Annotated in this window: 61 protein-coding genes (2 of these 61 cut by a window edge); 52 read left to right on the top strand and 9 right to left on the bottom strand. The window is 57.6% G+C overall.

Going from position 1 to position 56,185, the window contains the following annotated elements:
* From BMX91_RS10730 to BMX91_RS10720, 3 genes are all read left to right on the top strand, one after another.
* Window positions 1–865, top strand: partial view of an acetyl-CoA hydrolase/transferase family protein gene (locus BMX91_RS10730; RefSeq protein ID WP_092053677.1) — the 3' portion only. It extends 659 nt beyond the left edge of the window; 865 of the gene's 1,524 nt are visible here — the last part of the coding sequence; the start codon falls outside the window, past its left edge; the stop codon is at window positions 863–865.
* A 108-nt stretch (window positions 866–973) separates the two neighbouring features.
* Window positions 974–1,525, top strand: coding sequence for a cysteine hydrolase family protein (locus tag BMX91_RS10725; protein WP_092053674.1), 552 nt, complete (start codon window positions 974–976; stop codon window positions 1,523–1,525).
* A gap of 259 nt (window positions 1,526–1,784) precedes the next feature.
* The gene (locus BMX91_RS10720) at window positions 1,785–3,002 is read left to right on the top strand and encodes a carboxylate--amine ligase (RefSeq protein ID WP_092053670.1); all 1,218 of its coding nucleotides are present in this window, start codon (window positions 1,785–1,787) and stop codon (window positions 3,000–3,002) included.
* 80 nt (window positions 3,003–3,082) lie between these two features.
* Here BMX91_RS10720 and BMX91_RS10715 read toward each other — a convergent pair whose 3' ends face one another.
* The gene (locus BMX91_RS10715) at window positions 3,083–3,466 is read right to left on the bottom strand and encodes a VOC family protein (RefSeq protein WP_092053666.1); all 384 of its coding nucleotides are present in this window, start codon (window positions 3,464–3,466) and stop codon (window positions 3,083–3,085) included.
* 90 nt (window positions 3,467–3,556) lie between these two features.
* Between BMX91_RS10715 and BMX91_RS10710 the strand changes: the two genes are divergently transcribed.
* Window positions 3,557–4,243, top strand: coding sequence for an N-acetyltransferase (locus BMX91_RS10710; RefSeq protein WP_092053662.1), 687 nt, complete (start codon window positions 3,557–3,559; stop codon window positions 4,241–4,243).
* 238 nt (window positions 4,244–4,481) lie between these two features.
* On the opposite strand, the gene mgtE is transcribed toward BMX91_RS10710, so the two are convergent.
* Window positions 4,482–5,840: a magnesium transporter gene (gene mgtE / locus BMX91_RS10705; RefSeq protein WP_092053658.1), complete on the bottom strand. Its 1,359-nt coding sequence runs from the start codon at window positions 5,838–5,840 to the stop codon at window positions 4,482–4,484.
* Window positions 5,841–6,008: 168 nt separating this feature from the next.
* On the opposite strand from mgtE, the gene dacB reads away from it, so the two are divergent.
* From dacB to BMX91_RS10660, 9 genes are all read left to right on the top strand, one after another.
* A complete protein-coding gene (dacB, locus tag BMX91_RS10700; RefSeq protein ID WP_092053654.1) occupies window positions 6,009–7,496 on the top strand; it encodes a D-alanyl-D-alanine carboxypeptidase/D-alanyl-D-alanine endopeptidase in 1,488 nt (495 codons plus the stop codon).
* 448 nt (window positions 7,497–7,944) lie between these two features.
* Entirely contained in the window at window positions 7,945–9,315 is a 1,371-nt protein-coding gene (locus BMX91_RS10695) for an anthranilate synthase component I family protein (RefSeq protein WP_092053650.1), read from the top strand.
* Window positions 9,312–9,932, top strand: a complete 621-nt coding sequence (locus BMX91_RS10690; RefSeq protein ID WP_092053646.1) for an anthranilate synthase component II — start codon at window positions 9,312–9,314, stop codon at window positions 9,930–9,932. The genes BMX91_RS10695 and BMX91_RS10690 overlap by 4 nt, the downstream gene beginning before the upstream one ends.
* Before the next feature lie 32 nt (window positions 9,933–9,964).
* The gene (gene trpD / locus BMX91_RS10685; protein WP_092053642.1) at window positions 9,965–10,993 is read left to right on the top strand and encodes an anthranilate phosphoribosyltransferase; all 1,029 of its coding nucleotides are present in this window, start codon (window positions 9,965–9,967) and stop codon (window positions 10,991–10,993) included.
* The gene (gene trpC, locus BMX91_RS10680) at window positions 10,990–11,778 is read left to right on the top strand and encodes an indole-3-glycerol phosphate synthase TrpC (protein ID WP_092053638.1); all 789 of its coding nucleotides are present in this window, start codon (window positions 10,990–10,992) and stop codon (window positions 11,776–11,778) included. Before trpD ends, trpC begins: the two co-directional genes overlap by 4 nt.
* Complete coding sequence (locus BMX91_RS10675) at window positions 11,775–12,392, top strand: phosphoribosylanthranilate isomerase (RefSeq protein WP_092053633.1); 618 nt, start codon at window positions 11,775–11,777, stop codon at window positions 12,390–12,392. The genes trpC and BMX91_RS10675 overlap by 4 nt, the downstream gene beginning before the upstream one ends.
* The gene (trpB, locus tag BMX91_RS10670; RefSeq protein ID WP_092053629.1) at window positions 12,392–13,618 is read left to right on the top strand and encodes a tryptophan synthase subunit beta; all 1,227 of its coding nucleotides are present in this window, start codon (window positions 12,392–12,394) and stop codon (window positions 13,616–13,618) included. The genes BMX91_RS10675 and trpB overlap by 1 nt, the downstream gene beginning before the upstream one ends.
* Complete coding sequence (gene trpA / locus BMX91_RS10665) at window positions 13,611–14,399, top strand: tryptophan synthase subunit alpha (RefSeq protein ID WP_092053626.1); 789 nt, start codon at window positions 13,611–13,613, stop codon at window positions 14,397–14,399. Before trpB ends, trpA begins: the two co-directional genes overlap by 8 nt.
* 159 nt (window positions 14,400–14,558) lie before the next feature.
* Entirely contained in the window at window positions 14,559–15,548 is a 990-nt protein-coding gene (locus BMX91_RS10660; protein ID WP_092053623.1) for a DUF4003 family protein, read from the top strand.
* 58 nt (window positions 15,549–15,606) lie between these two features.
* On the opposite strand, the gene BMX91_RS10655 is transcribed toward BMX91_RS10660, so the two are convergent.
* Together BMX91_RS10655 and BMX91_RS10650 are read right to left on the bottom strand one after the other, a co-directional pair.
* Window positions 15,607–17,448, bottom strand: a complete 1,842-nt coding sequence (locus tag BMX91_RS10655) for an SEC-C metal-binding domain-containing protein (protein ID WP_092053619.1) — start codon at window positions 17,446–17,448, stop codon at window positions 15,607–15,609.
* On the bottom strand, window positions 17,445–17,870 hold the full coding sequence (locus BMX91_RS10650) for a hypothetical protein (protein WP_092053615.1): 426 nt from the start codon (window positions 17,868–17,870) through the stop codon (window positions 17,445–17,447). Before BMX91_RS10650 ends, BMX91_RS10655 begins: the two co-directional genes overlap by 4 nt.
* 155 nt (window positions 17,871–18,025) lie before the next feature.
* On the opposite strand from BMX91_RS10650, the gene modA reads away from it, so the two are divergent.
* The 14 genes from modA to BMX91_RS10580 all read left to right on the top strand — a co-directional run bounded on the left by modA (window position 18,026) and on the right by BMX91_RS10580 (window position 33,346).
* Window positions 18,026–18,790, top strand: a complete 765-nt coding sequence (gene modA / locus BMX91_RS10645) for a molybdate ABC transporter substrate-binding protein (protein WP_092053611.1) — start codon at window positions 18,026–18,028, stop codon at window positions 18,788–18,790.
* Entirely contained in the window at window positions 18,787–19,470 is a 684-nt protein-coding gene (gene modB, locus BMX91_RS10640; protein ID WP_092053606.1) for a molybdate ABC transporter permease subunit, read from the top strand. The genes modA and modB overlap by 4 nt, the downstream gene beginning before the upstream one ends.
* A gap of 5 nt (window positions 19,471–19,475) precedes the next feature.
* The gene (locus BMX91_RS10635; protein ID WP_092053602.1) at window positions 19,476–20,126 is read left to right on the top strand and encodes an ATP-binding cassette domain-containing protein; all 651 of its coding nucleotides are present in this window, start codon (window positions 19,476–19,478) and stop codon (window positions 20,124–20,126) included.
* A 489-nt stretch (window positions 20,127–20,615) separates the two neighbouring features.
* Window positions 20,616–24,296, top strand: a complete 3,681-nt coding sequence (locus BMX91_RS10630; protein WP_092053598.1) for a nitrate reductase subunit alpha — start codon at window positions 20,616–20,618, stop codon at window positions 24,294–24,296.
* The gene (gene narH, locus BMX91_RS10625) at window positions 24,286–25,872 is read left to right on the top strand and encodes a nitrate reductase subunit beta (RefSeq protein WP_092053595.1); all 1,587 of its coding nucleotides are present in this window, start codon (window positions 24,286–24,288) and stop codon (window positions 25,870–25,872) included. Before BMX91_RS10630 ends, narH begins: the two co-directional genes overlap by 11 nt.
* A complete protein-coding gene (narJ, locus tag BMX91_RS10620; RefSeq protein ID WP_092053591.1) occupies window positions 25,865–26,431 on the top strand; it encodes a nitrate reductase molybdenum cofactor assembly chaperone in 567 nt (188 codons plus the stop codon). The genes narH and narJ overlap by 8 nt, the downstream gene beginning before the upstream one ends.
* On the top strand, window positions 26,424–27,104 hold the full coding sequence (narI, locus tag BMX91_RS10615; RefSeq protein WP_092053587.1) for a respiratory nitrate reductase subunit gamma: 681 nt from the start codon (window positions 26,424–26,426) through the stop codon (window positions 27,102–27,104). The genes narJ and narI overlap by 8 nt, the downstream gene beginning before the upstream one ends.
* A gap of 51 nt (window positions 27,105–27,155) precedes the next feature.
* Window positions 27,156–27,611, top strand: a complete 456-nt coding sequence (locus BMX91_RS10610; protein ID WP_092053584.1) for a GAF domain-containing protein — start codon at window positions 27,156–27,158, stop codon at window positions 27,609–27,611.
* Window positions 27,612–27,640: 29 nt separating this feature from the next.
* Window positions 27,641–28,672: a sensor histidine kinase gene (locus tag BMX91_RS10605; RefSeq protein ID WP_092053997.1), complete on the top strand. Its 1,032-nt coding sequence runs from the start codon at window positions 27,641–27,643 to the stop codon at window positions 28,670–28,672.
* A gap of 8 nt (window positions 28,673–28,680) precedes the next feature.
* Window positions 28,681–29,328: a response regulator transcription factor gene (locus BMX91_RS10600; protein ID WP_092053993.1), complete on the top strand. Its 648-nt coding sequence runs from the start codon at window positions 28,681–28,683 to the stop codon at window positions 29,326–29,328.
* A gap of 218 nt (window positions 29,329–29,546) precedes the next feature.
* Entirely contained in the window at window positions 29,547–30,074 is a 528-nt protein-coding gene (locus tag BMX91_RS10595; RefSeq protein ID WP_092053581.1) for a hemerythrin domain-containing protein, read from the top strand.
* A gap of 185 nt (window positions 30,075–30,259) precedes the next feature.
* Window positions 30,260–31,777, top strand: a complete 1,518-nt coding sequence (locus BMX91_RS10590; RefSeq protein ID WP_092053578.1) for a nitrate/nitrite transporter — start codon at window positions 30,260–30,262, stop codon at window positions 31,775–31,777.
* Window positions 31,778–31,813: 36 nt separating this feature from the next.
* Window positions 31,814–32,833 carry a ThiF family adenylyltransferase gene (locus tag BMX91_RS10585; RefSeq protein ID WP_092053574.1) on the top strand — a complete coding sequence of 340 codons (1,020 nt, stop codon included), beginning with the start codon at window positions 31,814–31,816 and terminating at the stop codon, window positions 32,831–32,833.
* 18 nt (window positions 32,834–32,851) lie between these two features.
* On the top strand, window positions 32,852–33,346 hold the full coding sequence (locus BMX91_RS10580) for a MogA/MoaB family molybdenum cofactor biosynthesis protein (protein WP_092053571.1): 495 nt from the start codon (window positions 32,852–32,854) through the stop codon (window positions 33,344–33,346).
* Window positions 33,347–33,578: 232 nt separating this feature from the next.
* Here BMX91_RS10580 and moaC read toward each other — a convergent pair whose 3' ends face one another.
* Entirely contained in the window at window positions 33,579–34,067 is a 489-nt protein-coding gene (gene moaC / locus BMX91_RS10575) for a cyclic pyranopterin monophosphate synthase MoaC (RefSeq protein WP_092053567.1), read from the bottom strand.
* Between the two features lie 75 nt (window positions 34,068–34,142).
* Here moaC and BMX91_RS10570 point away from each other — a divergent pair, with 75 nt between their 5' ends.
* From BMX91_RS10570 to moaA, 6 genes are read left to right on the top strand one after another with little or no spacing between them, the layout of a single operon-like run.
* Window positions 34,143–35,387: a molybdopterin molybdotransferase MoeA gene (locus BMX91_RS10570; RefSeq protein ID WP_092053563.1), complete on the top strand. Its 1,245-nt coding sequence runs from the start codon at window positions 34,143–34,145 to the stop codon at window positions 35,385–35,387.
* Window positions 35,375–35,899, top strand: coding sequence for a molybdopterin-guanine dinucleotide biosynthesis protein B (gene mobB / locus BMX91_RS10565; protein ID WP_092053561.1), 525 nt, complete (start codon window positions 35,375–35,377; stop codon window positions 35,897–35,899). The genes BMX91_RS10570 and mobB overlap by 13 nt, the downstream gene beginning before the upstream one ends.
* A complete protein-coding gene (locus BMX91_RS10560; protein WP_008300883.1) occupies window positions 35,886–36,326 on the top strand; it encodes a molybdenum cofactor biosynthesis protein MoaE in 441 nt (146 codons plus the stop codon). The genes mobB and BMX91_RS10560 overlap by 14 nt, the downstream gene beginning before the upstream one ends.
* On the top strand, window positions 36,323–36,556 hold the full coding sequence (gene moaD, locus BMX91_RS10555) for a molybdopterin converting factor subunit 1 (RefSeq protein WP_092053558.1): 234 nt from the start codon (window positions 36,323–36,325) through the stop codon (window positions 36,554–36,556). The genes BMX91_RS10560 and moaD overlap by 4 nt, the downstream gene beginning before the upstream one ends.
* Entirely contained in the window at window positions 36,556–37,116 is a 561-nt protein-coding gene (gene mobA / locus BMX91_RS10550; RefSeq protein WP_092053556.1) for a molybdenum cofactor guanylyltransferase, read from the top strand. Before moaD ends, mobA begins: the two co-directional genes overlap by 1 nt.
* Window positions 37,117–37,132: 16 nt before the next feature.
* Complete coding sequence (moaA, locus tag BMX91_RS10545) at window positions 37,133–38,149, top strand: GTP 3',8-cyclase MoaA (protein WP_092053553.1); 1,017 nt, start codon at window positions 37,133–37,135, stop codon at window positions 38,147–38,149.
* 161 nt (window positions 38,150–38,310) lie between these two features.
* Here moaA and BMX91_RS10540 read toward each other — a convergent pair whose 3' ends face one another.
* Window positions 38,311–38,559 (bottom strand): hypothetical protein, encoded by a 249-nt coding sequence (locus BMX91_RS10540; protein WP_092053988.1) that lies wholly within the window; start codon window positions 38,557–38,559, stop codon window positions 38,311–38,313.
* Between the two features lie 62 nt (window positions 38,560–38,621).
* Entirely contained in the window at window positions 38,622–39,467 is an 846-nt protein-coding gene (locus BMX91_RS10535) for an aminoglycoside N(3)-acetyltransferase (protein WP_092053550.1), read from the bottom strand.
* A 90-nt stretch (window positions 39,468–39,557) separates the two neighbouring features.
* On the opposite strand from BMX91_RS10535, the gene BMX91_RS10530 reads away from it, so the two are divergent.
* From BMX91_RS10530 to BMX91_RS10475, 12 genes are all read left to right on the top strand, one after another.
* Window positions 39,558–40,985: an aldehyde dehydrogenase family protein gene (locus BMX91_RS10530; protein ID WP_092053547.1), complete on the top strand. Its 1,428-nt coding sequence runs from the start codon at window positions 39,558–39,560 to the stop codon at window positions 40,983–40,985.
* Between the two features lie 458 nt (window positions 40,986–41,443).
* Window positions 41,444–41,857 carry an immunity protein YezG family protein gene (locus BMX91_RS10525; RefSeq protein ID WP_177168353.1) on the top strand — a complete coding sequence of 138 codons (414 nt, stop codon included), beginning with the start codon at window positions 41,444–41,446 and terminating at the stop codon, window positions 41,855–41,857.
* A gap of 25 nt (window positions 41,858–41,882) precedes the next feature.
* The gene (locus BMX91_RS10520; protein ID WP_092053542.1) at window positions 41,883–42,308 is read left to right on the top strand and encodes an immunity protein YezG family protein; all 426 of its coding nucleotides are present in this window, start codon (window positions 41,883–41,885) and stop codon (window positions 42,306–42,308) included.
* The gene (locus BMX91_RS10515) at window positions 42,309–42,731 is read left to right on the top strand and encodes an immunity protein YezG family protein (protein ID WP_092053540.1); all 423 of its coding nucleotides are present in this window, start codon (window positions 42,309–42,311) and stop codon (window positions 42,729–42,731) included.
* A gap of 23 nt (window positions 42,732–42,754) precedes the next feature.
* A complete protein-coding gene (locus BMX91_RS10510) occupies window positions 42,755–43,108 on the top strand; it encodes an immunity protein YezG family protein (protein ID WP_092053537.1) in 354 nt (117 codons plus the stop codon).
* Between the two features lie 15 nt (window positions 43,109–43,123).
* On the top strand, window positions 43,124–43,534 hold the full coding sequence (locus BMX91_RS10505; protein ID WP_092053535.1) for an immunity protein YezG family protein: 411 nt from the start codon (window positions 43,124–43,126) through the stop codon (window positions 43,532–43,534).
* A 45-nt stretch (window positions 43,535–43,579) separates the two neighbouring features.
* A complete protein-coding gene (locus tag BMX91_RS10500) occupies window positions 43,580–44,008 on the top strand; it encodes a YrhA family protein (RefSeq protein WP_092053532.1) in 429 nt (142 codons plus the stop codon).
* 17 nt (window positions 44,009–44,025) lie between these two features.
* Complete coding sequence (locus BMX91_RS10495) at window positions 44,026–44,439, top strand: immunity protein YezG family protein (protein WP_092053530.1); 414 nt, start codon at window positions 44,026–44,028, stop codon at window positions 44,437–44,439.
* A 210-nt stretch (window positions 44,440–44,649) separates the two neighbouring features.
* Complete coding sequence (locus BMX91_RS10490; RefSeq protein ID WP_092053984.1) at window positions 44,650–45,474, top strand: M55 family metallopeptidase; 825 nt, start codon at window positions 44,650–44,652, stop codon at window positions 45,472–45,474.
* Window positions 45,471–46,394: a S66 peptidase family protein gene (locus BMX91_RS10485; protein WP_177168352.1), complete on the top strand. Its 924-nt coding sequence runs from the start codon at window positions 45,471–45,473 to the stop codon at window positions 46,392–46,394. Before BMX91_RS10490 ends, BMX91_RS10485 begins: the two co-directional genes overlap by 4 nt.
* A gap of 62 nt (window positions 46,395–46,456) precedes the next feature.
* Complete coding sequence (locus BMX91_RS10480) at window positions 46,457–47,185, top strand: gamma-glutamyl-gamma-aminobutyrate hydrolase family protein (RefSeq protein WP_092053527.1); 729 nt, start codon at window positions 46,457–46,459, stop codon at window positions 47,183–47,185.
* Window positions 47,172–48,098, top strand: coding sequence for a dipeptidase (locus tag BMX91_RS10475; RefSeq protein WP_092053525.1), 927 nt, complete (start codon window positions 47,172–47,174; stop codon window positions 48,096–48,098). Before BMX91_RS10480 ends, BMX91_RS10475 begins: the two co-directional genes overlap by 14 nt.
* Window positions 48,099–48,191: 93 nt before the next feature.
* On the opposite strand, the gene BMX91_RS10470 is transcribed toward BMX91_RS10475, so the two are convergent.
* Window positions 48,192–48,554, bottom strand: a complete 363-nt coding sequence (locus BMX91_RS10470; RefSeq protein ID WP_092053523.1) for a DUF3899 domain-containing protein — start codon at window positions 48,552–48,554, stop codon at window positions 48,192–48,194.
* Between the two features lie 132 nt (window positions 48,555–48,686).
* On the opposite strand from BMX91_RS10470, the gene BMX91_RS10465 reads away from it, so the two are divergent.
* From BMX91_RS10465 to BMX91_RS10440, 6 genes are all read left to right on the top strand, one after another.
* Window positions 48,687–50,339: a peptide ABC transporter substrate-binding protein gene (locus BMX91_RS10465; RefSeq protein ID WP_092053521.1), complete on the top strand. Its 1,653-nt coding sequence runs from the start codon at window positions 48,687–48,689 to the stop codon at window positions 50,337–50,339.
* A gap of 94 nt (window positions 50,340–50,433) precedes the next feature.
* The gene (locus tag BMX91_RS10460; RefSeq protein ID WP_092053518.1) at window positions 50,434–51,366 is read left to right on the top strand and encodes an ABC transporter permease; all 933 of its coding nucleotides are present in this window, start codon (window positions 50,434–50,436) and stop codon (window positions 51,364–51,366) included.
* On the top strand, window positions 51,363–52,415 hold the full coding sequence (opp3C, locus tag BMX91_RS10455; protein WP_092053515.1) for an oligopeptide ABC transporter permease: 1,053 nt from the start codon (window positions 51,363–51,365) through the stop codon (window positions 52,413–52,415). Before BMX91_RS10460 ends, opp3C begins: the two co-directional genes overlap by 4 nt.
* Before the next feature lie 11 nt (window positions 52,416–52,426).
* Window positions 52,427–53,506 (top strand): ABC transporter ATP-binding protein, encoded by a 1,080-nt coding sequence (locus BMX91_RS10450; RefSeq protein WP_092053513.1) that lies wholly within the window; start codon window positions 52,427–52,429, stop codon window positions 53,504–53,506.
* Entirely contained in the window at window positions 53,503–54,546 is a 1,044-nt protein-coding gene (locus tag BMX91_RS10445) for an ABC transporter ATP-binding protein (protein ID WP_092053510.1), read from the top strand. The genes BMX91_RS10450 and BMX91_RS10445 overlap by 4 nt, the downstream gene beginning before the upstream one ends.
* Before the next feature lie 218 nt (window positions 54,547–54,764).
* A complete protein-coding gene (locus BMX91_RS10440; protein WP_092053506.1) occupies window positions 54,765–55,244 on the top strand; it encodes an acyl-CoA thioesterase in 480 nt (159 codons plus the stop codon).
* Window positions 55,245–55,283: 39 nt separating this feature from the next.
* On the opposite strand, the gene BMX91_RS10435 is transcribed toward BMX91_RS10440, so the two are convergent.
* Entirely contained in the window at window positions 55,284–55,754 is a 471-nt protein-coding gene (locus BMX91_RS10435) for an immunoglobulin-like domain-containing protein (protein WP_092053504.1), read from the bottom strand.
* 124 nt (window positions 55,755–55,878) lie between these two features.
* Between BMX91_RS10435 and BMX91_RS10430 the strand changes: the two genes are divergently transcribed.
* On the top strand, window positions 55,879–56,185 hold the beginning of the coding sequence (locus BMX91_RS10430) for a hypothetical protein (RefSeq protein ID WP_092053501.1). Its footprint extends 644 nt past the window's final position; only the first 307 of its 951 coding nucleotides appear in the window; the start codon lies at window positions 55,879–55,881; its stop codon lies off the right edge, out of view.

The following is a 56,185-nucleotide window of genomic DNA, read 5'->3' as shown; positions in this document are numbered from 1 at the left end:
TGACCAGGCGGACTCTCCGTCGACAATCGTCCAGCCGGATGAGGAAACGAAAATCATGGCGGAGCATCTGCTCAGCTTCCTCCGCAAGGAAATCGAGCTCGGCCGCCTTGATGAAACACTTGCACCGCTCCAGTCGGGAATCGGCAGCGTGGCAAACGCGGTCCTCCACGGCATGATCGATTCCGAGTTCAAGAATCTTGAAGTCTATTCGGAAGTGCTCCAGGACGCGGTGTTCGACCTGATCGATGCCGGCAAGGTCGACTTTGCTTCGTGCTGCTCGATCACGCTTTCCGACGAGAAGATGAAGCAGGTCTTCGGCAACTTCGAGCAGTACCGCGACAAGCTGCTCATGCGTCCTCAGGAGATGTCCAACCATCCTGAAGTAATCCGCCGACTCGGGCTCATCTCCATCAATACGGCACTCGAGTTCGATATCTACGGCAACGTCAACTCCACGCACGTATCCGGCACGAAAATGATGAACGGCATCGGCGGCTCGGGCGACTTTGCACGCAACGCGCGCCTCGCAATCTTCGTCACGAAGTCGGTTGCCAAAGGCGGCAACATCTCCAGCATCGTGCCGTTCGTCTCACATACCGATCACACCGAGCATGACGTGGACGTCGTCGTCACCGAACAGGGCTACGCGGATCTCCGCGGCCTTGCACCGCGTGAGCGCGTTCCGCTCATTATCGAGAACTGCGTGCACCCGGACTACAAAAAGCAGCTCTGGGCGTACTACCAGGAAGCACTCGAGCGCGGCGGCCAGACGCCACACGTCCTCGAGAAGGCATTCTCCTGGCATCAGCACCTTGCCGAGCACGGCACGATGAAGATGGAAAAGGAAGTTGTCGAAACAAAATAATCAATCCGCCCCTGCCCGTCTGCGGCAGGGGTTTTCCTGTTTTGGTGTGTCATGACAGAGAGCGGCCATCCCTGATATGATGAAGCAAATAGGGTCCACGGAAGGGGTATGGTTATGAAAGCATTGCTGAATGTGGATTATACGATCGACTTTGTCGCTGATGACGGTAAGCTGACCTGCGGCAAGCCCGGGCAGGCGATCGAGGGGGAAATCGTTCGGCTGACCCGCGAATTCCTGGAGCAGGGTGACTATGTCGTCTTCGCGATCGACCGTCATGAAGAAGGGGACACCTGCCACCCGGAAAGCAAGCTGTTCCCGCCGCACAACATCGCCGGCACCGAAGGGAGGGACCTGTACGGCGAACTTCAGGCGGTGTTCGAGGCCCATCAAAATGACGAAAACGTCCATTACATGGACAAAACCCGCTACAGCGCGTTTGCCGGTACCGACCTGGAGATTAAGTTGCGGGAACGCGGCATTACCGAATTGCACCTTGTTGGAGTTTGCACCGATATCTGTGTGCTCCACACTGCGGTGGATGCATATAACAAAGGCTTTTCCATTACCGTCCACAAAGATGCCGTCGCGAGCTTTAACCCGGCCGGACATGAATGGGCACTGGAACATTTCACGAACACGCTCGGCGCAAAAGTCGTCTGAGCATCCTCTTCCCCGGACCATGAGGCGGTCCGGGGATTTTTGTTCCATTCCGCGGGCAGGCTAATGCAGGACATACCCGAGAATAATTTGATATGATTTCATAATCAGGACCGAACAAACGGGAAGGAAGGCTTATTGCCCCGGCCCCCGGGTATCTGTACTATGAAATGCGGCCGGTTTCCTGACGGCGCATCCACATTTAAAGCAGTTCCGCTTTTCTTCCTTAAAAGGGCTGCAATACATAATTCTGGAGGACTTTATGCAACACAATTTCCTGCCCGTTATCGTGGGCACCGATATAAACGCCTACAACATGTCGATCTCGTTTCATGAGGAATACGGCATCCATCCCGTCCTCGTCGGGAAAGAGCAGATGGGCTTCACGAGCATGAGCACCATCCCGCAAGCCATCGAGTATGATTCCGAACTGTGGAACAAGGATGCTTTCGTCCCGATTCTCGGACGGGTCGCCGAAAAGTACAAAAAAGAAGGCCGGCAGCTGCTGCTGATCGGCACAAACGATTTTTATGTCCGGCTCATCATCGAACACCAGGAAAAGCTCAGTGAGTGGTATGTGTTCAACTACATCTCAGAGGACCTGATGAACGACCTGCTCGTGAAAAAGAACTTCTACCGCCTGTGCGACGAGCACGGCCTCGATACGCCGGACACGTATTTCTACAGCTGTCGCGAACAGGGCGACTTCGGCAGGGACATCGGGTACCCGGCAATCGTGAAGCCGAGCAACGGTGTGGAATACTACAAGCACAAGTTCGACGGCCAGCAGAAGGTTTACCGTGTTGAATCGCTTGCCGAGCTGCAGGACGTGATCGACAAGGTGAACGCATCAGGCTACAAGGAAGACCTGATCATCCAGGATTTTATCCCCGGCGACGACACCTATATGTGGGATTCCGTATTTTATGTGAACTCAAAAGGGAAGGCAGAGCTCGGCACGCTCGCTCAGGTGGTGCTGCAGGAGCATACTGTCACCGCGATCGGCAACTACACGGCGCTCGTCACCCGCTATGACGAGACGCTCATGCAGAAGCTGCAGCGCTTCCTGGAGGCGGTCGGGTACCGCGGATTTGCCAACTTTGACCTGAAATATGATGTCCGTGACGGCAAGTTTAAAGTATTTGAAGTGAACATCCGCCAAGGACGATCGAGCTACTACACGACGGCCAACGGCCACAATATGGCCCGCTACCTCGTCGATGACGTGATCCGCGGGAAGGAAAAGGAACTGACCTACCTGAACACGGAGTTCCTGTTCACGGTCGTGCCTAAAATCGTCCTCAAAACATTCGTCGACAACCCGGAGATCAACGAGGAAGTGCGCCGGCTGCTGCGTGCCGGTAAATGGGGAAACCCGCTGTTCTACAAAGGCGACAAGCACCGCAAGCGCCCGTTCTACATGCTGGCGCGACAGATCAACTATTACCGGAAATATAAGAATAACCAGTGGAGTTCATGACAATCGGAACCGGGGATGCCCGGTTCTTTTTAATGCAGCAAAAAGCACCGGCAGGAATTTCCTGTCCGGTGCATCGCTGCTTACTGTGCCGGCCCGTCCGCAGGCACTTCGCTCATGAGGGCGAGGTGGTTGCCTTCCGTGTCCGCGAAAAAGGCCATCCAGGTCTCGGTGTTGCCCATTTTGGCGACCATGTGGGGCTCGCCCATAAACGGGACGCCGGCCCCCTGGAGTTCCCTCGTACGCGCATGAATGTCGTCCGTATTGAAATAGATGACCGATCCGCTTGATGCAAACGCTTCGTGCTCCGGTACGGCCAGCATCAGACGGACGCCGCCGCACGTGAAAAATGCCATCTTTTCCGTATTGAACAAGAGCGGAAGCCCCAGCTTCTCCGAATAAAACTCCACAGCACGGCCGATATCCTCTGCCGGCAGACCGATCTGTCCGATCGTTGTTTCCCCCATTTTCCCAGCTCCTTCCCCCTGATACTTCCAAGGTACTTTTCCGGAAAGCCTTTGTAAAGTACGATAAGGAGACGAAAGGCAGGGATCGTGATGGAAACAATCGTCTTTGAAGGTGAATTGAAAAACGGGCAGTCCATCCTGATGCGCAAACTCTGTCAGGAACAGCTCCCGGAGATCCTCGCGCTGCAGGAAGAAGTGATTGATGCGCTCGAGGTGAAGGAGCGCCTCCAGCCGCTGACGGAGGACGAGTTCCACTTTATCCTGGACGGCAACGGAGAGATGATCGGGGTGTACGCAGACGGGGAGATGATCGCCTGGCGGGCGATGCTCATCCCGGATAACGACCATGAAGGGCTGGGCCGCGATGTCGGCGTTCCGGAAGAGAAGATCGGCCAGGTCATCTATCAGGAGATCTCCGCCGTTTCGCCAAAATGGCGCGGCTATTCACTCCAGACACTCATGGGGCTTGTCCTCATGGACCGCGTGGACGCCGAGCGCTACCGCTACGTCTGCTCGACGGTCATGCCGGGGAACATCCCGAGTCTGAAGGACAAGTTCAAGCAGGGCCTCGAAGTCCGGGCGCTCAAGGAGAAGTACGGAGGCAAACTCCGGTATGTATTCTTTAAAGATCTAAAGGCGCCGGAGCAGCGGTGGGCGGAAAGCCTGGATATTCCGATGGATGACATCGCCGGCCAGCAGAAGCTGCTTGCCGAAGGCTGGGCAGGAACGGTGATGGTGGAAAACGGCAATGGTTGGTTTGTCCGCTATGAGCGGTGATGGGGCGCGAGTGTTACGCAATGGATACTGAGTGTTACACAAGCATACACAAGCAGCCCTGACTGTTACCCGCCTGCCCAGCCAGCTGGACAGGCCGCCTTCGCGGGACATCGAGCGGCTTAATGCAATGATGGAACTGCTGATTGCAAAGATGAGGCAAGACGAAAGCAGCTGACAGCACCCGTTGGGGTGACGGTCAGCTGCTTTGTTATTGGTGCACAAACTGGAATTGAATCTGTTAGGTCAGCTGGTTCAGGAACATCGTCGCAATTCCGAAGTAGATCAGAAGCGAGAGGATGTCGTTGACGGTCGTGATAAGGGGGCCGCTTGCCACGGCGGGGTCGAACTTGAACCGGCTGAGGACGAGCGGGATGATCGTGCCCGCGAGTGTCCCGATGATGAGCGTGATCACGAGCGATGCTCCGACCACGATACCGAGAATGAAGCTGCCCTGCCAGATAAAGGCGATGACCGAGATGAGGCCTCCGCAGATGATTCCGATGATGATGCCGACGAAGAGTTCCCGGAACACAACACCGATGGCGGTTTTCAGGTCGAGGTCCTCGGTCGCCAGTCCGCGGACGACGAGCGACAGCGACTGTGTGCCGGTGTTCCCTGTCATGCCGGCGATCAGCGGCATAAAGAAAGTGAGCGCAACTACTTGGTTGAGCGTATCCTCAAAACCGCTGATGATGCTTCCCGAGACAAGCCCGATAAAGAGGAGCAGGATCAGCCATGGAAGGCGCCGCATGGCCGCTGTCACCGGCTTGGTCCTGAAGTCGATCTGCTTCCCGGTTGCCATGAGCATCTCGATGTCCTCATCCGCTTCCTGGACGATGACATCGATGACATCGTCTACGGTGATGATGCCGACGAGTACGTTGTCACCATCCGTGACCGGGATCGCGACAAAGTCATAGCGGGCAAACTGCTTGGCCACGTCCTCCTGGTCGGTCTGGGCATCCGCCGAAATGACGCGGCGGGACATGATGTCCCTGACCGGCGTCTCTGCATCGGTCAGGAGCAGCTGACGGTACGACAAGACGCCGATCAGCTGCTTGTCGCTGTTGATGACATATGTATAGTTCAGATATTCCGCATAATCGCTGTAGTTTTTCAGCTTCTCGACAGCCTGCCCCACCGTGTAGTTCTCATGCACCCAGACAAAGCGGTTGGTCATGATGCGGCCGGCCGTCTCCACCGGATAGTCGAGTATTTTGCGGACGTTTTCCGCTTCTTCCTTGAGCATCAGACCGGTAAGCCGGTCGATTTCCTCCGGGGACAGATCTGTCAGCATCGCGGCAAGGTCATCGTTTTGCATCATGTCGAGAACCGGAATGGCCTTGTCGGGGCCGAGTGAACGGATGAACTCCATTTGCTCATCAGGCTCCAGGTACGGCAGCATCTCTGTAATCGTCGGCAGGTCAAGCCACTCCAGGAGAAGCTGATGATGTTTTTTCGGGATGTCCATAAACTGCACGGCCTGATCGTACGGCCGCAGATCCAGGAACAGCTTTAAAAAACCTTTCCGGTCGCCTTCTTTCAGCTGCCGGATAAGGGCGATGGTGAGCTGTTCGGCGCGGATTTCCGCCACCATATGCAACGCCTCCTTCCACTGTTTTCACTATACCCATCCGTCCGGGGCTTAGACCGCGACCGGGACTTTTCTCCCGCTTATGCAAGAATAAAATAAGCCCATCATAAGATAGAGAATTCAGACTTTTATTGATACACTTGTCCAAACTCATTCTTAAGGGGGATTCCCATGCCGGCCACGAAGAAAAAATGGCTCACCGCAATGACGCTTTCCGCACTTCTTCTCGTACCTGCAGGCGCCGCGCCCGGCCTGCAGCCAGCAGTCGCGACAGACGATGGCGCCGAGCTCGGCAACGCGCTAAACGAAATACTCGGGGACCCGAGGCTGGAAGGCGCGACATTCGGGGTGAATGTCATGAAGGCCACCACGGGTGAGACCGTTTACGGTCACACGGACGATCTGCTGCTTCACCCCGCATCGAATATGAAGATCCTGACGGGTGTCGCGGCACTGGAAGTGCTTGGTCCCGATCACCGCTTCCAAACGGATGTCCTGCACACAGGCAGGCTGAATCCGGGCGGCGTGCTGAAGGGTGACCTTTATCTTCGCGGCAAGGGCGACCCGACGCTTCTGAAAGAGGACTTTGCCCAGTTTGCTAAGGACCTGAAGGCGAAGGGCGTCAAGAAAGTCCACGGCAACCTGGTTGCGGATGACAGCTGGTATGATGACGTGCTGCTGTCGGAGGATCTGAACTGGTCCGATGAGCACAACTACACCGGGGCCGGCGTTTCTGCATTGACGGCTTCGCCGAACACCGACTATGATGCGGGCACGGTCATCGTGAATGTGAATCCTGCCAAGGAAGCGGGTGCTTCGGCGGAAGTCACGCTCGACCCTTATACGGAAGCGGTGACAATCGACAACCGTGCAGAGACCGTCTCCAAAGATGGAAAGAAATCAATTTCCATCACCCGCGAGCACGGCACGAATAATATCGTGATCACAGGAACGATTCCGGTCGGCGCGACCGCTTCGCGTTCCTGGACGGCCGTCGAGGACCCGACGATGTATGCGCTTGACCTGTTCAAACAAGCTTTGAAAGGGGAAGGCATCACGGTTTCCGGGAAGCTGGCCGAGGGTGAAACCCCTGAAGGCGCGGCTGCTCTCGCATCCAAACAGTCGATGCCGCTCAGTGAGCTGTATATCCCGTTCATGAAGCTCAGCAACAACGGCCACGCAGAAGTGCTCGTGAAGGAAATCGGCCGCAAAGGGGCCGGAGAAGGTTCGTGGGATGCCGGACTCGATATGATGGAGGACGTGCTTGCAGGCTATGGTCTTGACCCGGCCGGAATGCGGCTGCGCGATGGCTCCGGGATGTCGCATAAGAACCTAGTCACAGCTGAGCAGCTATCCGTCCTTCTCTACGAAGCCCAGGCAGAGCCATGGTTCCCGGTCTTCCTGAATTCGCTGCCGGTTGCGGGCCATCCCGACCGGATGACCGGCGGCACGCTCCGCAACCGTATGAAGGACACCGAGGCGGCGGAAAATGTAAAGGCCAAGACCGGCTCGCTCACCGGTGTCTCGACGCTTTCAGGTTATGTTACCGCTGAAAACGGCGAAGAATACATTTTCTCGATCCTCTTCAACAACTACCTTGCAAGCTCAGTCACGCCAATCCAGGATGAAATCGCGGAGACCATCGCGGAACTGGAATGATGATCAGAACCAAGAGCCGGTCAAAAAACAGACTTGACGATATTTTCTAAACAATGTAAGATGAGTGTTAACTTTTTAGTCCGGGAGAGGCAGAAGGTGCCGGGAGCGGCATCGCCTCTGGATCGAAAAGCAGAGTTGAGCAGAGCATAGCCGAGAAATTGCAGAGTAAGAAAAGTAGCATGCGCCAGGCGGCCCAGAGAGCCGGCGGCAGGTGGAAGCCGGAGCGCCCCGCATGTGAATGGACTTACGAGAGCTGCCGGAACCCGTTTCCGGCGGACGATCTTCCCGCGTTAAGGGAACGTGCCGCCATGTGCGGTACGGCCGAGAGGGGGCGATTCCGCCCCAACCGGAGGTGGCAACGCGGAAGTTTTCCGTCCTCCGCAACAGGACTGCTGTGCCTGTTGCGGGGGGCTTTTTTGATTTTCTGAGAAAAGGGAGCTGAGCAGAGATGAGCACAGTCAGAGAGCAGACAGCATCCGGACGGGTGGCTGTCAGGAGGATCGCAGCGGATGCGCTGACGCCGGTAGCCGTATTCGGAAGGCTGAAGGGACACAGGAAGTTCATGCTGGAAAGTTCGGGCGCGCATGACGGCCCGGGACGCTATTCCTACATCGGGCAGGATCCGGTGAAGACGTACCGCGCCGAGGGCCATGTCCTTGAAGAGCGGGACTGCAGGACGGGCCGGGTGTTCAGGCACGAGGGCGAGCCATTGGAGCTTCTTCAGCGGCTGTTGCCGAGGGTCGCTTCACCGGAAGCTTTCCCGTTCGCGGGAGGCGCAGTCGGCGCGATCGGCTACGGAGCCGGTGAGCATAAGGTAAGCGGCGGCACGGGGCCGGATGTGCTCCTTAACGTCTACAGCACGGTCATCGTCTTCGACCATTTGGAAGGCACGGTTTCCATCGTGCGCACCGATCTCGGGGACGGGCAGGCGGATGATGAGCTTGACCGGGTCGAGTCCCAGATCCTGTCCGGCAACGAGCCGGAAGCGGAAGCTTTCACGCTCGGCGAGTTCAAGTCGGATACGGAAAAGGAAGCCTTCGAGGAAGCGGTCCGGCAGGGCATCGCCGCTATTGGGGCGGGCGAGCTTTACCAGGTCGTCCTGTCGCGTGAACTGAGCGCACCGTTCTCGGGGAGCCCGTTTGGCCTGTACCGCAGGCTCCGCCGGCGTAACCCATCGCCGTATATGTATATCATCGACCTCGAAGAAACGGTCATCGTCGGGACCTCCCCGGAAAGTGTCGTGAAGGCGAAGGGCGGAATCCTTTCGATGAACCCGATCGCCGGAACCCGCCGCCGCGGAAAAAACAGGGAAGAAGACCGGGCACTCGAGACGGAGCTGCTCGCCGATCCGAAAGAACTGGCCGAACACGATATGCTCGTCGATCTCGGGCGCAATGACATCGCAAAAGCCGCGGTGCCGGGGACGGTGAAGGTAACCGCCTATCAGGAAGTCGTCCGCTATGAGCATGTGATGCACCTGGTATCTGAAGTGGAAGGACAACTGAAAGAAGGGGCAGATGCATTCGACGCCATCCGGGCCTGCCTGCCTGCCGGCACCGTGACCGGCGCACCAAAAGGCAGGTCGATGGCGCTCATCGACCGGCTGGAGCCGTCGCCGCGAGGCCTGTACGGAGGCTCGGTCGGCTACATCGGCTTTAACGGAAACATGGACATGGCGCTCGCCATCCGGACCTTCTTTATCAAGGATGGCATCGCTTCGGTACGCGCAGGCGCAGGAGTCGTCCATGACTCCAAGCCGGAACTGGAATATAAGGAGACGGCGAACAAAGCCCGTTCGCTCACGGAGGTGGTCAAATGATTTTGCTGATCGATCATGAAGACTCGTTTACCCAGAACCTGTCAGGCGCCCTCGCCGTGCTCGGCGAGGACATCGGCATCCTGGACGCCAAGGCTGCGACACTGTCGAAGGTCGAGCGCTTCGACCCATCGGCAATCATTCTGTCATCAGGTCCCGGGAGTCCGGAAGACTGGCCGGAATCGGTCGGGATCGTCCGGGAATTCGGGGCAGAGATTCCGATTCTCGGCATCTCGCTCGGCCAGCTGATCATCGCCGCCGCATATGGTGGCGGGAAACGCCTTCGTCCACAGATCCGCCACGGCAAGCCGTCCATGATACGGCACAGGCGGGGCGGCCTGTTCGCCTACCTGCCGCAGCCGCTCCGTGTGATGTGCTGCCACTCGGCGGCACTGGAAGAGGGCGCGCTTCCTGAAGTGCTTCACGCGGACGCCTATTCCATGGACGACAACACAGTCATGGCCGTGCGGCACGATCGCCATCCGTCATACGGGCTTATGTTCCATCCGGAGTCGGTCGGCACTGACAAGGGGGAGCGGCTGCTCGCCGCTTTTCTGGAAGAGGCCAAGGCATTTAACGAACAGAAAGCAGCCGGGCCACAGCGGATTCCCGGACTTTGACACCATAGAGAGCAGAGGAGAGTGGAGCAGAGATGAGAGAGTTCACACAGAAAGTACGGAACGGAAACGATCTGAACTACGAGGAGATGACGGAGGCCGCGCTGTTCATGTTCGATGAGCGCACGCCGGAAGAGGAAGTCGGCGATTTCCTTGCAGCGCTTGCCGACAAAGGAGAGACGGCCTATGAGGTGGCTGCGCTTGCCGAGGTGACGCGGGGCATGGCGATCGCTCCGGACGTGCCGGCAGCTCCGTATACCGACAACTGCGGAACGGGCGGTGACGGCTCGGACAGCTTCAACATCAGCACGACGTCGGCGTTCGTCCTGGCGGCGGCGGGCGTTCCGGTCGCAAAGCACGGCAACCGGAAAATCTCCAGCCGGTCGGGCAGCTCCGACGTCCTGGAAGCACTCGGCATCGGGCTCGAACAGGACATGAAAGAGGCGGCCAGACAGCTGCGTGAGGAAGGCATCGCATTCCTTTTCGCGCCGCGCCTTCATCCGAAGATGAAGCGCATCGGGCGTGTGCGTTCCCGCCTCGGCCGGCGCACGATCTTCAATCTGACGGGACCGCTTACGAACCCGGTACCGCTGGAGTCCCAGTTCACCGGCATCAGCCGGAAGGATTTCACGATGGGCTATGCATCGGTCCTCCGCATGCAGGGACGCAAGCGCGCGATTGTTGTCTGCGGCGCCGGCGGGATGGATGAGGCCTCGCTTGCAGGGCAGAATGATTTCGTTCTGCTGGACCACGGCGACCTGATCCCATTCACGCTCGAGGCGGAAGACGTGGGCCTCCAGTCCGCGCCGCTCTCCGCACTGCGGGGTGGTGACGGACGGGAAAATGCGGAAATCCTCCGCTCAGTCCTTGGCGGCGCCCGCGGCCCGAAATTCGATGCTGTCGCATTCAATGCAGGTCTGGGCCTGTTTGCCGCAGGACGCGCGGAAACGGCAAGGGAAGGCGTAGAACTCGCCCAAGACATCATCCTGTCCGGAAAAGCGACGGAAAAGCTGGAATCCGTTATCCGGTTCCACCAACAAGCAGAGGAGGCGGTCACGCCATGACGATCCTGGACGATATCCTTGAACAAAAGCGGAAGCGGCTTCCTTCCCTGCGGGCTGAAGTCCCTGCAACACCATCCATCCGGCACAGGAGGCCAAGGCTTTCGGACGTCATTTCCGCACAGGACGGCCTGGCCGTCATCGCCGAGGTAAAGCGGGCCTCTCCGTCTAAAGGCATCATCAACGCAGACGCAGACCCGGCGGAGCAGGCGTTGCGCTATGAACAGGCAGGGGCATCCTGCATCTCGGTCCTGACAGAAGAAGCCTTTTTCAAGGGATCTTACGAAGACTTGGCCGCTGTGGCGGAAACGGTCAGGATCCCGATCCTCTGCAAAGACTTCATCATCGATGAGCTGCAGATTGACCGCGCGCTCCAGGCGGGGGCTTCCGTCGTTCTCCTGATCGTGGCGGCGCTGCCGCAGGAACGGCTCCGGGAGCTGCACGGCTACGCGGAGTCGGCGGGTCTCGATGTCCTTGTCGAAGTGCATGACGAAGAGGAGATGGACCGCGCGCTTGAGCTGGATCCTTCATTTATCGGCATCAACAACCGCGACTTGAAGACGTTCCATGTCGACCTCGGCAACACGGAGCGGCTTGCGGCACGCGCCGGCAAAAAGCCGGGACGCTACCTGGTCTCGGAAAGCGGAATCATGTCGGCGGAGGACGCCGCATGCGTCCGGGAAAACGGCGCGGACGCCATCCTTGTCGGGGAGTCGCTCATGAGGAGCGGCGACCCGGGCTCGGCGATCCTCTCCTACCGGGAAGCAAAGGGAGTGGTCCGGCCATGACAAAGGTGAAAATCTGCGGGCTGATGGAAGCCGAGCATGTAAGAGCCGCCGTCGACGCGGGGGCGGATGCCATCGGCTTCGTCTTCGCCCCGAGCCGCAGGCGCATCGATATGAAATGGGCCGCGGAACTGGCGGCACGTGTGCCGGAACACGTCATGAAAGTCGGCGTGTTCGTAAATGCTGACGCGTCCGAACTGAAGACCGTCTACCGGAATGTTCCGCTGGATTATGTCCAGTACCACGGTGACGAGACACCTGAGCAGATCCGGGAGATCGGCCTGCCGTCGATCAAGGCATTTTCTGTCCGGACGGCGGAGGACGTCCGCCGGGCGGCCCAATATGACGTGGATTACTACTTGTTCGATGCGCCGGGCACCGACTTCCGCGGCGGCAGCGGGAACGTGTTCGACTGGTCGCTTCTGGCCGATGCGGGCATCCCGCGTGAACGGACGATCATCGCCGGCGGACTAAACGCCGGCAATGCGGCAGATGCGGTCAGACAGACAACACCATTTGCGCTGGACGTATCGAGCGGTGTGGAACTGGAAAAGCGGAAAGACCCGGAGCTGATCCGCAGGTTTATCCGTGCCGTGAAGGAAAGGGGAGAGGCCTGATGGTGAACACAACAGAACAGCAAGCATACAGTGCACCGGACAAAGCCGGACGCTACGGTGAATACGGGGGCCGATTCGTACCTGAAACACTCATGCCGGCGCTCCTCGAACTTGAGGAAGCGTACAGGGAGGCAAAGGAAGACCCGGCTTTTGTCGAACAGCTGGACCACTACCTGAAGGACTATGTCGGGCGCGAAAACCCACTGTACTTCGCGGAACGGCTGACGGAAGCTGCGGGAGGCGCGAAAATCTACCTGAAGCGTGAAGACCTGAACCATACCGGTGCGCACAAGATCAACAATGCGATCGGCCAGGCGCTTCTCGCCAAGCGGATGGGCAAGACGAAAATCATTGCAGAGACCGGAGCGGGCCAGCATGGCGTGGCCACTGCGACCGCCTGCGCGCTGCTGGACATGGAGTGCATCGTGTTCATGGGCGCGGAGGACATCCGGCGCCAGGAGTTGAACGTCTTCCGGATGGAGCTTCTCGGCGCATCGGTCGTATCGGTCAGCCAGGGATCCGCCACGCTCAAGGACGCGGTAAATGAGGCGCTCCGCTATTGGGTCGCGAACGTCTCCGACACGCATTATGTCATCGGTTCCGCACTGGGGCCGCACCCGTTTCCGGAGATTGTCCGCGACTTCCAGCGGGTGATCGGCGTCGAGACCCGGCGCCAGATTCTCGAAAAGGAAGGCCGTCTGCCTGATGCGGTCGTAGCCTGTGTAGGCGGCGGCAGCAACTCGATCGGCATGTTCCATCCGTTCGTGGAGGATCAGGCCGTCGCCCTTTACGGCGTCGAGGCCGCGGGAAGCGGACTGGAAACCGGCAAGCATGCAGCAGCGCTGACCGGCGGACGTCCTGGCGCACTCCACGGTGCCTATATGTACCTCCTGCAGGATGAAGCGGGCCAGATCGAGGAGGCCCATTCCATCTCGGCAGGGCTCGATTATCCGGGCGCGGGCCCTGAGCACTCCCACTTCCGCGACACCGGGCGCGTGACCTACACATCGGTCACGGATGAGCAGGCACTCGAAGCGCTCAAAATGCTGAGCCGGAAGGAAGGCATTCTGCCGGCGCTGGAAAGTTCTCATGCCGTGCATTATGCGGTGGAACTTGCATCCGGCATGTCGTCTGAAGAGATTGTTGTCATATGCCTGTCCGGACGCGGCGACAAAGACGTCATCACCGTGCGCGAAGCGCTGAAGGGAGGAAACGGAGATGTCTGAGATCACAAAAGCGATTCTTGAGGCCCGTGAAGCCGGCGGCTGTGCATTTGTCCCGTACATCATGGCGGGCGACGGCGGACTCGGCCGCCTCAAGGAAGATCTCCTGTTCCTTCAGGAAGCGGGCGCGACGGCAGTCGAGCTCGGCATCCCGTTTTCCGACCCGGCTGCGGACGGACCGGTCATCCAGGAAGCGGGTCTCCGCGCACTCGGCGCCGGCACAACGCTAAAGGCGGTCATCGAGGAAGTGAAAGCAATCGGGGACGAAGTGCACATCCCGATCATCTTCATGACCTACCTGAACCCGGTGCTCAGCTACGGCATGGCCGGATTTGCAAATGACTGCCAGGAGGCCGGAATTGCCGGTGTCATCGTACCGGATGTGCCGTTCGAGGAAAGCGAACCGCTTGAAGACTGCCTCCGGATGAACGGCATCGACCTGATCCGTCTGATTCCGCTGTCCGCTCCGGAAGACCGCATCCGGAAAATCGCGGAAGCGGCGGAAGGCTTTATTTACGCAGTCACGGTAGATGGTATCACCGGCGTCCGCGACAGTTTCGGCGGGACGACCGATGGCCGGCTCGAGCGGCTGAAAGACATCGCGGACATTCCGGTACTTGCCGGCTTCGGCATCTCGACGCCGGATCAGGTTCGCGACTTTGGCCGCTTGGCGGACGGTGTCATCGTCGGCAGCGCCATCGTTGACGCCCTGCACCGCGGGGACAAGGAACCGATCCAAAAACTGATCGGCTCCGCGAAAGACATTGCGGTACCGGCAGAATAATCATTTGAAGGGCATCCCGGGTGAGCGGGATGCCCTTTTGGGTATGCTGAACTGTATGGGAGCCCGAAACAACTGTTTATTGTCTATGGCTGCTATCATATATAAAATGAAACTCCTGCGGCACTAGCACGTATATATCAGTCAAGAGGAGTGATCCGAATGGAAACGGCCATGATCAAAAACCGCTATGAGATGATTTATCCGAAACTCGTTGACCTGTTCAGCTGGACGGTCGACAAGCGGGTGCTGCTGTCGATTGCGGGAATCTACGCACTTGGAGAAAAGGAGTTCGATGCGCGAAGGCTCCGTGAAGTCGCAGATGCGCTGAAAAAACGTTCAGGCCTCTTTTCTCCGGTACGGGGCCAGTTCCACCCGCTGATCTCGGCATTGCTCGACGTATCGGGAGATGGTGCGACTGAAATGGCGGAAGATCTGTTCGAGAAGCAGGAAATCCTCCACGGACTCGGCTTCAGAAACACGATCCATTCCTACTTGGCGGCGACATTGCTGTCGGATGAGGAAGGGGAGGCCCGCCGTGAGGCGATTGCCGGGAAGATGCTCTATGATGAGATGAAGCGGAGGCACCGCTTCCTGACATCCGACGATGACTATACATTTGCCGTGCTGCTCGGCAGCCAGGCAACCAGCCCGTCGGAGCTTGCTGACGTGATGCACCGCTATTACCAGGATCTTAAAGTGCGCGGTTTCAGGTTCGGAAACGAGCTTCAGTGGATGTCACAGACAGTCACCTACGGTAATGCCGATTACGAAGAAAACCGGTCTGCAGAGGCCTCCGAAATCCGTAACCGGTTAAAAGCGGAGGGTCTGAAAGTCAAGCCGATTCACTACCCGGCAATTGGGCTTCTTACAGTGTTTCACGTGGAACAGTCCCAGATTGACCGAATTGTAGAGGCTGCCAAGGCCCTGTCCGAGATGAAACTGTTCCGCTGGTACAAAGAAATGGCGCTGTCTGCGGCTATCCAGTCGGTGCTCATGGAAATGACTACTGGAGAGCAGGCGGCCCACATCGGCATCGCGGCTTCCGTGGAGCAGGTGCTGCGCGCCCAACAGGCGATCATGGCATCGAGCGGCGCCGCTGCAGCTGCAGCGGCAGCTTCGGCCGGTGGCGGCGGAGACGGCGGCTCCTGATAGGTCAATAAAAGCACAAATCCCGCAACGCCATGCCAGGCGGTGCGGGATTCGTTCGTTACAGGGTCTTTTCAAGCAGTGTCCAGATGAGCCGCGCCTCTTCCGGAGAGCGTGGCGTAATTGCGGTGTTTTTCGGATACGGGTCGCGTTCGGGTCGGTTGCGGACATATTTCACGGTGTATGGGTTTTGCTCTTCCGCAATCCTGAACGCGCCTTCCGCAGCCGGGGAGAGCAGGTTCCGTTTTCGTTCGATCGCCCAGCGGAACCAGGCAAAGAAGGCATTGTCCGCATCGGGTTCTTCGTAATGGACGATCAGGCTTTCCGCTTCGTCCAGCCGTCCGAGGGAGATAAGAGCCGACAGCGCGACGTAGCGCGCCCCCTGGTGGTCACCCGGGTTTGCACGGAGGAGGGCATAGAGTTCATCGAATGCTTCCTCCATCCGCCCTTCCTCCCAGAGGCTGACGGCGATCCGGAACCTTGCGCGCAGGTACTGCCGGTTCGGCACATATCCCCAGGCGATTTCGATGTCGGGCTCAAACTGCTGTTCAGCGGAAGCGGCCGCGCGACGCAAAATGGCGAGCTGCTCTTCCGGGTCTTCCGTCCGCTCCGCCAAAAGCATGAGGGCATCGGCATTTTCCGGATCGAGCCGCAGGGCTTCCATTGCCTTTTCCTGACGCAGCTCCCGGTCTTTTGCAAGATAGGCCTCATATGCACGGACCTGGGCTTCCTCTTTGGCGGAACGCGGCATGTATGGCTGATCTTCGTAAGCTTCCATGAGGCGCCGCAGCGCTTTTTCGTCTGTGACTTCCGCATCTTTCAGGTGCATGAACATCTGCCAGTTGCTGAACTCTGCCGGCATCGGATCGGTTCCGGCCCCAAGTGCGTAAACGGGGGTCTCACTGTCTTCGTGTGCTGCTGCCTCATCCATGAAACGGCCAAAATCCTGTGCGAATAGCCGGGCGGTGTCCGGGTCCGCCCCGAAATGGCCGGCGGTCTCGGCGAGCGACCAGTTGAGACTGAATGCGCCGGAGCGGATGCCATGCCACACCGCACCTGCGATGGCGCCTTCCGTGACGTCTCCCTTGCTGCCGAGAAAATGGAAGAACCCCTCAACGATGCGATCATCTTTCAGGTCTTCATCGATCATGAAGCGCTCGAGCGCCTCTGTTGCCCCGGAGATGCTTTCCGGCAGAGCGGTTTCTTCGATGACATGGCCGAACAGTCTGTAGGCGGCAAGGGGATGCGCCCGGAGAAAGGTTTGGGCGTCTTGGCCTGAAGCGGCCTGGCGCAATTTCCCAATGGTCTCCTCTTCCGCGCCTTCCGCGGTGACGAGGCTGTTAAGCGGAAGTATTCGGTTTTCGCCTCTTGAGTCTCTTACGAAAAAGCCGATCAGCACATCGCCCGCCCGGGCACGGATGGACGGGGCGGCAATAAGGTGGAAGCTGTCGCCCGACAGGACATCTTCAACGCTGACGGTGTGCATGTCCGCTTTTTTCACACGGAGGGCGAGGAGCAGGGGATCCAGGAAGTTCTCCAGAATTGTCCGGACCTTCCCGCGGCTTTCTTTCTCTGCTGCGTTCCGGATATAGTCGTTCCAGATATCGGCGCGCTTCTGGAAAAAGTATAAGTCACCGAGGATCATGCCGGCCTCTTCTTCCCCATGGAGGGACGCGAGCACTTCGCCTTCATCGCGGCGCATGGCGGTCAGCTCCTGCAGTTCTGAAGGGGTCGGATGGGCGGCGAAAAAGCCTTCCAGGATCCGTCCGATGTCCTGGTCGATTTCCCGCTCCATACGGTCGCGGTCCTTTTCGGCACCACAGCACTTTTTGTATTTCTTGCCGCTGCCGCAGGGGCACGGGTCATTGCGCCCGACGACAGCTTTCTGCTCCTGTGCCCTCATCGGTTCGGCTCATCCAGCAGCATGCGTTCTTCGTCACGGCTGTGGATGTCATCGACCACGATCAGCGCCTCGAACTGCTGCATGACATCCGGGGTCAGGCCATCTTCCGCGAGCATACGCTTAATGTCCTTCGCCATCGTCCTCATCAGGTCGTGGTCGCGGGTCAGCTGGATCACTGCGCGCTCCAGCTCCGGGTGCAATCCGACCATTTCCTGATAGAAGCCATCTTCCTCGGCATCCGCATGGGCAATGATGCGGGTTTCCCAATATTCGAGGAGGTGGTCTGCCGCCATCTTCGCGACCTCGTCTTCCCCGGCCTTCAGGAGGCGTTTGACTTCATCGGTTTTCTGGATGGCGCCTGTGAGTGCCCCCTGATGGATTGCATGATGGGCATGGAGTTGCTTTAGTGCAGGTCCCGGCATATTGTCCACCCTTTCAGATTTTTCTATCATTATAGCACAGGGAAAAGGGAATTCCCGGGAGACGGGGGAGCTTTCCCGGGGATAGAGGGAATTCCCTGAGAGAGTTTGACAAGCCGGTCGGGCTCGACTACTTTTTAAGAAAAGGGGGAACGGGAATGAAACGGATCATTGCGCTTGCCGCAGCCACACTGCTTCTGGCCGGATGCAAAACATCGGATGCGGAAGAAAAAGAGACACTCCGAATTTCGGCTGCTGCCAGTCTGATGGATGTGGTCGCGGCATTGGAGCCGGTGTTCACGGAGTTGCACCCCGACACCGAGCTCGTCATCAATTACGGTTCCTCTACGAAACTTCGTGCGCAAATCGAGCAGGGCGCCCCATTCGATCTGTTTTTGTCTGCAAGCAGCGCCGATATGGATAAGGTTGCGGATGCGGGGCTCATAGATGCCGATACCGTCATCCCGTTCGCGGAAAACGGGCTCGTCCTCGTTTCGGCAGACACTGTTGATGGTGATGTCACAGACCTTCTGAGGAATCCTGAAGGCAATATTGCCGTCGGCCAGCCGGACAGTGTGCCGCTTGGAATCTATACGAAGGAATCCCTCGCTGCAGCAGGATTGTGGGACGGGTTGGACGGTCATCTCGTCTACGGGAAGGACGCCCGTCAGGTGCTGACATATGCGGAAAGCGGGAATGCGGATCTCGGTATCGTTTATCAATCCGATGCTGCCATTTCGGAAAAAGTGGAGGTTGTGGGGAAGCTCCCGTCCGGCGATACCCCGATCGTTTATCCGGCGGGGGTTGCGGAACAGGCGGAAAACCAGGCTGCCGCTGAGGCCTTCATAGAAGTGCTGACAGGCGATGAAGGCAGGAAGGTTATTGAAAACCATGGCTTCGCTCTGCCGGAGGGCGGCAAGTGACGGTTCCGGATCTTTCGCCGCTCGCGCTGTCGCTCCGCGTCGCCTTCCTGTCCACGCTGCTCGCTGCGGTCACGGGGATTGCCCTCGCCCGGGTTATGGGACGCCGGGAATTCCCCGGGAAAAGTGCGGCAGAAGCGATGATTTTGCTGCCGCTCGTCTTGCCTCCGACCGTCGTCGGATTCGGACTGATCATGCTGTTCGGCGTAAACGGGCCCATCGGCCGCCTGCTGGAGGACTGGTTTGGCATCCGGATTGTCTTCACATGGATCGGCGCGGTGATCGCTTCGTTCGTCGTGTCACTGCCCCTGATGTACCAGAGCGTGCAGGCGGCGTTTGATAAAGTTGACCCGAGATGGGAAAATGTCGCCCGTACGATGGGCGTCAGCGAATGGAGGATATTCCGTAAAGTGACCTTCCCGCTTGCCTGGCCGGGCATTTTGGCGGGACTCGTCCTCGCGTTCGCCCGGGGCCTCGGTGAATTTGGGGCGACGCTCATGATTGCCGGGTTCATCCCGGGCGAAACTGTCACCGTTCCTCTTGCCATCTACTTTTCCTATGAGGCGGGACGAACCGGCGAGGCGATGTTCTGGGTCGTCCTTATCACGCTGCTCGGCCTTGCCGCAATCACCTGGCTGAACGGATGGCGCAGAAAGACCTCAAGAAGACGGGGAAGGGAGTGAGGGCGGTGCTGAAAGCGGAATTTAACAAACGGCTGCCGCAGTTTGATCTGCAGGCCGAATTTAGGATGGACAGGGAAATCGTCGCGATCGTGGGTCCATCAGGATCAGGCAAGACAACCTTCCTGAACTGTCTGGCGGGCACGGTCGCTCCGGATTCGGGACGGATTGAGCTTGGCGGTCGTGTGTTTGCGGAAGAAGGCCGGAAACCGCTCCGCATCCAGGAGCGTCGTGTCGGCTACCTGTTCCAGGACTATGCGCTTTTCCCCCATATGACGGTGCGTGAGAACATCCTGTTCGGGCTTCCGGGAAAGCCCGAGCCGCTCCATGTGAAGGAACTTACCGAGCTGCTCGGCATCCGTCCGCTCATGGACAAGTATCCGCATGAAATCTCCGGCGGTGAAAAGCAGCGAACGGCACTGGCGCGTGCGCTCGCGATGAAACCGGAACTGCTGCTGCTGGACGAGCCGTTCTCCGCGCTCGACGACGAAACCCGGCTGCGCTGCCGGAACGAACTGATGCGCATCCATCGGGACTGGCAGATTCCTGTTCTCATGGTCACCCACAGCATGGACGAAGCCCGCCGCACCGCGGACTGCATCGTCCGGATCGAGAAAGGCCGGATGGCCGAACTCCCGATACCTGAAGCTTCCCTTTGAAGAAGGGAGGCTTTTTTATTTTCAGTTGCGCAGAATGGGCGGGATGGAGATGGGGGAGCAACCCTGTGTAAGGCCGGAATGTGGAGCCTAAGTCCGGAATCAAGGTTGTAAGTCCGAAACCTCATGCGTAAGTCCGAAATCGACTCTGTAAGTCCGGAATCCGGTGTCTAAGTCCGAATTACGGCGTCCAAGTCCGGACCGCCAGCTGTAAGTCCGTATTCCTCTTTCCCGATTTGCGGTAAGGAACCGGAAGTTGCAATACTGCGCCCAAACTTGAAATAAGCACGACCGGACCCCGACAGCTATCCTGACGTACTGCCCCCGTTTATAAGATAGTCCCCGCCGCTCCCCCCAATAAAGGGAATTCCCGCCGCCCGATAGGTCTTTCCCTAATGGGAAGGAATGGCACAAACCTCCATAATGAAACTATCAGAATAGTATCACTAGCATTCTGCCCAATTGTCCTGTCCAAAAAGGAGTGTCGGATGAATGAAAAAGAGAAGATATGGCCTGAACTTCTTCAAGCCGGTGGAAAGCTACTCGGGGAATTGGTCGGTCCTTGAGGAGAAAAGCCGGGACTGGGAGAACATGTACCGCCAGCGCTGGTCCCATGACAAGGTCGTCCGAACGACGCATGGCGTCAACTGCACCGGTTCCTGCAGCTGGAAGGTGTTTGTGAAAAACGGGGTCATCACCTGGGAAAACCAGCAGATCGACTATCCGTCCTGCGGCCCGGACATGCCAGAATTCGAGCCACGCGGCTGTCCGCGCGGGGCGACCTTCTCCTGGTATGAATACAGCCCCCACCGGGTGAAGTATCCGTACATGCGCGGCCGGCTGTGGAAGCTGTGGCGCGAGGCTCTCGCGGAAAACGACGGCCATCCGATCAATGCATGGGCGAGCATCGTTGAAAACCCGGAAAAGGCGATGAGCTACAAGCGTGTCCGAGGCAAGGGCGGGCTCATCCGCGTGGCCTGGGATGACGCGCTGCAACTGATTTCGGCACAGCTTATCTACACGATCCGCAAGTACGGCCCGGACCGGATTGCCGGATTCACGCCGATTCCGGCAATGTCGATGATCTCGTACGCGTCCGGCGCACGGTTCATCTCGCTTCTCGGCGGGGAAATGCTGTCATTCTACGACTGGTACGCGGATCTTCCGCCTTCCTCGCCGCAGATCTGGGGCGAGCAGACGGACGTACCGGAATCATCCGACTGGTACAACGCGGGCTACCTGATGATGTGGGGCTCGAACGTGCCGCTCACGCGGACGCCGGATGCCCACTTTATGACCGAAGTGCGCTACAAGGGGACGAAGGTCGTCTCGGTCGCGCCGGACCTTGCCGCGAACGTGAAGTTCGCGGACAACTGGCTCGCGCCGCACCCGGGCACCGACGCCGCGCTTGCGCAGGCGATGACCCATGTCATCCTGAGCGAGTTCTATCAGGAGCGCAAAGAAAAGATGTTCATCGACTATGCGAAGCAGTACACGGACATGCCGTTCATGATCTTGCTCGACCCGCATAACGACTCGCTGAAGGCAGGGCGCTTCCTGCGCGCGAGTGACTTCGGGAGTGATACGAAAAACGCCGAGTGGAAACCGGTGATCTTCGACGAGGCGGCGGACGATTTCGTCGTGCCGAGCGGGACGATGGGCCAGCGCTGGGAAAAGGACGGCAAGTGGAACCTGATCCTCGATAAAGAGGACGGGACGCGCATCGAGCCGGCACTGTCCGTCGAGGGCCACGGAGAAGAATGGAAGGAAATCGAGTTCCCGTTCTTCGATGAATCCGGCGACGGCACATTCCGCCGCGTCATCCCGGCGAGGAAAGTCCGGCTCGCAGACGGCACGGAGCAATACGCGGCAACCGTCTATGACCTCATGATGAGCCAATACGGCGTGCGCCGGACAGACAACCCTTATGACGCAAAGGGCTATGACGATGCCGAGTCCCATTACACGCCGGCATGGCAGGAGCGCATCACCAGCGTCAAGGCATCGGTCGTGACACAGATCGCCCGGGAGTTTGCCCAGAACGCACTGGATACGGGCGGCCGCTCGATGATCATCATGGGCGCAGGCATCAACCACTGGTTCAACTCCGACACGATCTACCGCTCGATCCTGAACCTCGTCATCCTGACCGCTTCCCAAGGCGTCAACGGCGGCGGCTGGGCACATTATGTCGGCCAGGAAAAGTGCCGCCCGATCGAGGGCTGGTCAACGCTTGCCTTTGCAAAAGACTGGCAGGGACCGGCGCGCCTCCAGAACGGGACGTCGTTCTTCTACTTCGGCACCGAACAGTGGCGTTACGAGGAAGGGGACACCGAATCACTGAAGTCGCCGCTCGCCGACAAACTGGATTACCGCCACCCGGCCGACTACAACGTCATGGCCGCGCGGCTCGGATGGCTGCCGAGCTATCCGCAGTTCAATAAGAACAGCCTGCTGTTTGCCGAAGAGGCGGCCCGCGAAGGCAAGACGACAAATGAGGAAATCATCGGGCGTGCGGCCGATCAGATCAAGAGCCGCGAAGTCAAGTTCGCAATCGAGGACCCGGCAGCGCCGGAAAACTTCCCTCGAACAATGTTCGTCTGGCGCTCGAACCTCATCTCGAGTTCCGCAAAAGGGCAAGAATACTTCATGAAGCACCTGCTCGGCACGGCGGACGCGCTCATGGCGAGGCCGAACGAGGAAGTGAAGCCGGAGGAGATCGTCTGGCGCGACGAAGTGGAAGGCAAGCTCGATCTTCTCGTCTCGCTCGACTTCCGGATGACGACCACGCCGCTCCATTCGGACATCGTGCTGCCGGCCGCGACGTGGTACGAAAAGACCGACCTGTCGTCGACCGACATGCACCCGTTCGTCCACCCGTTCAACCCGGCGGTCAACCCGCTCTGGGAATCCCGAACCGACTGGGATATCTTCCGCAGGTTGGCGCAGGTGTTCTCCGGCATGGCCCAGACGCATCTGCCGGGTGTTTACAAAGACCTTGTCAGCACACCGCTGAACCACGACTCAGAAAGCGAAATCTCGCAGCCGCTCGGCCTTGTCCGCGACTGGGCAAAGGGGGAAGTGGAGGCGGTCGTCGGCAAGACGATGCCGAACCTGAGCATCATCGAGCGTGACTATACGAAAATCTACGACAAGTACATCACGCTCGGCCCGAACCTTCAGGTCGGCAAGACCGGTGCGCACGGTGTCAGCTTCTCGGCAGCAGAAGAATACGAGGAATTGAAGCGCATCAACGGCGTCTATCACGACGAGTCGATCAAGAGCGGACTGCCAAAGGTCGAAACGGCGCGCCAGGCGGCGGATGCGGTGCTTCATCTGTCGTCCGCGACAAACGGGCGCCTTTCGCAGAAGGCCTACAAAGAAGCGGAAAAGCTTTCCGGCGTGGAACTTGCCGACATCTCGGCGGAGCGCGCGGCGGAGCGGATTACATTCCAGAGCATCACCGCCCAGCCGCGTGAAGTCATCCCGACACCGGTGTTCAGCGGATCCAACAAAGCCGGCCGCAGATACTCGCCGTTCACGACAAACATCGAGCGCCTTGTGCCGTTCCGGACGCTCACCGGGCGCCAGCACTTCTATATCGACCATGAGATCTTTCTCCAGTACGGGGAGGCGCTTCCGGTCTACAAGCCTACGCTTCCTCCGATGGTGTTCGGGCCGCGCGACAAGGAAGTGCGCGGCGGCAAAGACAAGCTTGTCCTGCGTTATCTGACGCCGCACGGCAAGTGGAACTTCCACTCGATGTACCAGGATAACCTGCACATGCTGACGCTTTTCCGCGGCGGGCCGGTTGCATGGATGAACAACGAGGAAGCGGCGGAGCACGGCATATCGGACAACGATTGGATTGAAGTGTACAACCGGAACGGCGCGCTCACGTGCCGCGCGGTCACAAGCCACCGGATTCCGCGGGGCACGCTGCTCGCCTACCACGCACAGGACCGGCACATCCAGACGCCGGGGTCGGAAATCACGGACACGCGGGGCGGCAGCCACAACGCACCGACGCGCATCCATATGAAACCGACGCAGATGGTCGGCGGCTACGCCCAGCTCAGCTACGGATTCAACTACTACGGGCCGATCGGAAACCAGCGTGACGAATACGCCATGATCAGGAAGAAAAGGGAGGTCAACTGGCTTGAAGATTAAAGCTCAGATTGCAATGGTGATGAACCTGGACAAGTGCATCGGCTGCCACACATGCAGCGTCACTTGCAAAACGACCTGGACAAACCGGAAAGGCGCGGAGTACATGTGGTTCAACAACGTGGAGACAAAGCCGGGAATCGGCTACCCGAAGCGCTGGGAGGACCAGGAAGTGTACAAGGGCGGCTGGCAGCTCCGCAACGGCAACCTGGAGCTGAAGTCGGGGAACCGCCTGTCGAAAGTGGCGCTCGGGAAGATCTTCTACAACCCGGACATGCCGGAGATGCGCGACTTCTACGAGCCGTGGACATACAACTACGACCACCTCGTCACCGCTGGCGAAGGGGAGCACCCGCCGGTCGCCCGTGCTTACTCTGCAGTGACGGGCGAGAAGATGGATCTGGAATGGGGCTCAAACTGGGAGGACGACCTGGCCGGCGCCGATGTGACCGGCCCGCTGGACCCGAACATCCAGAAAATCGAGGAAGAGATCAAATTCAACTTCGAGAAGTCGTTCATGGTCTATTTGCCGCGTCTCTGTGAGCACTGCCTGAACCCGAGCTGCGTGGCGTCCTGCCCGGCCGGGGCGATCTACAAACGCGACGAGGACGGCATCGTGCTCGTCGACCAGGAAGCGTGCCGGAGCTGGCGCTATTGCACGACCGGCTGCCCGTACAAGAAGGTCTACTTTAACTGGCAGACGAACAAGGCAGAAAAGTGCACATTCTGCTTCCCGCGGATCGAGGAAGGCCTGCCGACGGTCTGTTCGGAAACATGCACGGGACGGATCCGATACCTCGGCGTCCTTCTGTATGACGCGGATCGGGTTCTCGAAGCCGCTTCGACGCCGGACGAAAAAGACCTGTACCGCGCGCAGTGCGATCTGTTCATGGACCCGCACGATCCGGAAGTGATCGCGCAGGCGCGCCGCGACGGCATCACGGAGGACTGGATCGAGGCCGCTCAGAACTCGCCGGTCTACAAGCTTGCAATCGAGCACCAGCTCGCATTCCCGCTCCACCCGGAATACCGTACGCTTCCAATGGTCTGGTACGTGCCGCCGCTCTCGCCGATCATGAACTACTTCGAGGGCAAGGACTCGATCAAGAACCCGGACATGATTTTCCCGGCGATCGAGGAGATGCGCACGCCGGTCCAGTACCTTGCGAACATGCTGACGGCGGGCGACACGGAGACGGTCAAGGGGTCGCTCCAACGCATGGCGATGATGCGTCAGTACATGCGGGCCCTTTCCTCCGGCAGGGAGTTCGACGAGTCGCGGCTTGAGCGTGTCGGACTCACCGCCCTGCAGACCGAAGAGATGTACCGGCTGCTCGCGATCGCCAAGTACGACGACCGTTTTGTCATCCCGACTTCCCACAAGGAGAACCGGATGAACACCTATGACATGCAGGGGTCTGCCGGATTCGGCGGTGACACGATGGGCCTCGGCGCGATGGGTACCGGCGGCGCGGGATGCGACGGCTGCGGACCTGCGAGCCCGGGAGCCGGCACGGAAACAAAGACCGGCAAGGAAATCTACGAAGAGAACTTCTACGGGGGAATCTGGCGTGATTGACAACAGGAAGCTGTATACGTTCAAAGATTCATTCGGATTTTTCGCCAACCATCTGACATGGCCGGAAAAGCGGGATTTCCATCCTGATGAGGTCGCAGAGGCATTCGGCCCCGGCCACCCGGCGCGTAACCATGTGCTCCGGTACTGGGAGGAAATCCACCGCTTCAGCCTCGACGAACTCAGGGAAATGTACACCTCGACATTCGACTTTGAGGAGGACTGCGCGCTGTATATGACCTGGTTCAAGTTCGAGGATGCCCGCGAGCGCGGACAGATGCTCGCGAAGCTGAAAGTGCTCTACGAGATGTACGGCCTTGAGATGCCGGACGAGGAGCTGTCCGACTACTTGCCGCTCATGTGCGAGTTCCTCTATGCCGCCGAATGGCTGGATGACCCGCGCACGCCCGACAGTTTCCGGATCCTGATGGGAGTCCTCGAAGACGGCACCTACCACCTGATGAAAGCACTCGAAAAGGAGGAAAGTCCGTATTTCCACCTCATCAAGGGGCTGCGGGAAACATTTAAAGCGTGTTTAGAGGAGGCGCCGGCTCATGGTTGATCAGTTTCTGTGGGTGATTTTCCCTTATATCTGCATCGCGGTGTTTGTGGTGGGGCACATCCTCCGCTACAGGACGGACAAATTCCACTGGACGGCAAAATCCAGTGAATTCATCGAGAAAAAACAGCTTGTGATCGGGAGCCTCCTGTTCCACCTCGGGATCATCCCGGTCATCCTCGGCCATATCTCGGGACTTGGAATCCCGAAGGAATGGATGAGGGCAGTGGGTGTCAATGATCACATGTACCACCTCGGCGCCATCTGGATCGGCGGGTTCTTCGGGCTGGTCACGCTTCTCGGGATGTTCATCCTGACGTTCCGCCGTTTCTCGATCAAGGCCGTGAGAAAGCTCAGCTCCGCGAGCGACATGATCGTCAACACGCTTTTGCTGATGATCGTCTTCATGGGGATGTACGCGACGGTCGTGACAAACGCCGTGAATCCGGCGTTCGACTACCGGGACACGATCTCCGTCTGGTTCCGCGACCTGTTCCTCCTGCGGCCGGATCCTTCGTACATGATGGGCGTTCCGGTGTCATTCCAGATCCATATATTGGCTGCTTTCCTCATTTTCGCGCTTTGGCCGTTCACGCGCCTTGTCCACGTCTGGAGCGCCCCGCTATCGTATGTCGGCAGAAGTTACATCCTGTACAGGAGGCATAAGGTGAATTAAGCTGAAGGGAAGAATAGACGCCGATCGGGCGGAAAACGGGAGAGGTCCGCGATGAATGAACTGACAATCTACCAGAATGTGATCGACAGGCTCCGGGAACGGCTCGGCTTCGACTTTATGGCGCTGGCGATGGAAGACGCCCCGAGCGGCTACTCGGTCCGCTGGCGGGTCGCGTCGGGGAATCTGAACAACCGCTTTCGCCGCATCATCCTCCGGTCCGGCAGGGGCATCGCCGGCACCGTCTTCAAGACGGGAAAGCCGCTGCTTGTGCCTCATGTGGACCCGGGCCGGCATGTACCGGGCGTGCTCGACTATCCCATCGTCAATACCGAACAGCTGACCAGCATCGCCGCGGTGCCGCTTTATGATGGCGGGCGTGTAAAAGGCGTCCTGCTCGGCGGCTACCGGGATGATCATAGGGAAATGACGGAAGCGCTTTGCCTGGAGATGGCAGCGGCGTCCGACTCCGTCCCCGGCTTTGACGGGAAGGAGCTGGTGAGCCGGTGAGCGTGAAGCAGGATCTGCTGAATGAGCTGATGCTGAAGATGTTCGACAAGAGCAGTGAAGCCATCCTGTTTTTTGACGGGGAGGGCAGGGCGCTTGCCGCCAATCCGGCGGCGGAAAAGATCCTTGACCGGGATGTGCTGAAGGCCCTTCTTGACGGCACCGAGGGCGCGCTCTGCCGGGCATGTGCCGGATATGTGGACGAGACCGGTCAGAAGACGTGCGACAACTGCTATTTTCACCATCCGGAGCGCAACGATTTCTCGTCCTTCCAGATGTATCTGGACACGAAAGGGCAGGGCCTCGTGCCGTACGCCTCCTCGTTCCATACGGTCGACCCGGAAAACGATATCCGGGTGTTCCTGCTGCGCGACATGACGCGCCAGCACCGCATGCAGGAGAAGGCCTATCAGAACAAGATGATGAAGCATATCATCGACGCCCAGGAAAACGAGCGCCGGAGGATTTCCAGGGAGCTTCATGACGGCGTCGCCCAGGAGCTCATGAGCGCGGTCGTCGACCTCCGGGTGCTGAAGTATATGACGGGGGATGCGGAGGTGCTCTCTAAGGTGAAGGAGACGGAGGCGTCGCTGTCCCGGCTCCTTGAAGAAATCCGGAACCTGTCGGTCGAGCTGCGCCCTTCCGCTTTGGATGATCTGGGCCTGGAAGCGGCGTTCCGCTCCCATTTCAAGCGGCTTGAAGAAATGTACGGCCTCGCCGTCGACTACACTTCCGACCTGCCGGTGAAGCGGTATGAAACGGAGATTGAAACGGTTATTTACCGGGTGTGCCAGGAGGCGATTCTGAACGCCCTGAAGTACGCGGATGTGGATCGGGTGTCTGTGACGCTCAAAGGCGAGGGCAGCCGGCTTCTCCTGACCGTGCGCGACCGAGGCACGGGTTTCATCCCCGGCAGCGAGCCGGAGGGCACGGGCCTCGGCCTGTACGGCATGAAAGAACGCGCGGAGCTGGTCGGCGGCACGCTTGACGTTGAATCTGCGCAGGGTGCCGGCACGACGATCCGGCTGAGCGTTCCCGCACTCCGCGGAAAGGGGGACCGCTGATGGACAAGATTTCCATTGTCATCGCGGATGATCATGCTGTCGTCCGGAGCGGCTTTTCGATGATCCTCAATTTCCAGGAGGACATGGAAGTCGTCGCGACTGCGGCTGACGGAATCGAGGCCTACAAGATGGTCGCGAGGCACCAGCCGGACCTCCTGATCATGGACCTCAGCATGCCGCCGGGCGAAAATGGCCTGATCGCGACAGGCAAGATCAAGGAGGATTTCCCGGACACGAAAATCCTGATCCTGACGATGCACGACGATGAGGAGTATCTGTTCAATGTCCTGAAAAGCGGCGCATCCGGATATATGCTGAAAAATGCGCCAGACGAAGAGCTGCTGCACGCGATCCGCACGATCCGGCGCGGCGGCACGTACATCCATCCGAAAATGGCGACCTCGCTTGTGCGCGAATTCGTCAAAGCCGACCACACGGCAGCCCCTGACGATCCGTATGAGCTTTTGTCCAAGCGCGAGCTCGAGATTCTCCCGCTCGTCGCCAAAGGCTACGGCAATAAGGAAATCGCCGAGATGCTCTACATCTCCGTCAAAACCGTCGAGGCCCACAAAGCCAAAATCATGGAGAAGCTGGGCCTCAAGAGCCGTCCGGAACTCGTCGAATTCGCCCTCAGGAAAAAACTGTTGAACTTCTGAGGAATGGGTGGAATGCCGAATAGGTCTGTTGCTTGCAGTGAAGGCGCAGACTCCTGCGGAAAAGGAAGCGCGGAGAGACCCAGGTGCCGCGCAACGACGCGCGTTGCACGCAGACGCCAACCTTTGTATTGGCGCCGGCTCGATGCCTTCCCCGCGGAAAGCGTGCGCCGGAACGGAAAGCAACCACATTTTTACTCAACAGACAGGAGGCATCGCAGATGGCAAACGGACAACTGCAGTTTACGGAGCCGGCGGTGCGGCTCCTGGAAAACGAGCACCGTTACCTCATGCATCTCGCCGAGGAATGGCATGACATCGTCCTCAGGTTCGAGCGGGAAGAAGACATGGATCGGGCCACTGCCCTTGCTCTTCTGGACGAACTGAAGGCGAAACTTATCGGCTTCCTCGATCCGCTGAAGAACCACACGGACAAGGAAGAGGAGCACTTTTTCCCTGTACTCGGCGGCTATATCGGGCTTGAGCAGGGACCGATCGTCGGAATCCAGGAAGAGCACGGGGAGATTGACGCCTATATCGGTCACTTTTTCCATCACACGCGGGGGGACCTTTCCGGGCTCACCCAAGACCAGATCCGGAAGATCGCCGGTGACGCCGGAGAAGCATTCGAGGTGCTGACTGTCCATTTCGTGAAGGAAGAGACGGTCCTTTTCCCGATGGCCGAGCGCCTGCTTCGTGCGGATGACCTTGACGCGCTCGCCGAAAAACTGAACACGCTCATCGTCTGATGGGTACAGGCCGCTGTCACAGATCCGTGGGCGGCTTTTTCTCATACAGGGTTTCCCCCGGCAGGCACAGGGAACCCCCTTATTACCCGTCCCGCGACAGGAGCCTACAATAGAATCATAGAGAAGGTTTTACGATCTCACTTGCAGTACCTGTAGTCAAAACTCTAACCGAGTAGGTGAAACAGATGGTCAAGAAGATTCAGTTGCCGCTCCAGACGGCAAACCTCGTGGTCGGCTTCATGGTATGGGTTATTTTGTCCTCGCTGATTTCCTTTATCACGCAGGACATCGACGTTCCGCCGGAGCGCCTGGCGATCGTCACGGCAGTGCCGGTCGTGCTCGGCTCGATTCTCCGCATGCCGTTCGGCTATTACGCCAACTTCGTCGGCGCGCGGACGCTGTTTATGTGGAGCTTCATCCTCCTGCTGTTCCCGGTCTGGTACATCAGTGAGGCGGACACCTTCACGGACCTCATCATCGGGGGCCTGATCCTCGGAGTCGGCGGGGCGGTGTTCTCGGTCGGGGTCACCTCGCTTCCGAAGTACTATCCGAAAGAAAAGCACGGACTCGTCAACGGGATCTACGGGGCGGGGAACATCGGGACGGCGATCACGACATTTGCTGCGCCGATCATCGCCGGCCAGATTGGCTGGCAGCCGACGGTCAAGCTGTTCCTCATCCTTCTGGCAGCCTTCGCGCTTCTGAACTTTTTCTTCGGGGATCGCAAGGAGCCGAAGCCGGAAGTCAGGACGTCGATGTACGAGCAGATCAGGGGCATCTCGGGCAATTCGAAACTCTGGCTGTTTTCGCTGTTCTACTTCATCACATTCGGCTCATTTGTCGCCTTCACGGTGTACCTGCCGAACTTCCTCGTCGAAAACTACGGCCTCGACAGTGTGGATGCGGGCATCCGGACGGCGATCTTCATCGCGGTCGCGACGTTCCTGCGGCCGATCGGCGGCTGGCTGGCCGACAAGTTCCAGCCGATGTTCCTTCTGATCGGCACGTTCGCAGTCTACACGATTGCCGCGATCATTCTGGCATTTTCACCGTCGATCGGGCTGTACACGGTCGGAAGCATCGCCATCGCCATCAGTGCCGGCATCGGCAACGGCGTCATCTTCAAACTCGTGCCGTTCTACTTTGCCAAGCAGGCGGGGATCGCCAACGGTTTCGTTTCGATGATGGGCGGTCTCGGCGGCTTCTTCCCGCCGATCCTCCTCTCGATCATCTATTCGATGACCGGACAATACTCGATCGGCTTCATGCTGCTGTCGCAGGTGGCGCTCGCTAGCCTCATCCTCGTCGTCTGGCTTTACTACTCCGATCGGCTGTCGCTCCAGGCGGATGTGTTCCGGTCAACGGGCCAGGGCGTGCTCGTGACAGATTCGAAAGGGACGATCCGCGCGGTGAACCCTATGTTCACGAAGCTGACCGGCTATACGGAAGAAGAAGCCCTCGGCAATAACCCGAACATGCTGTCTTCCGGCCGCCAGCCGAAGGAATTCTATGGCGGGATGTGGAAGCAGATAAAAGAAGAAGGCATGTGGCAGGGCGAAATCTGGAACAAGAAAAAGAACGGGGAAGAGTACCTGCAGTGGCTGAACATCGCAGCCGTCAGCGACGAGACCGGCGAGCATGTGCGCTATGTGGGGACCTTCAGCGACATCACGAAAGAACACGGAAAGGATGCCCGGCGCTGACCGGCATTTTTTCCTTCATCGGGGGAGGCAGCTGACGTGGATGGAAGGTATTCGAGACAGACATTATTCGGGCCGATAGGAGAAAACGGGCAGGATCGGCTCGCCGCAGCCAAGGTGGCTGTCATCGGCTGCGGCGCGCTGGGGACTGCCATCGCCGAGACGCTCGTGCGGGCAGGCATCGGGGAAATCATCCTGGTCGACCGCGACTATGTCGAGCTCTCAAACCTCCAGCGCCAGACGCTGTTCACCGAGGCGGACGCGGCAGACATGCTCCCGAAGGTGGTGGCCGCGGAAGCGCATCTGAGGGAGATCCGCAGTGACGCCGTCATCCGGACCCATCTTGGCAATGCCGATGGTCCGCTTATGGAGTCGCTTGCATCGGAAAGCGACCTGCTCATGGACGCAACAGACAACTTTGAGACGCGCCTTCTGATCAATGACGCTGCGATGAAGCACGGCATTCCGTGGATCCACGGGGCGTGCGTCCGGGGTTCGGGGACGGTCTATCCGTTTATCCCGGGACGAGGCGCGTGCTACCGCTGCCTTCTCCCCGTGCTGCCCGCCACGGGCGCGACATGCGACACGGCGGGCATTATCCCGCCGGCCGTATCCGCGACCGCTGCAATCCAGTGCGCAGAAGCGATGAAGTGGCTGACGGGAAACGAGTCCGCCATGCGGACGAAAGTGCATCACTTCGACCTGTGGGATGGCACGCATCTGGACATCGGTGTTTCCCGTATCCGCGACCCGAAATGCGCCACATGCGGTGATTCGCCGACTTATCCGGAACTCGGACCCCGGTTGGCTGGCGATGCGGCTGTTCTCTGCGGCCGGGACGCCGTCCAGATCCTGCCCGACCCTGCACGGGCTGTGTCGCTGGATGCCGGAGAGACGATCGGGCGCCGGCTTGATCCGAACGCCCGCCGGACACCGTATTTCATTGAGTTCCGGGCATTCGGCAACAGGTTCGTCCTGTTTGGCGACGGCCGGCTGCTGATCCACGGCGCCAAAACGGCGGAAGAGGGCAGAACACTGTATCACCGCCTGTTTGGTTAAAGGAAAGGGGGGAGTCTGTTGGCGCATGGACCACAACCAAAAGAAGTAAGGATCGCAATCCTAACGGTGAGCGACACGAGAACGGAAGACAACGATACCGGCGGCGCCCTCATCGAGCACTTCGCTGAACTTGCGGGCCTGGCGGTAGACGGCCGTGGGTGGGTGGCGGATGATGCTATGGAGATCCGGAATGTGATCACGGCGCTGCTCGCCGAGCCGGAAATTGACGCCGTCATCACGACCGGCGGCACCGGCATTGCCGTCCGCGACGTCACAATCGAAGCGATCCGCCCGCTCCTGTCAAAGGAGCTGGACGGCTTCGGCGAACTGTTCCGCTACCTGAGCTTCACCGAAGACGTCGGCACAAAGGCGATGCTCAGCCGGGCTGCCGCCGGCACCGCACAGGGAAAGGCGGTCTTTATCCTGCCCGGCTCACGCGGCGCCGTCCGCCTCGCCATGGAGCGCCTCATCATCCCGGAAATCCGGCATATCGTGGCGGAGCTGAGGAAGTAGGCTGAGTGCACGAAATGCAGCTGGGATTTGGAGTAAAGGACGCTGAAATGGAGTAAGAAGGTCCGAAATGGAGTAAGACCGGCTGAATTGGAGTAAGAGTGCCGGAAATGGAGTAAGGCCAGCCGGTTTGGAGTAAGGGGCCCGAACTTGGAGTATGGGAAACTGCCAGGTTCGCAGTTGGTTGTGGATCAAAAAAACCGCCCCATCAGGCGGTTTTCATCCAATCAATCACTTAGTCTCTCTTATAATCCCCCGACTTGCCGCCGGTTTTCTCGAGCAGCATCGTCGGGCCGATGATCATTTCTTTGCCGGCGGCCTTGCACATGTCGTAGATGGTGAGGGCGGCGGCGGATGCGGCGGTGAGGGCTTCCATTTCAACGCCGGTCTGGCCTTTCGTCTTGACGCTTGCCTCCAGCAGCACTTCGTAGTGGCCGGCTGCCTCATCGACGTTCCATTTAAACGAAATATCGATGCCCTTCAGCGGGAGCGGGTGGCACATCGGGATGATCTGTGGCGTGTTCTTGGCCGCCATGATGCCGGCGACCTGTGCGACGGCAAATACGTCCCCTTTCTTGTTCGTCCCTTCACTGATCTGGCGGTGGATGGTTTCATTCACCAGTACGGATGAGCGGGCGACGGCGGTGCGGACAGTCTCGTCCTTCTCGGAGACATCGACCATACGGGCGCGGCCCTGGTCGTTAAAGTGAGTCAGGTCGGACACGGGAATCATCCTTTCGGGGCTATGTTAAAATCAGGATAATCAGAGTATAGCAGATGAAAACAGGAGGCGGTCATGATGGTGGAAATTCGGAAACCGATACCGGTCGCGGAGGCGGTGGAGCGTGTGCTCGCACACGCCGCACCGACGGGGACGGAGACAGTCCCGCTCGAGGAAAGCGCGTGCAGGATCCTCGCCGAGCCGGTGACCGCCTCCCATCCGGTGCCGCCGTTTAACCGGTCGCCATATGACGGGTTCGCTGTTCGCTCCAAGGACACCGAGGGCGCTTCCGGCAGCAACCGGCTCCCATTCACCGTTATCGATGAAATCCCGGCGGGAAGTGTCTCGAATCAAACACTTGGCGAAAGGCAGGCCGCCCGCATCATGACCGGCGCGCCGCTTCCGGACGGGGCGGATGCCATCGTCATGTTCGAGCAGACGGTGGAGGACGGGGACACCTTCACGATTCGCAAGCCATTCGAGCCGCTTGAGAACGTCTCGCTGAAGGGGGAGGACCTGGCGGAAGGCGAGGAAGTTGTCCCCGCCGGAAGCTACATCCATGCAGGGACGGTCGCGGTGCTTGCGACGTTCGGCTACGCGCACGTCAAGATCGCCCGGCGCCCGGTTGTAGGGATTCTTGCCACCGGGACTGAACTGGTCGGTGTCGGCGAGCCGCTTGCGCCGGGCAAGATCCGCAACAGCAACGGCCCGATGATCGCGGCACAGCTCCGCCGGATGGGCATCGAATGCCGGACGTACGGTGCACAGGCGGACGATCTGGACGCCGTCATCGGGACGGTCGAACGGGCGCTTACCGAGACGGATGCCCTCATTACGACCGGCGGGGTATCGGTCGGCGACTTCGACTATCTGCCGGCCGTCTACGAGAAGATCGGCGCAGAAGTGCTGTTCAACAAAGTCGCGATGCGGCCCGGCAGCGTGACAACGGTCGCCGCGGGCGGCGGCAAACTGCTGTTTGGCCTGTCAGGCAACCCGTCATCCTGCTTTACCGGCTTCGAGCTGTTCACGCGCCCGGCCCTCCTCAAGATGATGGGTGCGGACAAGCTATTTTTGCCTCATACAAAAGCGGTGCTCGGCGAGGATTTCACGAAGCCGAACCCGTTCACCCGTTTCGTCCGGGCAGTTTATGATGGCAACACGGCATCGCCCGCCGGCTTTAATAAGTCCAACGCGGTATCCTCGATCGCCCGCGGCAATGGGATGATCGTCTTGCCGGGCGGGACGCGGGGATTCAAAAAGGGAGATGAGGTCGACGTCCTTCTGCTCGGCATCGAGGAAGGCAGCACTCAATGGAAACTGTGAGGGTGCTCCAGGTCGCCGGGTTCAAGAACAGCGGAAAGACGACACTGATCCGGACACTGATTGCGGAAGCCGCGTCCCGGGGGCTCCGGACGGCCACGGTCAAGCACCATGGCCATGGCGGCCCGCCGGCACTGCCCGATCCGGAAACCGACAGCATGAAGTTTTTCGGTGACGGGGCGGCGGTCTCCGCCGTATCGGGAGGCGGAATCATCCAGCTTCACTTAAGAGAAGCGGAGGCCGGTCCTCTTCCGATGATCCGTGTGGCGGCCGCAGTTCGGCCGGACCTTGTCCTTGTCGAGGGATTTAAACAGGAGCCGTTCGAAAAAATCGTCCTCGTGCGGAGCGCGGAGGACTGGGAACAGCTGAAAAACCTTCCGGACATCCGGCTTGCCGTCACGGCAGGCACTGACGCACCCGGCTCGCCGGAAAACATTGCAAGGGAAGACACAGAAGCCATCCGCGGCTGGTTCGGCCGCTGGCTAAAAGGGGGGACGGGCCATGTCCATCTATGAAATCACCGACAAGCCGATAGACCCGCAGCGCTATGCGGACCACGTTCTCCGTCCCGAGGCAGGGGCCGTCGTCACGTTCACCGGCCATGTCCGCGAGTGGACAAAGGGCATCCGGACGCTTTATCTGAGCTATGAGGCGTACGTGCCGATGGCGGAAAAGAAGATGGCCCAGATCGGCGGGGAGATTGAGGAAAAGTGGGAAGGGACCCGCGTCGCGATCGCCCACCGGATCGGCGAACTGGATGTGGGCGAAGTCGCCGTTGTCATCGCCGTTTCCTCACCCCACCGGAAAGCCGCTTATGAAGCCAATGAATATGCGATCGAGCGCATCAAGCAGGACGTTCCGATCTGGAAAAAGGAAATCTGGGAAACGGGCGAGCAGTGGATCGGCGATCAGAACAAAAAACCGGAGGTGCGGAACACATGATCAACCTTCTGTATTTCGCGGGCATCCGGGACCTGACGGGTGTCCCGGAAGAAAAGGCTCCGCTTGCCGGCAGGACTGTAGGGGAACTGCTGGAATGGGCCGAAGAAAAATATCCGGGCATCCGCGGGGGCGGTGCGCGCGTTGCGGTCAATGAGGAATATGCCCTGGACGGGGATGTCCTCGAAGAAGGCGACACCGCGGCATTTATCCCGCCGGTCAGCGGCGGCTGATGACGACGGGAATCGTTCTGGCAGGCGGCCAGTCCAGGCGGTTCGGCTCTCCGAAGGCCTTTGCCGATTACGAAGGCCGGCTGTTCTGGGAGCGGGCGCATGAAGCACTTCTGGCAGGCGGCTGCAGTGGAGCCATCGTCTCCGCCCGGCCGGAACACGCAGGGCGGTTTGGCGGTGCGGACGTCATTATGGACCTTCCGGAGTTTTCCGGAGCCGGTCCGCTTGCCGGCATCTGTTCCGCGATGAAACTGCGGCCCGCGGACGGGTTCGCCGTGATGCCCTGCGACATGCCCGGCATCGGCCCGATGGAAGTCAGGAAACTCCTCACGCTGGCCGACCCGGACGCTGACGTGACCGCAGTCCGCACGAAAGACCATCCGATCCCGCTGTTCAGCGTCTGGAGCGGGAGGCTTGCCGGCCGTATTGGAGAAGCACTTTTACGTGGCGAACGCGGTGTCATGCCGTTTCTTGCCTCTGTGGAGACGGAGTGGATCGACGCCCGCGAACTGAACCCGGACCTGTCCGTATTCCGGAACGTGAACACGCCGAACGAGCAATGAGAAGGAGGAAGCGAACATGACCCGACAGCCTTTGACCGACCGGTTCGGGCGGCCGATCCGTGATCTTCGGATCTCCGTCACCGACCGGTGCAACTTCAGATGTTCCTACTGCATGCCGAAAGAGGTATTCGGGGATGACTATGCCTTCCTCCCGAAGTCGGAGCTGCTCACCTTCGAGGAGATCCACCGGCTCACCCGGCTGTTCGCGGACGCCGGCGTCAAGAAGATCCGCCTGACCGGCGGCGAGCCGCTGATGCGACGGGGACTTCCGGATCTTGTGGAGCGGATCCTGTCCGTCGAAGGGGTCGAAGACATCGGCCTTACGACGAACGGGCTTCTTCTCGGAACGCATGCCCAGCCGCTTTATGATGCGGGCCTGCGCCGGCTGAACATCAGCCTCGATGCCCTGGACCCGGTCATCTCCGGCGAACTGAACGGCCGGGGCGTCGACCCATCGCGTATCCTGAAGCAGATCGACTACGCCAAGGACGTCGGTTTCGAGATTAAGGTGAACATGGTCGTGAAAAAGGGTGTCAACGACTCTGAGATCCTGCCGATGACCGCCTACTTCAAAGAGCGCGGCATCACGCTCCGGTTTATCGAATTTATGGACGTAGGAAATGACAACGGCTGGAGCTTCCGGGATGTCGTCACGAAAAAGGAGATCTTCGACAGGCTCAGGAGTGAATATGACCTAGAGCCGGTCGGGCAGGACTACTACGGGGAAGTCGCCAAACGCTACCGCCACAGCGACAACGGAGCGGAACTCGGGTTTATCACCTCGGTGTCGGAGTCGTTCTGCTCCACATGCACCCGCGCACGCCTGTCATCCGACGGCAAGCTGATCACCTGTTTGTTCGCGGAAGGCGGATTCGACCTGCGCAGCCTGATCCGGGATGGTGCAAGCGATGAAGAACTCATGAGCGCCATAGCGGGCGTCTGGGAAAACCGGGCCGACCGCTACTCCGACGAGCGTACCGAACAGACCGCGCGTAATCGCAATAAAATCGGCATGTCTTACATCGGCGGATAAATTCGGAAAAACAGGGCTGACACACGGAGCGGAAAGATCCGCCTCGGGTGTCAGCCCTGTATTAGTGAGCGCTTATGTTAACGTCTCAGCCCAGTATGTCAACGTTTCCCGACAGCACGCATCCACCCCATATAAAAAAGCCGCAGCGATGCGGCCATTTGTCAGCTGTTGATGGAGCCGGTCTGTTTGTCATCCTTTGCCGCCTCGTAATTGCCGGATCCCACACGGCGCTTGATTTCCTCTTCGGTTAGGGGTTCAAGCACGGTCTCATCGGTAGGAAGGTCGATTGCGCCGGCCTCCATCTCCATGTTCTCTACCCGCGCAAATCCAGCGTTGGTCTGCCGGCCCAGCTCTTCGCGGAGTTTCCGGTCTTCGTACGTTTCTTCCATGAACGGTTCCTTCTTCGCCATATCCATCCCCCACTTCATTCGATTTCTCCTAAGTTTACCCTACTATTAGCCCCCTAAAACGATCACTCGGCCTTCTCTGCCTGCGCTACTTTTTTCTTTTCCCGCCATTTCGTGATCCATTCCGTCCCGAAGTCGACCAATGTGTCCATGTCGATCACCCGGGTATCCGCCTGGCCAATTTTGCAGCGGGTCACGGCTTCCGGATGTTCGCGCTCGAATGCCATTCCGAGCGGCGGGAAGTCATCGGATTCCAGGTCCGCCATGTCGTATTCGATCCATTTCCGCTCGCCGTCCACCAGCATGGACGCGCCGTCCCGGTATGTCTCGAGGCCCGGAGCCCGGTATTCCGACAGATGCAGTGCCGTGCAGGAGTCGTAGCCGGTCCCGATGAGCAGGATCTTCATACCGGAGCCGTGCATCTTCCCGAGCGGGGAACCCTCCCCGAAGGAATCCTCCAGCGGGTGATCCCGCATCCATTCTGCCGCGTCACGGCCCCAGGCGATGAACGAATGCGCCGGATGCGGGCTGCGGACCGTCTCCGGATGGCGGTGGAGACACTCGGGGACCTTGCCCATTCCGCGCAGATGCGACAGATGGGGGTCGTAAGCCGGCATCGTACGACGGATCGGCTCGTGCCATTCTTCCGGGACCGGCGGCATCATCCAGTGCCTCGGGTCCGAGTTGTCAGAGGACTGTGCAGGCATGACGACCGTCCCGTCCGCCGTTACGGTTTCAAGCAGCGCCTCGACAAAGGCCTGCTCGCCGCCGGATACCCAGCCGACCTTTTTCAGCGACGTGTGGACGATGATCCTCTCGCCTTTCCCGATACCCGCATTGCCCAGATGCTCTTTGATCGTCTCTTTTGAAATGAATTCCCCTGTCCGGAGCACAACATCCAATTCGTTCATCGTTCATTCCCCCGTATTCGTTTTATTCAGAGTACCTTATTTGGATGCCCCGCGGAACGGGTATAGAATAGTTTTGGGAGGTGTTGGGAAATGGAAACATGGAAACTGTGGATCAACGGGGAATGGAAGGAAGCGGCGCGTACGTATGAATTGAAGTCGCCGTATTCCCAGGAAGCGATTGCAACGGTTGCAAAAGCGGATGAAGAAGATGTGAAACAGGCAATTGAAGGCGCCCATGAGGCGTTTCTCGAGTTCAGGAAATGGCCGGCATACGAGCGGGCCGAACTGCTATACCGTGCCGTCGATCTGATTGAAGCGCGGAAGGAAGAGCTGGCGCAGCTGCTGGTGAAGGAAGCGGGCAAGCCGATCAAGACGGCACGCGGCGAGATCGACCGGACAATCGCCACGTACCAGTTCTCGGCGGAAGCGGCCAAGTCGCTTTCCGGCGAGACGGTGCCGATGGACGCGGCGCCAGGTGTGACGGATCGCATCGGCTGGACAAAGCGGGAGGCGCTCGGTGTCGTCGCAGCGATTACGCCGTTCAACTTCCCGTCAAACCTGGTCGCGCACAAGCTTGGGCCGGCATTTGCCGTCGGCAACACTGTCGTCCTGAAGCCGGCCACACAGACGCCGCTTTCTTCACTGGCTCTGGCCGAGATCTTCAAGGAAGCGGGCCTGCCGGATGGCGCCCTCCAAATCGTCACGGGGAGCGGCAGCGAGCTGAGCGATCCGCTCATCACGAACGACCTCGTGAAGAAAGTGACGTTTACCGGAAGCGTGCCGGTCGGACTCGACATCAAGTCGAAGGTCGGCCTGAAAAAGCTGACGCTCGAGCTGGGCTCGAACTCCGCACTGATCGTCGAACCGGACGTACCGCTCGAGAAAATCATGCCGCGTGCCGTCACCGGCGCATTCGGCTTTGCCGGACAGGTATGCATCTCGCTCCAGCGCGTGTACGTGCATGACGACATCTACGATGAATTCGTGGACCAATTCGTCGCGGAGACCGAGAAGCTCCAGGTCGGCGATCCGGCGGATGAATCGACCGATGTAGGCTCGATGATCCACCCGGGCGAGGCGGATCGCGCCATGGAATGGATCGAGGAAGCGAAAAAAGCCGGCGCGACCGTCCGCACAGGCGGCGGGCGCGTCCAGAACGGCATCGCCCCGACGGTCATGACCGACGTCACACCTGACATGAACGTCGTCTGCATGGAAGTTTTCGCCCCGATCGTCACGATCATGAAGTACTCGGACCTGGACGAGGCAATCGATCTCGTCAACGACTCGGAGTACGGCCTGAACGCCGGCATCTACACGCGCGACATCGAATCCGCGATGAAAGCCGCAGACGAAATCGAAGCCGGCGCCGTCATCATCAACGACATCCCGACATTCCGCGTCGACAACATGCCATACGGCGGCGTCAAGATGAGCGGCTACGGCCGTGAAGGCGTCAAATACGCCATCGACGGCATGACCGAGCTGAAGTTCATTACGGTGAAAACGACGTTCTGAGTGATTACGCATAAAAGTCTCATATGTAAAGGCCGTGAGGTGAAATGAAGTTCGGCAAGTTTGACTGGATATTATTACTGATGGTGATCGTGATTTCAGCAGCTGTTTATAGTGCTTATAACGGAGAACTGCCAAACGGCTACCTGGTTTTGATAATCCTGTTTGTCGGTTTGACCATAGGTGTTTTGAAGAGAGTGCTCTTCAGGTCTAAACAATAAGCGTTTTATACAATTGGTAACCGCTCGTATAGACAGGGTAAAGACTCAGGCAAGCGTGGTAATTATTCGAATCCAGCAGGCAACAACCCGTCAGAAGCCGGAAGTGGACATCCCTCTTCCGGCTTTTTGGTGCTTTCAAACCAATGCGTCCGGGTCTTTCTTCCTCTTTTCTTCCAAAATAGGAAATCCCGCTGCTCCCTCAGCCGTATCCCGGTAGAATAGATGTATGGAGCAATCGAAATGGGGATTGAGGTTATGGAGACTATCTACCAGAAAATTGCTGATCGAATTCAAAGGATGATTCCCGAGAAGTGGAGTTCAGTATATTTGTACGCGGAAAAATGGGCAGGTTACGACACGGTTTATTTTTATTATTATCCTGAAAACGATAATAAAGCCCTTTTACATTATGAAATTACTGAGCAATTCCAAGTGGATTCCACAGAGTTTGAACATCTGGAAGATGAGCTGAGAGATACGATCATGCTGTTATATGAAAAACAGATGAGACTAGAAGCAGAACTGTGGACCGGCATGACGTTCATACTCAAGAGTACTGGTGAATTTCGAATTGAATATGGCTATCAGGATCTATCACTGCTGGGACCAGTTGAGAAGAGGAGACTTTGGAAAGAAAAGCACTCAATCAATTAAATACTGCCCAGTGAGGGGGAGTACCATGGACACGAAAGAAAAGGAAAACCGTTATACTGCCATTGCGAATACAGTGCTTGAGATGATTCCGGAAAAGTGGGATTGGGTGAAGCTGTACGCCGAGTATTGGGATGGGTACTATAAGTGCTATTTCTACTACACTCCTGCAGGGAGCGACGAGTACATCTACAATCTGGATATCCCTGATGAATACGAAGTCAGCCAGGAAACGTTTGATCGATTAGATGAACAATTATATGACCACATTAAAGTGCTACGGAACGAATTCAAAAACCAGGAAGAGAAACCCTGGACGAACCTGACGTTTTCTTTGCAAAGCGATGGAAAAATGAAGATCGACTATGATTACAGCGCCCTGTCAGATCTTAATCCTCTTGAAAAACGAAAACGCTGGGAATCCAACAATCTCACTGGGGGGGATAAGGGATAAGTGACTGCAGAACAGATTGAAAAGTGCTATGAGGAGATTGCGCACCAGATTAGCGCCATGATTCCTGAGGAATGGACCACTGCGAAGCTGTACGCTGAAAGTTGGCCGGGCTACACTACCATTTACTTCTACTACGACTCGGCAGATAACACTCTGCCAATTCTAAACTTAAATATTCCGGACCTTTTTTCTGTTGATCCGGATGATTTTCTTCTTCAGAAACGTCTGCTGAGAAGGACGGTTCTGGCTCTACAACAGATGTTCAGTGAACAGGATATGGAAACATGGACGAACTTCACGTTGATTTTAAATCATGATGGCACGTTCAAGGCCGAATACGGATATGAGGACTTAAAGGAACTGGATCCGGGGGAGAAGCGAGAGGCTTGGAAAGTAAAATACGGGATTGAATATAAACGATGATGCTGCTTCTCTAAGGAGGAGAAATGAAAGAAATTTACCAAGAAATCGTGGAAGGGTACTCCACAGCCTATTTTTACTATTACCCTGAAAGCAGTGCGCCCTCCCATGGCGGAGAACCGGTCTACAGCCTGGATATCCCTGATAGGTTCGAAGTGGACTATGAGCATTTTAATCAGTTAAAAGAAAGCCTTTACAATCAGCAAAAATTGCTATGGATGCAGTTCGCGCATCGGGAAAAGGAACCTTGGACGAACCTCACATTCTCATTGAAGAGCGGCGGGAACTTGAAGATTGATTATGGTTATGAGGACTTGTCTGACCTTGATCCGATTGAAAAGCAGGATCGCTGGGAAGCAAAGCATGTTTTCGGCGAGTAACAGGGAGTGAAGCATTTGGCTCGGAAAGCGGAAGAGATCTATCAAGCACTCGCCAATCAGTTGAATGACCTGATCCCTGAGCCATGGGAAAAGGTTCTTCTTTACGTGGAAGATTGGAATGATTCATCGACCGCCTATTTCTTTTATTATCCTGCAGAGGGCACAGGTCCAGTGCTCAGCCATGACATCCCAGAGCGCTTTGAGATGGACTCGGATGACTTCGAAATGAAGGAGTATGAACTTGGCGAAACAGGGCTTTCCCTTCAGCGGGTTTTCAGAGATGACGGACTGACACCGTGGACAAGCTTCACGTTTATCCTGGAGCAAAACGGTCAGTTCAAGGTGGACTACGGCTATGAAGATTTAAGCGAAGTCGATCCCGGAGAGCAGCGCGAGGTGTGGAAGGCCAGGTATGAGATTGAATAACAATGGATTGAATCAATGTCAATTCTCCAGGAGAGACGGACTAGGATGAAAAAGCAGATGGAGATTGTTAAACGTAGAATCCAAAATTCCGGACGGCTTCCTGAGCCGCCAGCATTCGGTTTGTTGATCGATGAGTTTATAAAATGGGCTAGTGAAAAGACAAGGAATCAAGCTTTTATAAACGATTATATTGATTTAATGAAGATCACTAACGGATTGCAGTACAACGGATTGTTAATCTACAACATCAATCAGGATGATCAGAACAACAGCGTTTACGCTGCCAACAGAATCTGGTGGGAACTAGAATGGAACCGCAGATACATCTTCTTGGCCGATTCCAGTATCTCCTGGTATTGTTTTGACCTGACCGACAATAAGTTTTACGAACTGGATAAACCGAGTGGAGATCAGATTCAGGAATTCAGTTGTCTTGAGGATCTCATCACCAACTCGATTAGTGATGTCTTATAAGTGATGGAGTGAGATCGATGCCAGACCAAAAGGAAATCTTTCAAGAGATCGTACATGGTTTACATGACCTCATACCAGAAGAGTGGAGCAAAGTATTCCTATACGTCGAAGGCTGGGAAGACTTTTCTACCGCATACTTCTATTACGATCCGGCTGATGGAAGAGCCCCGGTTCTGAGCCATCATATCCCCAATCACTTTGATTTGGACGAAGAAGAATTTGGGGACCGCGAAAGTGAACTGGCAGAACAGGTTCTTTCCCTGCAAAACGTTTTTAAAGATCAGGGACTGCAGCCTTGGACAAGCCTCACCTTCATTCTTGAATGCAACGGCCAATTTCATGTGGAGTACGAATACGAAGATCTCAGAGATGTGGATATGGTGGAGCAGCATGAAGCGTGGAAGGCCAGATATGGGATTGAATCAAGGTAGAAGTAAGGAATATACATACGAGACACGATATAGACCAAGCTATGCCTAGAAATAATGACCCTAAGATAATGACCGAAAAACGGAAGCCCCGCCGGCTTCCGTATTTTTCATGTTCAGCAGGAAATCGCATTGTCCGGCACCCCTTGTTCTGCTAAAGTGGACTTGTATTTCGAAAACGAAAATAGTTCTGAAAAGAAAGAAGGCGAACCGATGAATATTTATCTTTCGGTCGACATGGAAGGGATCACGGGCATCCCGGATTACACGTTCGTCGATTCATCCCAGCATAACTACGAAATCGGGCGGAGCCTCATGACGGGGGACGCCAATGCGGTCATCGAGGGGGCGCTGGCCGGCGGGGCAGAGCATTTGCTCGTCAACGACAGCCATTCGAAGATGAACAACCTGCTGCCTGAGAAGCTGCATCCGGAAGCGGAGCTGATCAACGGGGGCGTGAAGCTGTACTCGATGGTGGAAGGCCTCGACAACACGTATGACGGCGCCATCTTCACGGGCTACCATTCCCGCGCGGGCCAGCCGGGGGTCATGAGCCACTCGATGATCCATGCGGTCCGCAACATGTGGATCAATGAGCAGGAGATCGGGGAGATCGGATTCAATGCGTACATCGCGGGTTATCACGGCGTGCCGGTCATCATGGTCGCAGGCGATGACGGGGCTTCCCGCGAGGCGGAAGAACTGATTCCGGGCGTGGTGACGGCGGCAGTGAAAAAGTCACTGACGCGCTCTGCGGTCCGGTCCCTCTCCCCTCAGAGGGCGCATGAACTTCTGAAGGAAAAGGCGGCGGAAGCCATTGCGAACCGCAACAACGTCAAGCCGCTGACGCCCCCGGATAATCCGGTGCTCCGCATCGAATTCACGAACTATGGCCAGGCCGAATGGGCGGCGTTCATGCCTGGCTGCGAAATCGAACCAGGGTCGACGGTCGTCCGGTTCGAGGCGAAAGATATCCTGGAAGCGTACAGCGCGATGCTCGTCATGATCGAGCTTGCGCTGCAGACTACCTACCGATGATGGAACTCATCCGTCCGGAGCGGCTGAAGCGGGGCGACACCGTCGGCATCATCGCCCCGTCCAGCCCGCCGAAGACCGAACAGTTGACCCGTTCGCTCGCCTTCTTGGAGTCGCTCGGCCTGAACTGGAAAATCGGAAAGGCTGTCGGGAAAAAGGAGCGCTATCTCGGGGGAACCGATCAGGAACGCCTGGACGATCTGCACGGGATGTTCAGCGACCCTGAAGTCAAAGGTATCATCTGTGCAAGAGGGGGCTACGGCTCCGCGCGCTATCTTGAGAAGATTGACTATCAGATGATCCGGGAAAACCCGAAGATTTTCTGGGGGTATAGCGACATCACTGCACTTCATCAGGCCATCCATATGTATTCGGACCTTGTGACGTTCCACGGGCCGATGCTCGAGTCGGACGTCGCCAAGGATGACTTCGATCCGCTGTCGGCCAAACTGTTTTCCCAACTGTTCCAGCCTCTCGAGCTGCACTATGACGAATCGGTCTCGCCGCTTACCACCTATTCCGGAGGAAGCGCGCGCGGACAATTGATCGGCGGCAATCTCTCACTGATCGCCTCAAGCATCGGCACGAAATTTGCCCCTTCGTTTGAAGGGAAGCTTCTTCTTATCGAAGACACCGACGAAGAGCCGTATCGCACGGACGGCATGCTGACGCAGTTAAGGCAGTCGGGTGTTCTTGATCGTGTGGCCGGCATCGTCATCGGCGACTTTAAATATCCTAAGAATCATAAGGGCGACTTCTTCTATGAAGAGGTGTTCAAGGACTTCTTTGAAGGGTTCGGTAAGCCGGTCGTATCCGGTTTCCGGATCGGTCACTGCCAGCCGCACTTCGCGGTCCCGCTCGGCGTCGAGGCATATCTGGACGCCGATGCAAAGACGCTCACCATCCTGCCGGGCGTGGAGTAAGCGCACGGTATATCAGACTAATATTAGAATCAATGAAGGTTAATATAAGGGGGAAATTCACCATGAAACCGCTTATCGGCATCACGACCCATGTTGAACTTGACTATAAGCACGTCCTGAACCACGACTACATCACCGCTGTCCAGCGGGCCGGCGGCATCCCGCTGCTCATCCCGATCGACACGGAAAACGACGCGGACCGGATCCTTGATGCACTCGACGGGCTCGTCGTCTCCGGAGGGGGAGACATTGACCCTACCCTATTTGGCGAGGAGCCGCATCCAAAGCTCGGAGAGATCTCGCCGGGCCGGGATGCATCGGAGCTTGCGCTCATTAAAGGGGCACTCGAGCGCGACATGCCACTTCTCACCATCTGCCGGGGCCTTCAGGTCATGGTCATCGCCGAGGGTGGCGACATGTATCAGGATATCTATTCCCAGATCGACCGTGAATTGCTCCAGCACAGCCAGCGCGCAAACCGGGTCCATCTGTCCCATTTCGTCGAGGCGGCGGAAGGCAGCATTCTGCGGGAGGCCGCGCAGGCAGAGAAGTTCCGTGTGAATTCTTATCATCACCAGGCGGTGCGAGATGTGGAAGCGCCGTTCGCAATCTCCGGCGTTGCGTCCGACGGCGTAATTGAGGCGGTCGAGAGCACAGAGCACCGGTTCGCGGTCGGCGTCCAGTGGCATCCGGAAGCACTTGCCGCAGCAGGGGACAGCACATCACTCCGGCTGTTCGAGCGGTTCATCGAAACAGCAAAGGAAGGGGCGGGAAGCCTTGCAAATCATTGACCTGCACTGCGATGCACTGCTGAAGCTGTATGAAGCGGACGGCAAGATCCGTTTTGCCGACGCACCGGAACTGGATACCAACCGCGAACGCCTCCGCAAGGGCGAGGTAAAGCTTCAGGCTTTCGCCATCTTTATCTGGCCGGGTATGAAGGCCGAGGAAAAGTTCCAGGCGGCCCTCGATCAGGTTCACTGGTTCTACACCGATGTCCTCGGCAACAACCCGGACATGAAGCTGATCCGGGACTGGGCGGATATCGATTCATTAAAAGAAGGCGAGACGGGTGCGCTGCTTACGCTTGAAGGCGTGGACGCGATCGGCAACGACCTGAAGAAGCTCTCCATCCTCCACCAGCTCGGTGTCCGATCGGTCGGACTGACCTGGAACAACGCGAACCTGGCAGCAGATGGTGCCGGCGAGCCCCGCGGAGCCGGCCTCACGACATTCGGCCGCGAAATCGTCCGGTTTAACAACGAATACCAGATCCTGACCGACGTGTCGCACCTGTGCGAAAAGGCGTTCTGGGACGTGATCGAGACGGCGGATTACCCGATTGCGAGCCACTCGAATGCACGGGCAGTCCGTGACCATGTCCGGAACCTTTACGATGACCAGGCGAAGGCGCTGTTTGATAAGGGCGGCATGATCCATGTTGTCTACTGCCCGGCATTCATAAAGGAAGGCGGTTCAGTGACCATTGATGACCTGATCCGTCACATCGATCATTTCTGCGGCCTCGGCGGCGAGAAGTTCATCGGCCTTGGCTCCGACTTTGACGGCATTGCCGACAAAGTGGAAAACCTGTCCGATGCCTCCATGCAGCAGAATCTCATCAACGAACTGCTGAAACGTTATTCGGAAAACCAGGTCAAAGGCTTCGCCTACCGTAACTTCCTCGAAAACCGTCCGAAATAACAAAAGACAAGGAACCGCTTCTGCGGGACCTTGTCTTTTTACATGACCTGTTTCGACATATTTCCCGGGAAATAGCCACCGGCCAGCTTCGTTCTATTCCATTGCCAGCACCGAGGCAATGATGCTCACCATAAACAGATAGAGCCCGAAAAGCAGAACAGCCCGATAAGGCAGAGGTCCCTTTTTGAATTCCGGGTCTTCCTTCCTGCCTTCGGATTCTCTGATAAAGCTTTCTTTCCTGCTAAGAGAACGGAAGAATTTCCTCCAATTTTTTGTAAAAGTCTCTGTTACTTCATGTCTGGCGATATAAAGGATGCCGCCTGCGATGAGGACCAGAATGCTTGCCCAAAATAGCAAGTCGGCAGCCCGGACAGGGTCTGGAGTGCGCGTCATCCACGACCATCCGACAAACATCGGGGGAATGACAAAAATAATCGGGACAAAACGTCGATACATAAGCAGACTTCCTTTCACGAGCGTAAATGGTAACGATTCCAAATTTCTAAATTGTGAAAAAAGATATTGCTTTCTATCGATAGTATACGTAAAATAGGATTACATTTCGATAGAGACAAGGGGGAAAATAGCATGAACAAAAAGTGGGTATCCCGCTTCATGGCTCCGGCCGCAGCGGCTCTTATTCTCGCGGGCTGCAACTTCAGCGGTTCCGGTGATGAGGCGTCCGGAGATTCGGAGGGCGGAAGCGCCGAAGGGGACGGCAGCTCCGCACAGGTGATTACGCTGAGCGAAGGCTCGGACATTCCGACGATGGACTCCACGAAGGCACATGACTCGATCGCCTTCAACGTCCTGAACAACATCAATGAAGGGCTCTACCGCCAGAATGAGTCCAACGAAGTGGAACTGGCCATGGCGGAAAAGCATGACAAAAATGAAGATGAAACCGTTCACACGTTCACGCTCCGTGAGCAGAACTGGAGCAACGGCGAGCCGGTGACCGCCCAGGACTTCGAATATGCATGGAAGCGCGTTATGCGTGAAGCCGGTCCTTACAACTACATGCTCGTTACGGCAGGCATAAAAAATGCCGAAGCGATTATGAATGAAGAAGTGGACGCGGAAGAACTTGGCGTCAAGGCCGTCGATGAGAAGACACTTGAAGTGACACTCGAGGCACCAAACCCGCTATTTGAAACCCTTCTTGCATTCGCGACATTCCTGCCTCAGAACCAGGCATTCGTGGAAGAGCAGGGAGACCAATATGCACTTGAGGCCGAAAACGTTCTTGCAAACGGACCGTTCGTATTCTCCGAATGGCAGCAGGAACAGGGCTGGACGCTTGAAAAGAACGAAGATTATTGGGATGCCGAAAACGTCAAGCTCGATAAAGCCGAGTTCGTCGTGATCAAGGATCCACAGTCCGGTGCCAACCTGTATGAAACAGAAAAAGTCGACCGCGTGAAGCTGACATCCTCGCTCGTCGACCAGTATCAGGACAATGAAGGATTCACGAACGAAAAGGCGTCAGGCATCGTGTTCCTGCGCTTTAACCACAACCATGAAGTGCTGAGCAATGCCAACATCCGCCGCGCAGTCAACATGGCGATCGACCGTGACGGCCTGACAGACGTCATCCTCAAAGATGGCTCCACGCCGCTTTACGGAGTAGTTCCTGAAGGGTACTACAACTCCCCTGAAGGCCAGGACTATCGTGAGCTGAACGGCGACATCAACAAAGGCACACCGGAAGAAGCACAGGAATTCTGGACAAAAGGCCTTGAAGAAGCCGGCATCGACAGCCTGACGGTTTCCCTGAACATCGCGGACACGGATGAAATGAAGAAAGTCGGCGAATATCTTCAGGCCCAGCTGGAAGATAACCTGCCTGGATTCAAGCTTGAGCTGAAAGCAGTTCCATTCGCACAGCGTCTTGAAATCGAGAAAGCGATCGAGTACGATCTCTCCCTCTCGACATGGGGCCCTGACTACGCTGACCCGATGACTTACCTCGACATGTGGGTGGACGGCAGCTCGGCGAACCGGATGGACTATGTTAATCCGAAGCTGGATGAGCTTGTAGCCGAAGCACGCACGGACACGGACCTCAGCAACCGCTACAAGACCCTCCTCGAAATCGAGAAGGTTCTCCTTGAAGAAGATGCCGCGGTCGCACCGCTTTACCAGCGGGGCAATACGTACCTGACCCGTCCGAGCATCGAGAACCTCGTCATCCACCCGGCTGGCGCGGACCTCTCGCTCAAGTGGGCATCGGTCAAGTAAACCTTTTATAGCAGCAGACAAGCGGGGGAGCCACTGGTGCAGCCCCCGCTTTTTTCATTCAATGCACCGATTTATAAAGCGAGGTGACCACATCATGAAACGCTATCTGCTTCAACGCTTTGCCTATGCAGCACTCACATTGTTCATCATCGTATCCGCGACATTCCTGCTGATGCAGCTTCTTCCCGGTACGCCATACTCGAATGCGGAAAAGCTGACCGAGTCACAGCGGGCGATCCTCGATGCAAAATACGGGCTCGATAAGCCGGTGGCAATCCAGTATCTCACCTATATCGGCAACCTGGTCCAGGGTGATCTCGGGTACTCGTTCCAGTATCAGGGACGCACGGTCATGAGTATGATCGGCGACCGAATCGGGCCTTCCGCGCTGATCGGCCTTCAGGGCCTTGTATTCGGCACGATCATCGGCCTGGTACTCGGCATTGTTTCGGCGCTCCGCCACAACACTGCGCTCGACTATGCATCTGTGACGATTGCCGTCCTCGGCATGTCCATTCCGTCGTTCGTCTTTGCGGCGCTTCTTCAGTACTATATCGGCGTCAAACTCGGCTGGTTGCCGGTTGCACTATGGGAGAACTATCAGAGCACCATCCTGCCGTCGCTTGCCCTGTCTGTGACGGTTATCGCAACAGTCGCCCGGTTTATCCGGAGTGAAATGCTCGAAGTGCTCGGGCAGGATTATGTCACGACCGCACGGGCAAAAGGGCTGAATGAATCAGGTGTAATCTGGAAGCACGTCATCCGGAACGCCCTCATCCCTGTCGTCACGATGCTCGGTCCGCTCGCCGTCTCAATCATGACGGGGACCCTCGTCATCGAGAAGATCTTCGGGGTCCCGGGTCTCGGGGAGCAGTTCACACTGTCGATCCTCGTGCTCGACTACAGCGTCATCATGGGCATCACGCTGCTTTACAGTGCGCTCTTCATCTTCGTCGTCTTTGTCGTGGATGTGCTGTACGGCCTGCTTGACCCTCGGATCGACCTGAAAGGGGGAAGCAAGGCATGACGACCATCCAGCCGAATGACGGAGACTCCAAGAATCTCCGCAGCACAGACCGTCCGGCGGAACCGTCCGCGGATCTGTTCGTCCCGCAACCTCTGGATTCCACGGTGCGCGAGGAACTCGCGGCGCCGGCACCGACTTTCTGGAAAGAGGCGATGGAGCGCCTGTTCAAAAACAAGGGCGCACTCGTTTCCCTGATTCTTCTGATCATCCTCGGGGCGATGGCACTCATCGGCCCGTCGATGAACGAATTCACTTACCGTGAACAGCATATTCCGCACTCGAACCTTCCGCCGAAAGTCGCGGGCCTCGAATGGCTCGGATTTGACGGGAAAGATGTAAATGGCGTCGACCAGTACGCCCAGCGCGGCGTTGAGACGAATTACTGGTTCGGCACCGACGAGTTCGGGCGGGACCTGTGGACGCGTGTTTGGAAGGGAACACAGATCTCTTTGTTCATCGCGCTTGTCGCAGCGTTCCTCGACCTCGTCATCGGGGTCATCTACGGCGGCATCTCCGCTTATTACGGGGGCCGCATCGATAACGTCATGCAACGGATCATCGAGATCCTGACAGGGATCCCGAACCTGATTGTGATCATCCTGTTTATCCTCATACTTGAGCCGGGCATCCGGTCGATCATCCTCGCAATGATCATCACCGGCTGGGTCGGGATGGCAAGGGTCGTCAGGGGGCAGATGCTCCAGCTGAAGGGGCAGGAATTCGTCCTCGCCTCGCGGACGCTCGGGGCCTCGGATTCAAGACTGATGAGGAAGCACCTGCTCCCGAACGTCATGGGGCCGATTATCGTCACCGTCATGTTCACGATTCCGACAGCGATCTTCTTCGAAGCGTTCCTGAGCTTTATCGGCCTCGGCCTTCAGGCACCGCTCGCCTCACTCGGGGTCCTGATCGAGGACGGCTACGACGCGATCCGTTCGTTCCCGTATAAACTGCTTATTCCTGCGGTCGTCATCAGCCTTGTCATGATCTGCTTCAACCTGCTGGCTGATGGGCTGCGCGACGCGCTCGATCCGAAAATGAGAAAGTGAGGGGTCAAAAAATGGACAAAAACATCCTTGAAGTCAACAACCTGCATGTTTCATTCAAGACCCGCAACGGCGAGGTCCCGGCGGTAAGGGGCGTCAACTTTTCTCTGAAAAAAGGGGAGACGCTCGCCATCGTCGGCGAGTCCGGCTCCGGCAAGTCGGTGACGGCGAAGTCGATCATGCAGCTATTGCCCAAGCAGAACACGATCATCCCCGAGGGCGAGGTCCTCTATGAAGGGAAAGATCTGCTCAAGTTTTCGAAGAAAGAGATCCAAAACGTTCGCGGGTCGGACATCTCGATGGTCTTCCAGGACCCGATGACCTCGCTGAACCCGACGATGAAAATAGGAAAGCAGATTACGGAGGGGCTTTCCCGCCATATGAAGCTGACGAAAAAGCAGGCCCGTGAGCGTGCGAAGGAGATGCTCGAGCTGGTCGGCATTCCGAACGCGGAAGCCCGGCTCGACGCTTATCCGCATCAGTTCTCCGGCGGGATGCGCCAGCGCGTCGTCATTGCAATCGCACTTGCCTGCAACCCGAAGGTGCTGATCGCCGATGAGCCGACGACGGCGCTTGATGTGACGATCCAGGCACAGATCCTGCGGCTGATGCGCGGCCTCCAGGAAAAGACAGACACGGCGATCATCCTGATCACACATGACCTCGGAGTGGTCGCCAACATGGCCGACCGGGTCGCCGTCATGTATGCGGGGGAAGTCGTTGAACAGGGCACGCTGGATGAAATCTTCTACAGGCCGCAGCACCCGTACACGCTCGGGCTGCTCCGGTCGATGCCGAACCTGGACGCCCCCCGTACCGAACCGCTTATCCCGATCCCGGGATCCCCGCCGGATCCGGCATCGCTTGGCACGGGCTGCCCGTTTGCCGCGCGTTGCCCATACACGATGAAGGTGTGCCACGACCACAACCCTGGCTACACGGCAGTGAGCGGCACGCAGGCCGTTCGCTGCTGGCTTCAGGATGAGCGTACGCCGGAAGACCATATACCGGAAGTGATCCGGAAGGGCCGCCAGACGTCGGAAATCGCCGCCGATCAGGCCGCCATCGATGCAGCGGGAGGAGTGCCGGTATGACACAAGAACTTAAAGAACACCACGACGCAAATGCCGGGCAGAAAGACCTGCTCGTTGTAAACAATCTGAAAAAGCATTTCCGCCTTGACCGAAAAACCGTGCTGAAGGCGGTCGACGGCATCAGCTTCTCGATCAAAGAGGGCGAGACGCTTGGCCTTGTCGGCGAATCCGGATGCGGCAAATCGACGGTCGGCCGTACACTCACCAGGATCTATGAGCCGACGGACGGAGAGCTTGAGTTTGACGGACTCAAAATCAAAGGCCGGCTCGACAGGAAGACGAAAAAACGCATCAACCGCGATGTGCAGATGATCTTCCAGGATCCCTACTCGTCGCTGAACCCGCGGATGACCGTCTCCGAAATCATCTCGGAAGGGCTCGTCATCCACAATCCGGACATGTCCCCGAAAGAAAGGGAAAAACGTGTCCATGAACTCCTTCAGCTTGTCGGCCTGAACAAGAACCATGCGGGGCGTTACCCGCACGAGTTCTCAGGCGGCCAGCGCCAGCGGATCGGCATCGCGCGTGCGCTTGCGGTTGAACCGAAGTTCATCGTTGCCGATGAGCCGATCGCGGCGCTCGACGTCTCCATCCAGGCCCAGATAGTCAACCTGCTTAAGGAACTGCAGGAGGATCGCGGCCTCACGTACCTGTTCATCGCGCACGACCTGTCGATGGTGAAGTACATCAGCGACCGCATCGCCGTCATGTACCTCGGCAAAATCGTCGAGCTTGCGGGCAGCGATGAGCTGTACGAAAAGCCGCTTCATCCGTATACCCAGGCACTGTTGTCGGCGATTCCGCTGCCGGACCCGGAAAAAGAACGCACCCGCGAGCAGATCGTCCTTACGGGGGATGTGCCGAGCCCGACCGACATTCCGTCCGGCTGCCGGTTCCGCACCCGCTGCCCGTTCGCGATGGACAGCTGCGCGGTGATCGATCCGGAATTCCGCGAAGTCGAGCCAGGCCACTCTGTCGCCTGCCACCTGTACGACGCGGAAATCATGGAGAAGGAAGGCAAGGAACTAAAGACCGTTTAATGGAGCTCCCCGGCGCGCCGGGGAGTTTTTCTTTTGCTGGCTAATGGGGGAGTTGCAGCAAGGGGTGGGAAGTTTCAACAAGGGGTGGGAAGTTGCAATAAGGAGCTGGGAGTTGCAATAAGGCGCCCGCAGCCTTGTGCGGTGCATCCCTCGCCGGATTCGGGTATACTGTTGCGTACCAACCCGGACGAAAATCCGGACAGAAGAGGTGTTGCCCTATGGCAGAAGCAATTCCCATGAGCCGTTCGCGGACGAAAACGACGAAACTCGTCATGCCGCCGGACACGAACCATCACGGAACCATTTTCGGGGGCCAGGTGCTGGCCTATCTGGATGAAATGAGCGCGATCGCTTCGATGAAGCATGCCGGCGCGGCGGTCGTCACGGCATCGATCGACTCGGTCGATTTCGTTTCGCCTGCAAGGGTCGGCGATGTACTGGAGATTGAAGCCGTCGTGTGTTCCACCGGTCGGACGTCGATGGAAGTGTTTGTGCAGGTCCACTCGGTCGACATCGTCACGGGTGCCCGCAAGCTGACAACCGAATCATTCGTCACGATGGTCGCAATGGATGAAGAAAACAAGCCGACGCCGGTTGCTCCGGTGTACCCGGAAACAAAGGCGGAAAAAGCACTGTTCGACAAGGCCCCGGCCCGCCGTGCCAACCGGCAGGAACGCCAGCAGATCAAGCATTCGTGATGAAAAGCCGTGCAGCGGACAACTCCCGCCGCGCGGCTTTTATTTCACTTCGAACTCTGCTGCGACTGAAATTTCCTGCCCGTCCTTGCTATTGACAGTTTTCACAAGACGGTACGTTCCCGGGGTAAGGGCTGTGCCGATATCTTCGGTATCCAGGGCCATCCTGTCCGATCCGCCCATATTCAGTATCTTGCCGAAATCCCTGAATTCCGGATCCCGGTAAAACACGGCATCGGAATAGATGAGACCGTGCCAACCTTTAGACGTCTTTTTTTCGAGTGCCGCATATCCGCCGTAACCAAAATGCTCTGTGCTCTGATTCGCCAGTTCATAGAAGATTTTGTAATGCCCATCATCAGTCCGCACGTCCAAGATCTCCAAAAGAGCCCCGCATCGGGAGGATGCCATTTCCTGATCGGGAACGGGATCGGGAAGCAGGGCCGGTCCTGTTTCCCTGCTGCACCCCGAGATGAGCAGCAAAAGAATCAGAACACGGGTTATCCGGGCCATCTTCACCACCTCTTTACAACAGCGTACCGCCATTTTGTCCGGAAGACGTTGATGCCCGTCAAGAAATGGGAATTGAAACCCGGGAGTGATAAAATCGTAAGTAAATCAGGGGGTGCTTGGATTGATGAGGGAAGAAATCTACGACCGGCAGACCGAGCTCCGGATGCGTATGACGGAGCGGGACCGGATGAAAAAGCGGTATGAAGCAAAAGAAACAGAGCGCGCAGAGGCCAGGCGTAACCATGACCGGCTAAAGTCGCGCCTCACGAAAGAGCAGCAGGACGTCCTTCGGCTAGGCCAGTTTTCATTTGCCAACAAGTTCCGCCAGCTGACCGGCAAGATGGACGAAATCATGGAAAAAGAGCTGAACGAGGCGGCGGAAGCCGAGCTGAAGTTCAATGAGGCCGAGAAAGTGCTGATGGACCTGGAAG

The sequence above is a fragment of the Bhargavaea ginsengi genome, assembly GCF_900109165.1.
Lineage (GTDB): Bacteria > Bacillota > Bacilli > Bacillales_A > Planococcaceae > Bhargavaea > Bhargavaea ginsengi.
This window is presented reverse-complemented; position numbering and strand designations above follow the sequence as displayed.

What these genes read in the sequence shown, in the direction of transcription:
- BMX91_RS10655 (WP_092053619.1), bottom strand. Translation starts at nt 17,448, where the DNA reads ATGAGGGCACAGGAGCAGAAAGCTGTCGTCGGGCGCAATGACCCGTGC.
- moaA (WP_092053553.1), top strand. Translation starts at nt 37,133, where the DNA reads ATGACCCGACAGCCTTTGACCGACCGGTTCGGGCGGCCGATCCGTGAT.
- BMX91_RS10690 (WP_092053646.1), top strand. Translation starts at nt 9,312, where the DNA reads ATGATTTTGCTGATCGATCATGAAGACTCGTTTACCCAGAACCTGTCA.
- BMX91_RS10485 (WP_177168352.1), top strand. Translation starts at nt 45,471, where the DNA reads ATGATGGAACTCATCCGTCCGGAGCGGCTGAAGCGGGGCGACACCGTC.
- BMX91_RS10650 (WP_092053615.1), bottom strand. Translation starts at nt 17,870, where the DNA reads ATGCCGGGACCTGCACTAAAGCAACTCCATGCCCATCATGCAATCCAT.
- BMX91_RS10710 (WP_092053662.1), top strand. Translation starts at nt 3,557, where the DNA reads ATGGAAACAATCGTCTTTGAAGGTGAATTGAAAAACGGGCAGTCCATC.
- BMX91_RS10490 (WP_092053984.1), top strand. Translation starts at nt 44,650, where the DNA reads ATGAATATTTATCTTTCGGTCGACATGGAAGGGATCACGGGCATCCCG.
- BMX91_RS10720 (WP_092053670.1), top strand. Translation starts at nt 1,785, where the DNA reads ATGCAACACAATTTCCTGCCCGTTATCGTGGGCACCGATATAAACGCC.
- mgtE (WP_092053658.1), bottom strand. Translation starts at nt 5,840, where the DNA reads ATGGTGGCGGAAATCCGCGCCGAACAGCTCACCATCGCCCTTATCCGG.
- BMX91_RS10445 (WP_092053510.1), top strand. Translation starts at nt 53,503, where the DNA reads ATGACACAAGAACTTAAAGAACACCACGACGCAAATGCCGGGCAGAAA.
- BMX91_RS10495 (WP_092053530.1), top strand. Translation starts at nt 44,026, where the DNA reads ATGCCAGACCAAAAGGAAATCTTTCAAGAGATCGTACATGGTTTACAT.
- BMX91_RS10630 (WP_092053598.1), top strand. Translation starts at nt 20,616, where the DNA reads ATGAAAAAGAGAAGATATGGCCTGAACTTCTTCAAGCCGGTGGAAAGC.
- BMX91_RS10610 (WP_092053584.1), top strand. Translation starts at nt 27,156, where the DNA reads ATGAATGAACTGACAATCTACCAGAATGTGATCGACAGGCTCCGGGAA.
- BMX91_RS10570 (WP_092053563.1), top strand. Translation starts at nt 34,143, where the DNA reads ATGGTGGAAATTCGGAAACCGATACCGGTCGCGGAGGCGGTGGAGCGT.
- BMX91_RS10510 (WP_092053537.1), top strand. Translation starts at nt 42,755, where the DNA reads ATGAAAGAAATTTACCAAGAAATCGTGGAAGGGTACTCCACAGCCTAT.
- BMX91_RS10435 (WP_092053504.1), bottom strand. Translation starts at nt 55,754, where the DNA reads ATGGCCCGGATAACCCGTGTTCTGATTCTTTTGCTGCTCATCTCGGGG.
- BMX91_RS10590 (WP_092053578.1), top strand. Translation starts at nt 30,260, where the DNA reads ATGGTCAAGAAGATTCAGTTGCCGCTCCAGACGGCAAACCTCGTGGTC.
- BMX91_RS10725 (WP_092053674.1), top strand. Translation starts at nt 974, where the DNA reads ATGGTTATGAAAGCATTGCTGAATGTGGATTATACGATCGACTTTGTC.
- BMX91_RS10440 (WP_092053506.1), top strand. Translation starts at nt 54,765, where the DNA reads ATGGCAGAAGCAATTCCCATGAGCCGTTCGCGGACGAAAACGACGAAA.
- BMX91_RS10660 (WP_092053623.1), top strand. Translation starts at nt 14,559, where the DNA reads ATGGAAACGGCCATGATCAAAAACCGCTATGAGATGATTTATCCGAAA.
- BMX91_RS10460 (WP_092053518.1), top strand. Translation starts at nt 50,434, where the DNA reads ATGAAACGCTATCTGCTTCAACGCTTTGCCTATGCAGCACTCACATTG.
- narI (WP_092053587.1), top strand. Translation starts at nt 26,424, where the DNA reads ATGGTTGATCAGTTTCTGTGGGTGATTTTCCCTTATATCTGCATCGCG.
- trpB (WP_092053629.1), top strand. Translation starts at nt 12,392, where the DNA reads ATGGTGAACACAACAGAACAGCAAGCATACAGTGCACCGGACAAAGCC.
- mobB (WP_092053561.1), top strand. Translation starts at nt 35,375, where the DNA reads ATGGAAACTGTGAGGGTGCTCCAGGTCGCCGGGTTCAAGAACAGCGGA.
- BMX91_RS10500 (WP_092053532.1), top strand. Translation starts at nt 43,580, where the DNA reads ATGAAAAAGCAGATGGAGATTGTTAAACGTAGAATCCAAAATTCCGGA.
- BMX91_RS10535 (WP_092053550.1), bottom strand. Translation starts at nt 39,467, where the DNA reads ATGAACGAATTGGATGTTGTGCTCCGGACAGGGGAATTCATTTCAAAA.
- BMX91_RS10520 (WP_092053542.1), top strand. Translation starts at nt 41,883, where the DNA reads ATGGACACGAAAGAAAAGGAAAACCGTTATACTGCCATTGCGAATACA.
- trpC (WP_092053638.1), top strand. Translation starts at nt 10,990, where the DNA reads ATGACGATCCTGGACGATATCCTTGAACAAAAGCGGAAGCGGCTTCCT.
- mobA (WP_092053556.1), top strand. Translation starts at nt 36,556, where the DNA reads ATGACGACGGGAATCGTTCTGGCAGGCGGCCAGTCCAGGCGGTTCGGC.
- dacB (WP_092053654.1), top strand. Translation starts at nt 6,009, where the DNA reads ATGCCGGCCACGAAGAAAAAATGGCTCACCGCAATGACGCTTTCCGCA.
- opp3C (WP_092053515.1), top strand. Translation starts at nt 51,363, where the DNA reads ATGACGACCATCCAGCCGAATGACGGAGACTCCAAGAATCTCCGCAGC.
- trpD (WP_092053642.1), top strand. Translation starts at nt 9,965, where the DNA reads ATGAGAGAGTTCACACAGAAAGTACGGAACGGAAACGATCTGAACTAC.
- BMX91_RS10675 (WP_092053633.1), top strand. Translation starts at nt 11,775, where the DNA reads ATGACAAAGGTGAAAATCTGCGGGCTGATGGAAGCCGAGCATGTAAGA.
- BMX91_RS10595 (WP_092053581.1), top strand. Translation starts at nt 29,547, where the DNA reads ATGGCAAACGGACAACTGCAGTTTACGGAGCCGGCGGTGCGGCTCCTG.
- BMX91_RS10530 (WP_092053547.1), top strand. Translation starts at nt 39,558, where the DNA reads ATGGAAACATGGAAACTGTGGATCAACGGGGAATGGAAGGAAGCGGCG.
- modA (WP_092053611.1), top strand. Translation starts at nt 18,026, where the DNA reads ATGAAACGGATCATTGCGCTTGCCGCAGCCACACTGCTTCTGGCCGGA.
- moaD (WP_092053558.1), top strand. Translation starts at nt 36,323, where the DNA reads ATGATCAACCTTCTGTATTTCGCGGGCATCCGGGACCTGACGGGTGTC.
- BMX91_RS10560 (WP_008300883.1), top strand. Translation starts at nt 35,886, where the DNA reads ATGTCCATCTATGAAATCACCGACAAGCCGATAGACCCGCAGCGCTAT.
- trpA (WP_092053626.1), top strand. Translation starts at nt 13,611, where the DNA reads ATGTCTGAGATCACAAAAGCGATTCTTGAGGCCCGTGAAGCCGGCGGC.
- BMX91_RS10525 (WP_177168353.1), top strand. Translation starts at nt 41,444, where the DNA reads ATGGGGATTGAGGTTATGGAGACTATCTACCAGAAAATTGCTGATCGA.
- BMX91_RS10605 (WP_092053997.1), top strand. Translation starts at nt 27,641, where the DNA reads ATGCTGAAGATGTTCGACAAGAGCAGTGAAGCCATCCTGTTTTTTGAC.
- BMX91_RS10470 (WP_092053523.1), bottom strand. Translation starts at nt 48,554, where the DNA reads ATGTATCGACGTTTTGTCCCGATTATTTTTGTCATTCCCCCGATGTTT.
- BMX91_RS10450 (WP_092053513.1), top strand. Translation starts at nt 52,427, where the DNA reads ATGGACAAAAACATCCTTGAAGTCAACAACCTGCATGTTTCATTCAAG.
- BMX91_RS10480 (WP_092053527.1), top strand. Translation starts at nt 46,457, where the DNA reads ATGAAACCGCTTATCGGCATCACGACCCATGTTGAACTTGACTATAAG.
- BMX91_RS10540 (WP_092053988.1), bottom strand. Translation starts at nt 38,559, where the DNA reads ATGGCGAAGAAGGAACCGTTCATGGAAGAAACGTACGAAGACCGGAAA.
- BMX91_RS10695 (WP_092053650.1), top strand. Translation starts at nt 7,945, where the DNA reads ATGAGCACAGTCAGAGAGCAGACAGCATCCGGACGGGTGGCTGTCAGG.
- BMX91_RS10715 (WP_092053666.1), bottom strand. Translation starts at nt 3,466, where the DNA reads ATGGGGGAAACAACGATCGGACAGATCGGTCTGCCGGCAGAGGATATC.
- BMX91_RS10465 (WP_092053521.1), top strand. Translation starts at nt 48,687, where the DNA reads ATGAACAAAAAGTGGGTATCCCGCTTCATGGCTCCGGCCGCAGCGGCT.